We start from the raw sequence: 54,545 nt of genomic DNA, 5'->3' as shown, positions 1-54,545 counted from the left end.
CAAAGAAGACGGCGGCCAAGAAGGCGACGCGGAAACCGCGGACCGCCTAGCGCCAGCGGACCGAAAACATCCAGCCTTGATCTAGCCGTATGGCTGGTTCCAGGTGCATGGTGTGCGTGCGGGGCCCCACCGTCCTCTCCCGGTGGGGGACCGCACTGGGTTCCCGTCTGAGCTGCGCGGATGGTTGAGCCCGCCGCACCTCCCGGCCCCCTCGGGAGGCTAAGCGGCTGTCCTCAGTCGAGGATGCCGAGCTCTGTGTCTGGCCGGCAGTGGGGGCAGGCGTCGACCCGCTCGGCGAGCGCCCGGCGCGCCTGGTCTTCCGTGACGCCGCGGCTGCGCTTGCCGGCCATGTGGCAGTCGCCGCGGTGCACGTAGACGGGTGGCGTGTGTCCGTCCAGGCCGCGCTCGATCATCCAGTCGGGGGCGGGTGGCCTGGCTTGGATGCCGCGTTCCCGTTCCCGCTCGCGTGTCTCCTCGTCCTCGATCCATCGGCGGGTGCGGTCGAGGTCTTGCTCCTGGACGCGTTCGAGGAAGCGGAGCAGGTCCAGTCTCGGCATGACGGGGTCGTTCACGTGTTCGATAATAGGGCTGTACTCTGCCGAGGTCACATCGGGCTCGAGCGAAAGGGACAGCCGTGGACTCTCCTGACCTGCTGGAACTACTCGGCATCGACCCAGCCGACCTCGAGCCCGCCCCACCCAACGCCTCCTACCGCTCGAGCAGCCACCTCACCGAGCAGCACGCCTGCCTACGCTGCGGTCGACCTGCCACCCTCGCCGGCGTCATCGACGTCCCGACCCTCGGCAGCCGCTGGATCGACCGGTGCGGCCCGTGCTTCGTTGCCACATCCTCGAGACCCAGCGGCACCGCTGCTCCCCTCGAGGACACCCTGGCCGTTCTCCGTGACGCGGCGCTCGAGGCCGGCGTGCGGTTGCACGTGATGATCGAGGACGACCGGCGTGAATGACCCCGGCCGCTACCACCTGCTCCTCGCCGTCGAGGGGCGACCCGCGATGCACGGCTGGTGGAACGAGCAGGCCACCGCTGAGCGGAAGTTCAGGTCCTGGATCGGCGAGTGCGGCAGCATGCCCGGCGCCCACATCACCCTCGTCGACGAGGTCGAGGAGCGGGTTATCCACAGATGGCCGGACGAGGACTGACTTCTGCCATCCTGGCCGTATGGATGACTACTCGCCTATCGGCGGCACGACGCTCACGGGGCCCGTCGAAGAGTGGCAGCACCCCGACGGCTACTGGACGGCGGCGTTCGGCGCCGAGCTGGCCCAGGCCCAGGCCGCGAGGCGCCCTGTCACCTGCCCGATCTGCGCCGAGCCGAACAGCGCCGTGCGCGCTGAGGCCATCGCGGCCACGACGCCTGACAGTAACGGCTTGTTCCGGGAGTTCGCAGGCAACGTCGGCACGCTCATCGTCCTCGAAGGGTGCGGGCACACTGTCAAGCGCTGACGGCCTCGTTGTCAGCGCCCGCCGTTACGCTGATCGCACAAGCATTCACGACTACCAAGTCGGGGATGCTGCTGAAGCCCCGCCGGAGTGATGCCCGGCGGGGCTCGCTGCTGTCTAGGCCGCCTCAGTCGCCGGGTGCCGCACGGCTGCCTTGACCCGCATCTCTTCGGCGTACCGGTCGCTGCCGCCGGGGAGCGCGGCGTGGAACTTGAGGGCCGCTTCCCGCCAGGCCCGCCACAGCTGCCCGTACTCGGCGTGCTGCTCCTCGCTCCAGCCGTCACCCGCGGAGGGGCTGCCGTACCGTTCCTGCAGTTCGAGGAGCCGGGCGTGCGCGTCCATGGAGGCTTGTTCCAGGGCGATCAGGTCGTTCGAAGGTGCGTCGCTCACGAGTGCGGATCCTACGCCGCTTCGACGATGTCCCCGTGCTCAAGCGCGTCCAGTGCGGCCAACAGTCGGCGGTACTCGGCCCGCTGCGCATCCGTCAGCCCTACTGCGGGATGCCCGCCCGGCCCTATCCACAGGGCGCGGATCTGAGCGTTCAGCTCCGCAGCAGAGGGCGGCGCATCATCTTGCGCCGGGGGAGTGGGGGGCATGGCGATCAGTCTAGGGGCGGGGTCTGACAGCGGTCAGCCCTCCGTTGGGGGCTGTCCCACGTAGGTGCCGCGGCCCTGCACCGTCCACACGGCCTGCTCTTCGGCGAGCGCGGCGATGGCCCGCCGCACGGTGGACCGGGCGAGCCCGTACTCCTGCACCAGCCGCGTCTCGCTGGCGATCGGCCGGCCCTCGGCCCAGTCGCCGCGCGCGATGCGGGCCTTCAGGATGTCCGCCAGCTGCCGGTAGGGGGTGACGGGGCCCTCGTGGTCGATCTGTGCGTCAGGATCAGTCGCCATGATCCGAAGCTAGACACGCCTCGACGGAGCGGCATCGGCAGCTACGTACCGAGACGTAGCGAGACAGGGCGATACAAGTCGGGCTAGCCTGAAATTGCACGACGCCTCCGAGGCCGCGGCCCACGCAACCCCGGAGGCTGGCCGACGAAGGAGCCGTCGACGTGGACGAGCGTAGAGAGCAACCCCCAGGAGCCGTAACCCGCCCGCCGGTCATAGTCTCCGGCGCCCGCCTCAGCCCGTTACAGGAGGCGTGGAGCAAGTACGTCGACCACGCCATCGCCTGCGCGGACTGCCGGCATATCGGTCGTGGCCGCTGCGAGGAGTCCGACGGGCTGTACCGGGCCTATCAGGCGCTCGACGCGGCTCGCTCCTGACTCCAGAGTCAGCTTTTGTGAAGATTAGAGCTCGCGTCAATAGTCGATTTGGGCATCGGTGTTACGGCCTGCCGGAAAAGCCCAGGCCACAGGTTCGCCTGACGGCTACGAAGGCATGGTGAATGTGTGCATGCCGTGGAGATTCATGCGGCATGCAGCCTTCCGCAATGGGGAAACGTGAGGTTGACTCTCGTTCAAGCCAGACGGCTCGAAACGGCCGTTGTGGCTGCTCAGCCGTGGAGGAGGTCAGTCACATGGACCCGCAACTCATGGGCCACCAGGAGCAGGTGGCTGAGCTTCATCTCCTGCCCGGCTTCCATCCGCTGGATCGTGCTGCGGTCCAGTCCGGTGGTGTGGGCAAGGCTCTCCTGGGTCATGTTCTGGTGGAGGCGCCGGACGCGTATGCGGTCGCCGACGGCCTTGCGGGCATCGATGATCCATCGAGGTTGCTCGTCGGGCACCCGACTAACGCTTTAACGATCATGGTCGTAAGTCAGCAGCAGTTTTGCGGCAGTTTTCGATCATGAAATAACCAACCGCCGACCCCGCCGGGTCGGCCGCGCCCTGCGAAGGGAGACGGAGATCGCAGGGCTGCTAGTACTGTTCGGAAATCGAATGTATGTTCACACGATCGAGTGAACAACCCCGCGCCGGCACATCGGGTTAGGCAGGCCGGGAACCCGCTCAGAACCCGAGACCAGCCTGCACCGCCCGTGAGTCGGCTCGACCCCACCCCTAGACAGCCGGCCCGCATACGACAGCAGCCGGTCCAATCGCCGCCCTCTGGATCGCCGTACCCACCTCCCAAGGAGGCGATCCGGAGGGCGGTGCCATGTCCAGGGTGGACTCAACTGGGAGACGGCTGGGAGAAATGGCCTCCGAAACGCTCCGCCCAGCTACGCGAATCTGCGCAATGATGCGAAGCATTGCGCGAAATCGGGCACTCACGAACACGCACACTGGGAGCCGGTCAGCCCGCGGATTCACCCGCGTGCGGACTCAGGACATCCATGCTGACCAGGGAAAACAGGGTCAATCCGAGGGCGATCCGGTACCAGACGAACGGCATGAAGCTCTTGTGGGAGATGAACTTCATGAACCACGCGATGACGGCGTATCCGACCGCGAAGGCGATGATCGTCGCGAAGACGGTCGGTCCCCAGGAGACGTGGCCCTCCGCGGCCGCGTCCTTGAGTTCGAAGGTGCCGGACGCGAGGACGGCCGGCATGGCGAGGAGGAAGGAGTAGCGGGCCGCCGCCGCGCGGCTGTAGCCCATGAACAGGCCGCCACTGATGGTGGCGCCGGACCGGGAGACACCGGGGACCAGGGCCATCGCCTGGCAGACGCCGAACAGCAGGCCGTCCTTGGTGTTCAGGTCCTCGAGCACCTTGCGCTGCTTCGCCGCCCGGTGCCTGCCGCCCGTCTCGTCGCGGGCCGCGAGCCGGTCGGCGATGCCTATGACGATGCCCATCACGATCAGCATGGTCGCGGTGACCCGCAGATCGCGGAACGGCCCCTCGATCTGGTCCTTGAGCGTGATCCCGAGCACGCCGATCGGGATCGAGCCGACGATCACCAGCCAGCCCATCTGGGCGTCGTGGTCGCGCCGCATCGCCTTGTTCGTGAGCGAGCGGAACCACGCCGACAGGATCCGTCCCACGTCCTTGCGGAAGTAGATCAGCACCGCGGCCTCCGTGCCGAGCTGCGTGATCGCGGTGAACGCCGCGCCGGGATCGTCCCAGCCCGCGAAGGCCGCGGTCAGCCGCAGATGCGCGCTGGAGGAGACGGGAAGGAATTCGGTCAGCCCCTGGACGAGTCCGAGGACGAGGGATTGAAACCAAGACATGAAGTTACGTGGTCCAAGTGCTGATCGTGGAACGGGAGATGGGCACGCCCGACCGCGGTGTGCGGCGGTCACGGACGCTCAGGGAAGCCTAACCGTCGTGGCCCACGGCCCGGCCACGGGGGTTTCGGTGACGGTCCGCCCACGCTGCGCAGCGGTCGGCCGGCCGTGTCCCGTCACCGCTCTCCCGCCATCCCTCGCCCGCCGCTCCCCGTGCGGCTACTCCGGCACCGGTCCCGTCACCGTCCAGCCCGGGGCCTGCGGGTGGGCCGTGAGGGAGTCGTGTTCGACCTGCTCGCCGCACTCCCGGCAGACGACCCGGGGGACCAGTTCGTGGCCGCAGGCGTGCTCCAGCACCATGGGTCGGAAGCCGTCCTCCTGGAGGTGCCGGTCGCCCCAGGACATCAGCATCAGCAGGACGGGGCTCAGTTCGAGGCCCGCGCGCGTGGGCCGGTACTCGTAGCGCCTGGGGCGGTCGCTGTACTGCGCCTTCTCCAGCAGCCCGGCGTCGACGAGGCGCTTCAGCCTGGCCGTCAGCACGTCCCGAGGGGCGCCGATGTTGCGCGCGAGCTGGTCGAAGCGCGTCGCGCCGAGCGACACCTCGCGCAGGACCAGCAGGGAGTACTTCTCGCCGACGAGAGCGAGCGTCGCGGCGATCGAGCAGGGGCGGGGGTCCTTCATGCCGCCAGTCTACGAAGGTGGGTTGGATATTCCAACTCACCTTGTTACTCTTGGGTCACTTAGTGGGTTTGGAAAACCTACTCACTCGGTGCGGTGGCCGGCCCCGACCGGTCGCCGCTTCCCCCACCTCAGAGACCGACCGACCTGAGAGGCATCCCATGCGTGACGCCGTGATCGTCGAAGCCGTACGCACCCCCGTCGGCAAGGGCAAGCCGAACGGTTCGCTCGCCCATGTCCACCCCGTGGAACTCCTCGCCCACACCCTCCGCACGCTCGTCGAACGCTCCGGGATCGACCCGGCGCTGATCGACGACGTCATCGGCGGCACCGTCGACCAGGTCGGCGAGCAGGCCATGAACACCACCCGGTACGCCGTGCTCTCCGCGGGATTCCCCGACGCCGTCCCGGCGACCACCGTGGACCGCCAGTGCGGCTCGTCCCAGCAGGCGGTGCACTTCGCCGCCCAGGGCGTCATGTCGGGGGCGTACGACATCGTCGTGGCCTGCGGCGTGGAGTCGATGAGCCGTGTGCCGATGTGGTCCAACGTGCCGGCGGGCGCGGACCCATTCGGACCCGGCGTCGCGGAGCGCTACCCCGAGGGTCTGGTGCCGCAGGGCATCAGCGCCGAACTCATCGCCGCCAAGTGGGGCATCACCCGCGAGCGGATGGACGAGTTCGCGATCGGCTCGCACCGGAAGGCGGCACAGGCGTGGGACGGCGGTCTGTTCGACGCCGAGGTCGCGCCCCTGGAAGGTCTCGCCCGGGACGAGAGCGTCCGCCCCGGCAGCACCCCCGAGGTGCTCGCCGGGCTGAAGCCCGCGTACTACGACCCCGGCTTCGCCGAGCGCTTCCCGCAGATCGACTGGTCCGTCACGGCGGGGAACGCGAGCCCGGTCAACGACGGCGCCTCCGCCGTGCTCATCATGGCGGGCGAGACCGCCGCCCGCCTCGGCCTGCGGCCCGTCGCCCGTCTCCACAGCTTCGCCGTCACCGGCTCCGACCCGCTGCTGATGCTCACCGGTGTCATCCCGGCCACCGAGAAGGTGCTGCGCAAGGCCGGTCTCGACCTCGGTGACATCGACCTCTTCGAGGTGAACGAGGCCTTCGCCGCCGTGGTTCTCGCCTGGCAGCAGGAGACGGGCGCCGACCTGTCCAAGGTCAACGTGCACGGCGGAGCCATCGCGATCGGCCACCCGCTCGGCGCGAGCGGCACCCGCCTCACCACGACCCTCGTCCACGCCATGCGGGCCCGGGGTGCCCGCTACGCCCTGCAGACGATGTGCGAGGCGGGCGGACTGGCGAACGCGATGATCCTGGAAGCGGTGCGTCCGTAGCGGGTGCGCCCCCGCCGGGCGCGGTCGCAGCGTGCGCGGTCGTTCCCTCGTACGGGTGCCGTGCGGGTCTCAGTGGCCGCGCAGGTGGTGGCGCTTGCGCCAGGCCACCACCGTTCCGGCCAGGGCGGGAACCGTGATCAGGGCCATCGCGATCAGGAACGCGGGGGAGGTCGGCGACGACGCGCGGGCCCCGGCGACGGCGTACGCGGCGGTGTTCGGGATCGAGCCGAGCGCCGTCGCGACCAGGAACGGCAGCCAGCCCATGCGGGACACGGCAGCGCAGTAGTTGGCCGCCCAGAACGGGACACCGGGGAACAGCCGGGCCACCATCATCGAGCGGAAGCCGTGCCGGCTGAGCTGGCCGTCCGCGGCCTTCAGCCAGCGGGCCCGCAGCAGCGGCCGCAGCGCGTCCTGCCCGAGGAGCCGGCCGAGTCCGAACGCGGCACCCGCGCCGAGCACCGTGCCCACCAGTGCGGAGCCGAGGCCCAGTTGGGAGCCGAACACGGCACCGGCCGCCAGATTGAGCAGCGGCCGGGGCACGAACGCGACCGTGCACAGCCCGTACGCCGCCGCGAACGCGACGGCCGCCGCGGCGCCGCCGAGCTGAGGCGGCCAGCCGTCGGCGAGCAGCCGCTGCGGGTCGAAGAGGAACACGCTCGACGCGGCCGCCGCGAGCAGCACGACGAGCAGGGAGAGCCGCGCCCAGGGTGAGAGCAGCGCTCTCAGGAGGCGTGCGGCCGGATCGGTGCGCGGGGCGGTCGGGACCGTGGGTGCGGCGACGGCGATCTCCGGGCCCACGACCAGGTCGGTGGCGACGGTGAGCTCCGTTGCGGCGGCCTGGGGAGTGGCCGTGGCGGTGCCCCCAGAGCGGGTGGTGGCATCGAGCATTCCGGTGACACTAGCCGACGCGTGTGTGTGACCGCCGTATGGTTCGTCTCATGGGCGTCACAGCTTCCGGAACGTCGCGTGCGCGGTTCGAGGTGCCGGACAGCGCGCTCGCGGACCTGCTCCTGGAGCGGCTCACCACCGTCTACCCGGCGGCGGCGGACCCCGACCGGGCCGCGTCCATGCGCGCGTACATGAAGGACATCGCTCCCTTCCTCGGCCTGACGACGCCCGAGCGCCGCGCCCTTTCCCGCACCGTGCTCCTGGACACCGCCCGGCCCGACGAGAAGGACTGCGCCGCGCTCGCCCTGCGCTGCTGGCGGCTGCCGGAACGCGAGTACCAGTACTTCGCCGTCGACTATCTGCGCCGCCATGTCACGCGCCTGTCGTCGGGCTTCCTGCCGGTGGCCCGGCATCTCGTGTCCACCGTCTCCTGGTGGGACACCGTCGACGCGCTCGCCGCGCACGTGGTGGGAGGTCTGGTGGCCGCCGACCCGCGCCTGCGCGCCGACATGGACGCCTGGATCGAGGACGACGACCTGTGGGTCGCCCGTACGGCGCTGCTCCATCAGCTCCGGTACAAGGAGGCCACCGACACCGGGCGGCTCTTCGCGTACTGCGTCCGGCAGGCCGGCCATCCCGACTTCTTCATCCGCAAAGCCATCGGATGGTGTCTGCGCGAGTACGCCAGGACCGACCCGCACGCCGTACGGGACTTCGTCGCCGCCGAGCGGGCGGAACTCGCGCCGCTGTCCGTGCGCGAGGCGCTCAAGAACATCGGTCCCTGAGCCGGCGGACGCCCCCAGGACGAACCCCACGGCCCCCGCGGCACCACCCCCGCCCCACCGGTCCGCCGGGCGCCGAAAATCATTCGACGCGGGGAGACCCGTCGGAGATGATCTCCTCATGTTCCGGTACGCCTTCCTCCTCGCAGCATCCGCAGTCGCGGATGCGCCGAAGGCTGCCGTCCGGATCACCACGGCAGCCGTCGACGGCGCCCGAAGCTGACCCTTCCCGGAACGTCCGGCGGACCCCGCAGGGGGAGGGTCGGTCACTCCTGGGGGTCCCCGTCCCGGCCGGTACGCGCCGGGGCCATCACTCAGCTCCGCTGACACCGAAGAGGCTTCGAGGAACCGCCATGCCCAAGACGGCTTACGTGCGCACCAAACCGCACCTGAACATCGGCACCATGGGTCACGTCGACCACGGCAAGACCACCCTGACCGCCGCCATCACCAAGGTCCTCGCCGAGCGCGGCTCCGGCACCTTCGTCCCGTTCGACCGGATCGACCGGGCGCCGGAGGAGGCCGCGCGCGGCATCACCATCAACATCGCGCACGTCGAGTACGAGACCGACACCCGGCACTACGCGCACGTGGACATGCCCGGCCACGCCGACTACGTCAAGAACATGGTCACCGGCGCGGCCCAGCTCGACGGGGCGATCCTCGTCGTGTCCGCGCTGGACGGAATCATGCCGCAGACCGCCGAGCACGTACTGCTCGCCCGGCAGGTGGGCGTCGACCACATCGTCGTCGCCCTCAACAAGGCCGACGCGGGCGACGAGGAGCTCACGGACCTGGTCGAGCTGGAGGTCCGCGAGCTGCTCTCCGCCCAGGGCTACGGGGGCGACTCCGTACCCGTCGTACGGGTGTCCGGCCTCAAGGCCCTTGAAGGGGACCCCCGGTGGACGGCGGCGATCGACGCGCTGCTCGACGCCGTCGACACCTATGTGCCGATGCCCGAGCGCTATCTCGACGCTCCGTTCCTGATGCCGGTCGAGAACGTGCTCACCATCACCGGACGCGGAACGGTCGTCACCGGTGCCGTGGAGCGAGGCACGATCCACGTCGGCGACCGGGTCGAGGTGCTCGGCGCGGGCGTCGACACGGTGGTCACCGGCCTGGAGACCTTCGGCAAGCCGATGGAGGAGGCGCAGGCGGGCGACAACGTGGCGCTGCTGCTGCGCGGGGTGCCCCGCGACGCGGTACGCCGCGGGCACATCGCCGCCGCGCCCGGCAGCGTCGTGCCCAGCAGCCGTTTCACGGCGCGGGTGTACGTCCTGTCGACACGCGAGGGCGGCCGTACGACAGCGGTCTCCACCGGGTACCGGCCGCAGTTCTACATCCGCACCGCGGACGTGGTCGGCGACGTCGACCTCGGCGAGGTGGCCGTCGCCCGGCCCGGAGACACGGTCGTCATGACCGTCGAACTCGGGCGCGAGGTGCCGCTGGAGCCGGGTCTCGGCTTCGCGATCCGTGAGGGCGGCCGCACGGTCGGCGCCGGGACGGTGACGTCGGTCGGCTGACGCCCGGCGCCGGCGCCCGGCCGCGAACGGGGACGCGGGGCCCGCCACACCGTGGCGGGCCCCGTTCCCGTCGCCCGCCAGGGCGTCGATCGGGGTACCGCACAATGGACCCGTGGACGAGCCGATACCCGTGACGCGGGCCGTGGATCACGGGAACGCCAAGCTGATGCCCGACGTGGACCGCGAGCGGGCGTGGCTGCTGACCGTGGACGGCGCGCCCCAGTCGTACGTCGATCTGGACGAACCGACGCACCTGGAGTTCGAGTACACCCGGCGGCTGGGCCACGTGCTGGACACGGTGGCGGAGGCGGGGCGCGCTCTGGACGTGCTGCACCTCGGCGGCGGGGCGCTGACCCTGCCCCGCTACGTCGCGGCCACCCGGCCCGGTTCACGCCAGGACGTGATCGAGGCGGACAAGGGCCTGCTGGACCTGATCGGCGAGTGCCTGCCGCTGCCCGGCGGCTCGGGCGTCGAGCTGCACCACGCCGACGCCCGCGCCTGGATCGAAGCCGCCACCCCCGCCTCCGCCGACATCCTGATCGCGGACGTCTTCGGCGGCTCGCGTGTACCGGCGCACCTGACGTCCATCGCGTACGCGAGCGCCGCCGAACGTGTGCTGCGCCCCGGCGGTTTCTACCTCGCCAACCTCGCGGACGCGGCGCCCTTCGCCTTCCTGCGCTCCCAGCTCGCCACGTTCTCCACCGTCTTCGAGGAGATCGCCCTCATCGCCGAACCCGGCGTGCTGCGCGGCCGGCGCTTCGGCAACGCCGTGCTCGTGGCCTCCCACGAGCCGTTCGACACGGCGGCACTGGCCCGTCGTACGGCCGCCGACGCCTTCCCGGCCCGTGTCGAACACGGTCCCGCGCTGCGGGACTTCATCGCGGACGCCGCTCCGGTACGCGACGAGGACGCGGTTCCCTCACCCGAGCCGCCCGGCGGGTCCTTCGGCATCGGCTGACGCCCGCTTCGTGCCGGGCACCGCGGCGGGTGCGCCCTGCGCCACCGCCCGCGTTCGCCGCGTCAGATTGCGGACGTCCGGGACGCACAGCACCGCCGCCGTGGCCAGCACGACGAGCGCCGCGCAGCCCCACAGCGCGGGCGTCCGGCCGAAGGCCTGCTCCGCGGGACCCGCCAGCGCCGTGGCCAGCGGGACCATAGCGATCGAGCCGAACCAGTCGTACGCCGACACCCGCGAGAGCTTGTCCTCGGGGATCTCCTGGTGGAGCGCCGTCATCCACGACACACCGAACACCTCTATCGCCGTACCGCTGACGAACATCACCGCGTACAGCGGTCCCACCGGCAGGGGGACCGCGAGCGCGGCGGCGGGTGCCGCGAGCGGGAAGACGCACAGGGTGCCCGTGAGCAGCAGGCGACGGGGCTTCCAGCGGGTCATGAGCAGAGCGCCGCCCACGGTCCCGGCGCCGAACGCGCCGAGCGCCAGGCCCCAGGGTCCCGGCCCGCCCAGACTGTCCCGGGCGACGAGCGGACCGTAGACCGCGTCCGCCGCTCCGACGACCGCGACCACCACGGAGAACTGCGCGACGATCGTCCACAGCCACGGACGCCCGACGAATTCGTGCCAGCCGTCGCGCAGATCGGCGAGGAGGCCGCCGCCCGGCTCACGCGGCGGTATGTGGCTGACGTCGAGGAAGCCACGCAGGGCGCCGGCGGCCGCGAAGGCCACCGCGTCCACGGCCAGCACCCAGCCCGGTCCGATGACGGCCACCAGGGCGCCGCCCAGGGCCGCGCCGCCGACACCCGCGCCCTGCATCGCCATCCGGAACAGCGCGAACGCGCGGCTCGCCTGCTCCCCGCGGACGGAGGACATGAGCATGCCCTCGGCGGCCGGGTTGAAGAAGGCCTGCCCGGTGCCACCGAGCGCGGACAGCAGCATCATCTGCCACAGCCGTGCCTCGCCGGAGAGGACGAGTACGGCGAACGCCGCCTGCGACACACAGTTGAGGGCGTTGGCGGCGACCATCACCCGGTGCCGCGGCAGCCGGTCCGCGACGGCTCCGCCGATCAGCAGGAAGAGCACCAGCGGCAGGGTTCGTGCCGCGGCCACCAGACCGACGTCGCCTCCGTCGCCGCCGGCGGCGAGCACCGCGAACGCGGCGGCGATCAGCGCGCCCTGGCTGCCCAGGTTGGTGACGACGGCGGCGGCCGTCAGAAGGCTGTAGTTCCGGCCCGCCCAGGAGGGGCGGCGGGAGGGTCGGGCGCGGTCGGCGGCTGAGGTCACCGGGAGACTATCGCCGCCCGGTGCCCGACTTGCCAAACCCATGACCTGCACTCTTGCGGGCATTCACCCCGTGCGGCGGTGTCCGCGGAACACGCTCGGGGCTCAGGACCCGGTCGGGTCGCCGTGCAGCCGTACGGTGCTGAGGATCTTCTTCACGGTCGCGTCCGGGATCTCCTCCGAGACGCCCTTGGCGCCGTAGAGCGTCCAGGACACGAAGTCGCCCGCCGAGTTCTTGAAGGCGAAGGTGGTCGCCTTGCCGTCGGAGTCGCACTTGCCCTTCTTGGCGACACCCTTGGAGTACGTCGTCGCGACGCTGCCCTGGACGCCCGAGGCCGTGGTGTACGCCTCCGGCTTGCCGATCTTCAGCAGCTTCTTCGAAGCGGTCTTCTGATCGGTGTAGCCGCCGAAGACCCACCACGCGGAGTCGTTGCGTGCCACGTCGTCGGTGTTCTTGGCGCCGCTCTGGCCCTTGGTGCCCGCGGCGGCGAGCGAGGTGTCGTCGGTGCGGCCGTCCTTGTCCGCGTCGGACGTGCACCACTTCTCCTTGAGGAACGCGGGCGCGGACATGCCGATGAGCACGGAGCCGTCGCCCTTCTTGTCGTCCTCGAAGCCGATGAAGGTGCCGGAAGTGCTGACGTTCCAGTCCGACGGCACGTCGAAGGCGGTGCCCCACTTGGGGTTCACCACGACCTTCCAGCCGGCGATCGTCGCCTTCTCGTCGCCGCCGCCGCGCGGGTCGGCCTCGCTCGCGCTCGCCGACGTGGACGCCGACGGCTTCGGGGACTTGGACGTGTCCCCGCCGGCCTTGTCGTCCGAGTCGCCGTTCCCGCCCAGGACGAGGTAACCGGTGACCCCGGCGGCGATCACGACGGCAAGGGCCGCGACGATCGCGGTGATCTTCGTCTTGTTGCCGCCACCGCCGTTGCCGCCGGGCACCTGGGGCGAGCCGAGGGGATCCGACGGCGCTCCCCACTGAGGCTGCCCCGGCTGCTGTCCGTACGGGCCGGGCTGCGCGTACCCCGGCTGTTGGTATCCCGGCTGCTGATACGGATTCGGCTGCTGGTAACCCGGCTGCTGATACGGGTTCTGGTCCTGCGGATTCTGCTCGCCCCCGGGCGGCTGCTGTCCTGGCCACATGGCTGGTAACGATAGAGGGGGCCCCGACCCGGGTGCCACGGCGGTCCCCGAAAACGACCGCACCGTCAGGCCACTTGTCCCATTGATCCCGGCTCGCACCGCGTCGGATCGAGGCCCGCACCGCATCCGGTGCCGGCTCAGGCCGCGGTTGTGTCGCTGTCCTCGACGCCGACCGGTCCCAAGTCGGGCCCCCGCCGGGTCGTCGTGGGGACGACGGGTGCCGAGGATCTTCAGGGCTGCCGCGTCGGGCATCTCGTCCCGGAGTGCGGCTCCGCCTGCGAGGTGACTGATCGACTTCGGCGCCAGGTCACGGGGCTGGCCAAGGATTGCTACCCATGGGTAACATCGTCGTATGAGCGCAGACCAGATGACGATCGGCGAGATGCTCGCCGCGACCGTGCCGATGGCCCGGACCCTGAACCTCGAGTTCGTGGAGACCACTCCGGAGAAGGCCGTCGTGGCGCTCCCGGACCAGGGCGACTTCCACAACCATGTCGGCGGACCGCACGCCGGCGCCATGTTCACGCTGGGGGAGTCGGCGAGCGGGGCCATCGTGCTCGCCGCCTTCGGGGACCAGCTCTCCCGCGCCGTGCCGCTCGCGGTCAGCGCCGAGATCGCGTACAAGAAGCTCGCGATGGGCCCCGTCACGGCCACCGCCACGCTCGGACGGCCCGCCGCCGACGTCGTCGCGGAGCTCGACGCCGGTCAGCGCCCCGAGTTCCCGGTCGCCATCGCCATCCAGCGCGGTGACGGCGCGGTGACCGGCGAGATGACGGTCATCTGGACCCTCCGCCCGAACGGCTGAGACGGACTTCACCCCCAGGGCCCTGACCGGGAGTACGAGCCGGTCGGGGCCCTGGGGCATGTCCGCGACGTCGCGTCGGGCGGGCGAGACTCCGCGGACGCGCCCCAGGCCGTCGCCGGGCCGCTTCAGCCGCGCGGCACTCGGATGCTCACCGTCTGGGTGACCCGGGTGCAGAGCCGGTGCCCGTCGTCCTCGATGTCGCATTCCACGACCGCCGTGTCGCGCCCCACCCGCAGCACGCGGGCCTTCGCGTACGCGGCTCCCGCACGCACCGGCCGCAGGAAGTGCGTGGTCGAGGTGGTGGTGGCGGGGACCGCGCCCTCGGGGCCGTTCAGCGCGGCGCACACCGCCGAGGCGACGTCGGCCAGGCCCATCAGCGCGCCCCCGTGCAACCCGCCTCCCGCGGTGGACAGTTCGGGCACGAAGTCGAGTTCGGCGTCCACTCCCTCGGCGGACAGGGCCGTGAAGCGCACGCCCAGGGTCCTGGCGTAGGGGGCCATCGCGTAGATGTCGTCGGCGGTGACGGTCACATCGGGCTCCTTGTGGGAGTGGCGGGACGCACATCGATGATCCTTTCTATCAACTCCCTTATCTTCAGGGGGCGTTCCGTCGGTGCGGAATGTGTGCGCGATCCGGTCGTCCGCCGCGCCGGCGTGCCGGACGCCAATCGTGCGGCGAACACAACGCGTCGTTCAGCTCACTGCCACTGCCCGGTCATGGCAGGTCACCACCGTGCCCCCTGACACCGATCCCGCTCACCTGGAGGGCACATGGGCACGGCAGGACAGCAGAACGGGCCGGACAGACGGGCGTTGCTGCGCGCGGCGGTCGCCGTCCCGGCGGCCGGCGCGGCGACGGCGGCCTTCGAGGCGACCCCGGCACAGGCCGCGACCACGGGCGGGGGAGGCCGGTTCGACACCGAGAGCCCGCGCTTCGCGCTGGCCGTGCTTCCCGACACGCAGTACCTCTTCGACGCCGACAGCGCGGACCCGGAGCCGCTGCGGGAGACCTTCCGGTACCTCGTCGCGGAGCGGGCCGAGGCCAACATCGCCTTCATGACGCACCTCGGCGACGTCACCGAACACGGCACCGAGGACGAGATCGGACGCGCCGCCGACACCTTCCGCACCCTGCACGGCAAGGTTCCCTACAGCGTCCTGGCCGGCAACCACGACATCCCCTCGTCCACCGACGACCAGCGCGGGGAGACGGCCTACCTGGCCGCGTTCGGCCCCGAGCGCTACGCCTCCATGCCCACCTTCCGCGGTGCCTCTCCCGACGGCTACAACAGCTACCACGTGCTGCGCGCCGCCGGCCGGGAGTGGCTGGTGCTCGCCCTGGACTGGCGGGTGTCGGACAAGGGACTGCGCTGGGCCCAAGGTGTCCTGGACGCCCATCCGACGCTGCCCGCCGTCCTCACCACCCACGACATCGCGTGGTCGGACGACGACGGCAAGGCCCGGCTCTCGGACAACGGCGAGCGGCTGTGGGACGGGCTCGTCCGCGGCAACGACCAGATCTTCCTCGCCCTCGGCGGCCACTACTGGCCACCCGGGCGCACGATCCTGACCAACGACGACGACAACGATGTCCACGTCCACATCACCAACTACCAGGACCGCTACTACGGCGGCGCCGGGATGATCCGGACCTACTCCTTCGACGTGGCCAGAGGCGTCGTCGACGTGGAGACGTTCGCGCCGTGGTTCCTCGCCCGCGACCCGGAGAAGCGGACCCCGCTGGAGGCCGAGACGATCGAACTGACCGGCCCTGTCGACCGGTTCAGTCTGCGCGTCGACTTCGACGAGCGTTTCGAGGGCTTCGCGCCCGCCGTCCCGCCGAAGCCGCGCCCCGCCTCCGCCGTGATGCCGCACGGCACGGTGGCCTACTGGCGCTTCGACGGCTCCGGGAGGGCGCCGGGCGCCCCCGTCGAGGAGGGCACGGTCGTACGGGACCTCACGGGCCACGGGAACGACCTGACCGTGAGCCGGCTGCACGCGAGCGGCCCGGCCGTCCTGACCTGGTCGGCGGACCACCACCCGGGCCAGCCCGCCCACGCCAGCCTCCGCTTCGACGGCGGGAAGGGCCCCGACCGCGGCGCCGTCCTCACGACGCGGGCCGGGGCCGCCCTGAACAGCGCGAAGTTCATCCGGGGCTACACCATCGAGACGTTCCTCAAACTGCCGGACCCCTTCGAGGGCGACCACGCCTGGATGGGCATCCTGAGCTGGGAGGGCCGCAACGGCGACGCGGGCAGGACGACGGGCTGGTCCCCGCTGGAGCCCACCTGCAGCCTCAATCTGTCGCCGGAGCGGTTCCTGCAGTTCGTCGTGTATCCGGAGCGGCAGGACGCCGACCCGACCTCGTGGAGCCACGCGCTCCCGGTCGGCCGCTGGACCCATGTCGCCGTCGTGAACGACGGCCGCCGCACCGTGCTGTACGTCGACGGCTCGAAGATCGCCCGCAACCCCACGCAGCCGTCCACCGGGATCGCGACACTCGGCAAGCCCTTCGTGATCGGCGCCACCCAGTTCGACGAGACCTTCGGCCAGGGCTTCTACGGCTGGATCGGCGACACCCGGATCGTCGACCGCGCCCTGCCCGCGCGGGACTTCCTCAAGCCTCCGTCCTAGAGCACCTGTTCCCTTCCGGCCGTCCATGCCCGACCCTGGCCTTCGGGCGGTGCGCGCGCACCGCCCGAAGGCCGGAACGGGTGCCGGGACGAGGAGTGCGAGCGTGGGGGCAAGCGGGCGGGACGCCGTTCTGGTGACCGGTGGCAGCGGGTTCGTGGGAAGCCATCTGGTGCGGCGACTGCTGGAGCGGGACTACCGCGTCCACACCACCGTACGGACGACCGCGAACGCGGCGAAGGTGCGGCCGCTCCGGGAGATGCAGGAGGACTTTCCCGGCAGGCTCACGCTGTTCGAGGCCGATCTGCTGGCCGACGGATCCTTCGACGGGGCGATGGAGGGCTGCCGCGTGGTCTTTCACGTGGCGTCGCCGTTCCTGATGCCGGAGAAGATCAAGGACGGCCGCCGGGACATGGTCGCCCCCGCCCTGCTCGGCACCAGCAACGTGCTGGGCGGGGTGGAACGGACACCGACGGTCGAGAAGCTCGTCCTCACCTCCACCGTCGGCGCCGTCTTCGGCGACTACATCGACGTCCGGAGCATGGACGGCGGTGTCCTGTCGGAGAAGTACTTCAACACCACCAGCACGGTCGAGAACAACCCCTACCACTACGCGAAGACGCTCGCCGAGCGCGAGGCGTGGGCGGCGGAGGCGGCCCAGGACCGCTGGCGCCTGGTGTCCGTCAACCCCGGTCTGGTCCTCGGCCCGTCCCTCACCCCCGCCTCGGAATCCGGCAGCCTGTTCCTGCTCGACGAACTGTTCAAGGGCTACTTCTTCTACGGCGCGCCCGATTTCAGCTTCACCACGGCGGACGTCCGCGAGGTCGCGGACGCGCACATCGCGGCCGCGGAGCACGACGGCGCCAAGGGCCGCTACATCGTCGCGGCCGAGACGATGACGTCCTTCCACGACATGGCGCGCGTCATCCGCGCCCGCTACCCCCGGTCCCCGCGGCTGCCCCGCACCGCCCTCCCGCACTGGCCGGTTCGCGTCCTCGGCCCGGCGTTCGGACTGACCCAGGACTACATCCGCAAACACCTCGGCATCCGCTTCCGCGTGGACAACAGCCGCAGCGTGCGGGAACTGGGGATCACCTACCGCCCGGTCGAGGAGACCCTGCTCGACCACTACGAGAGCTGGAGGCACCGCAGGACGTGACGAGACCCACACGTCCGGGCCGCTGTTCAGGACGAGCAGGTAGGCTTCCCGGCGGGCGCCCCGGGGAAACGCACCTCGCTGATCATGCTAAACACGGTCGCCCGGGTCACGTACACCGAAACGGGAGGAACCGGCGTTGCACGTCCAGGACTGGCTCGAGACGGTGCCGGCGGTCAGTATCTACGCGCTCGTGGCGCTGGTCATCGGCCTGGAGAGCCTGGGCATCCCGTTGCCCGGTGAGATCGTCCTGGTCTCGGCGGCGCTGCTCTCCTCGCAGCACGCCGGCATCAACCCGATCATCCTCGGCGTCTGCGCGAGCCTCGGGGCGATCATCGGCGACTCCATCGGCTACGCCATCGGCCGCAAGGGCGGACGCCCGCTGCTCGCCTGGCTCGGCGCGAAGTTCCCCAGACACTTCGGCGAGGCCCATGTCGCCACGGCCGAACGTTCCTTCCAGAAGTGGGGCATGTGGGCCGTCTTCTTCGGCCGCTTCATCGCCCTGCTGCGCATCTTCGCGGGCCCGCTCGCCGGTGTGCTGCGGATGCCGTACTGGAAGTTCCTGATCGCCAACGTCCTCGGCGGCATCATCTGGGCCGGCGGCACCACCGCCGTCATCTACTACGTGGGTGTCGTCGCCGAGTCCTGGCTGAAGCGCTTCTCGTACCTCGGCCTGGTCGCCGCGGCGCTCGTCGGTGTCGCCTCCATGCTGATCGTCCGCCGCAAGGCCAAGAAGGCGGCGGCGGAGCACGGCACGGCGGAGTCGGAGCCCGTCCCCGCCGCCGAGTAGCGCGGCTGCCCGTACCCTCCCGCGGTGCGAACGCCCGGAAGCGCGGCGCCGGCCGCTCCGGGCGGCACGGACCTAATCGTGGATCTCGCGGTGCGCCTTCGCCAGTTCCACGTAGAAGACACCGTTCAGGGAGAGACCCTCGCGCTCCTCGTCGGTCAGCGGGCGCTTGACCTTCGCGGGGACACCCGCGACGAGTGAGCCCGGCGGGACCCGCATCCCCTGCGGCACCAGCGCCTGCGCGGCCACCAGCGAGCCGGCCCCGATCACGGCGCCGTTGAGCACCGTCGCTCCCATGCCGATCAGACAGTCGTCCTCCACGGTGGCGCCGTGCAGCACGGCGTTGTGGCCGACGGAGACCCGTTCCCCGACGGTGATGGGGAAACCGGGGTCGACATGCAGACTGCAGTTGTCCTGCACATTGCTGCCGGCGCCGATGACGATGGGGCCGCAGTCGGCGCGCAGCACCGCGCCGTACCAGACACTCGCGCCCGCCCCCAGCGTGACGTCCCCGATGACCACGGAGGTCGGGGAGACGAACGCCTCCGGGTCCACCCGCGGATCCTTGCCGCCGATCCCTTTGATCAGCGCCTGATGCGTCGTCACCGTGTCACCGTCTCGTCGTGTCGTGGCCGGGCCTTCTGAGTACACCGGCACCGTATGTCATGGCCCCCGCGTACCTCCGGTGGGGCGAAGATCACAGGCGTCCGGCCGCGTTCGCATGCCCCGCGCTGAGTACCGTGAGCGGGTGTCCAGGAGCAAGAACACGTTCTCATCATGGCGGCGACGCCTCGCGCAGCGCGCCGTCCACGCGGGCTGGGCCTGGATGCGGCGCGCCGGCACGGTCTCGGCCGAGCGGCCGGGCCGCTTCCGTTTCGGCGCCATCGGGGAGAACACGCGTCTGGCCTTCCCGCTGGGCACGGTCTTCGGCGAACCCTGGATCCACCTCGGCTCGTACTGCATCGTCGCCGAGCAGGTCACGCTGACCGCGGGCCTGATGCCCGACCTGGACCTCGGCCCCGACCCGATCCTGCGCATCGGGAACGGCGTGGTGCTCGGCCGCGGCAGCCATGTCATCGCCGACACGACGGTCACGATCGGCGACGACTGCTACTTCGGGCCCTATGTGTACGTCACGTCCACGAACCACTCGTACGACGATCCGCACGAACCCATCGGCAAGCAGTGGCCGCGGATGGAGCCCGTGGAGATCGGACCCGGCTGCTGGATCGGGACCAACGCCGTGATCCTTCCCGGCGCGCGGATCGGCCGGAACGTCGTGGTCGCCGCGGGTGCGGTGGTACGCGGCGCGGTGCCGGACCACTCCGTCGTCGCCGGAGCGCCCGCGAAGGTCGTCCGGCGGTGGGACCCCGTCGCCGGATGGCAGCCGCCGCTGCGCACACCACCGCCGGTGCCGATTCCCGACGGGGTGACCCCGGAGCAGTTGCAGGCGCTCTCGGAACTGGACGAGGAGACGATCGCACGGCTCGCGGAGCTGGATCTCGACCCGCGGGACGCGGCCGAGGACGTGCACACGCAGTCGGGGGACGTCCGCGCCGAGTCCTGACCCGGGAGTGACGGACGGGCCACCGACAGGCCGCGACGGCCGAGGTCCGCTCCAGGTGCCGTGCACGGGCCGCCCCCTCCGAGGAGCGTCGTACCCGATGGCGGAACCGGCTCGGCCGGTCCGGAAGCGGCTCAGCCGGTCGCCAGCAGCACGGTGCCGACAAGGGCCAGCGCGGCTCCGGTGGCCTGCACCCCGCGCAGCCGTTCCCTGAGGACACCGCGCGCGGCCAGGGCCGTGACCACCGGGTACAGCGAGGCGAGGACGGCGGCGACGGTGACCGGGCCGTGCTGGGCGGCGACCGAGTACGTGCCGTTGGCCGCGACGTCGGACAGGCCCACGAAGGCGAGCGCGGGCAGGGAGGCCCAGGGGAAGCCGCCCTCGGGCAGGGCCGCGCCGCCGCGCCGGACGGAGACGGCCAGCGCCGCGCCGCCGGTGACGACATTGGTCAGGCGCTGCACGAACAGGGCCAGGAAGAGCCCCGTGACCGACGACGACGCCTCCGCGATCAGCACGAACACCGTGCCGAAGCCGGCGGCCGCGATCAGGGTCAGGAGGATCGCCTGCCGCTGCACCGGCGCTCCCCGGAGCTGGGGCCCGCCCGCGAGGACGACACCCGCGACGGCGACCGCGATGCCCGCGACCTGGGTCAGTCCCGGGCGCTCCCCGAGGAACAGGCCGACGCCGATGGGGACGGCCACGGCCAGTGAGCCGAGCGGCGAGACCACGCCCATCGGCCCGAGCGCGAGCGCCTTGTAGAAGGAGAGCAGCGCGACCGGGCCCACCAGGCCCGCGGCGACCGCGAACCACAGTTCCGGTCCCGCCGCGCTCCAGCCGCCGGTGGCCAGCACGATCGCGCCGAGGACCACCGCCGCGATCGACTGGGAGGCGACGACCACCGTGAGCGCGGGTGTGCGCCGGGTCAGCAGACCTCCGCCGAAGTCGGCCAGGCCCCACAGGAGGCTGGTGGCCAGGGCGAAGAGTGCTGTCACGGGGGGCCTCGCAGTACAGTTCGGTGAACGATCAGGTGCATCACACGATAGTTCACCTGATTGAACTCTGTCATTCAAAATATTGGACGGAATGTGTCGGATCTCGACCTGCTGACTCAATCCCTGGCGCGCAATGTGAAGCGCTGGCGCACCGAGCGCGGCTTCACCCTGGAGGCGCTCGCCGCTCGCGCCGGAGTCAGCCGTGGCATGCTCATCCAGATCGAGCAGGCCAGGACCAATCCCAGTCTGGGTACCGTCGTCAAGATCGGTGACGCGCTCGGCGTCAGCATCACCACCCTCCTCGACTACGAGCAGGGGCCCAGGGTCCGGATCGTCCCGGCCGACCAGGCCGTACGTCTGTGGCACACCGACGCGGGCAGCTACAACCGGCTGCTGGCCGGCACGGAGGCGCCCGGCCCGCTGGAGATGTGGGACTGGCGGCTGATGCCGGGCGACGGCAGCCCTTCCGATCCGCATCCCGCCGGCACCGTCGAACTCGTGCACGTCATCTCGGGCGACCTGACCCTCACCGTCGACGGCGTCGATCACCACGTGCCCGAGGGGGCGAGCGCGTCGTTCGAGGCCGACACCCCCCACACGTACGCCAACCAGGGCGATATCCCGGTCGAGATGGTCATGGCCGTGTCGGTGCCGCTCGTGCACTGAGGTCCGGCGGCTGCGCTCCGGGCGGGTCCACGAGGCTGTTAGCGTTCCGTCATGCGCGCACCCATCGGACACTTCGACCACGCCTTTCCGGCCCCCGATCGCCTGGACGACCTCGTCCGCCCCGTCGCCGACGCGGTGCGCGGGTGGCGTGGCGGCACGCCCGCCGAGCAGATCGTCTACGTCGAGACGAACCCCGAGTGGGCCGACACCGCCGTCTTCGTCGAGCACTACGGCAAGGAGCTGCTCGACACGTCCGCCAACTGCGTGGTCGTCGCGGGCAAGCGGGGCGGTGAGACCACGCTCGCCGCGTGTCTCGTCCTGTCCACCACCCGCGTCGACGTCAACGGCGTCGTACGCCGTCAACTGGGCGCCCGGAAGGCCTCGTTCGCCCCGATGGACCTCGCGACCGGCGAGACCGGCATGGAGTACGGCGGCATCAGCCCCGTCGGACTCCCGGACGACTGGCCGGTGTTGATCGACTCGGCCGTCGTGGAGCTGCCGTACGTGCTCGTGGGCAGCGGCCGTCGAAGCGGCAAACTCCTGGTGCCGGGCAAGGCGTTCGCCGAACTGCCGAACGCGGTGGTCCTGGAGGACCTGGGCATCCCTGCCTGAGATTCAGCCCCTCCGGCGTTTGAGGAGCGGGGTCTGGGGCGGAGCCCCAGGTGCGGGTCGGGCAGGGGCGGAGGGGGCGAAAGTCGCTGTGCCGGCTCACCCCGTTCCGCCGGCGGCGGGAGTCCGTTCACGCGGCCGAGTGATGAGCCAGCGCCCGGTGCGGGTCTGAGGCGCCGGGTGCCGGAGCCGGATCGGCGTGGACCAGGGCGGCGGTCAGCCGCGGTACGGCGTGCAGCAGGGCGTGTTCGGCGTCCACGGAGATGTCGTGGGCGTGACGCACGGTCGCCTCGCCGTCCACCACGACCGACACCTCGGCACGCAGCCTGTGCCCGATCCAGCGCAGCCGCAGTTCCCCCACGTCGCGCACGCCCTCGACCTGCCGCAGCGCCTGCTCGGCCCGGTCCACCAACTCGGGCTCCACGGCGTCCATCACGCGCCGGAAGACCTCCTTGGCGGCGTCGCGCAGCACGAGCAGGATCGCGGCGGTGATCGCCAACCCGACCAGCGGGTCGGCGAGTTGCCACCCGAGAGCCGCGCCGCCGGCGCCCACCAGCACGGCGAGTGAGGTGAATCCGTCCGTACGGGCGTGGAGTCCGTCCGCCACGAGGGCGGCCGAGCCGATCTCGCGCCCGACGCGGATGCGGTACCGGGCGACCCACTCGTTGCCCGCGAAGCCGATGAGGGCCGCGACTGCGACCGCCGGTAGGTGGCGTACGGGCTGCGGGTCGAGCAGGCGGCCGAACGCCACCCAGGCCGCGAAGGCGCCGGACGCCGCGATCGTCAGCACGATGACGATGCCCGCCAGGTCCTCCGCCCTTCCGTAGCCGTAGGTGAAGCGCCGGGTCGCCGCTCGGCGGCCCAGGGTGAAGGCGACTCCGAGCGGCAGGGCGGTCAGCGCGTCGGCCGCGTTGTGCACGGCGTCGCCGAGCAGCGCGACCGACGCCGACAGGACGACAACGGCCGCCTGCGCCAGCGCCGTTGTGCCGAGGACGGCCAGCGAGACCCACAGCGCCCGCATGCCCCGGGCCGAAGCTTCCAGCGCGGAGTCGAGCTTGTCGGCCGTTTCGTGGGAGTGCGGGGAGAGGAGATGGCGCAGCCGGCCTCCGAGGCCGTGGCCATGGCCGGGGGCGTGGCCACGGTCGTGGTTGTGGCCACGGTCGTGGTCGTGGTGACTGTGGCGGCGTGGCCGTCCGCCGCCGTCCTCGCTCCCACGGCTCCCGACGCCGTGGCCGGTGCCGTGGCCGTCCCCGTGACGGTGGTCGTGGCCGTCGTCCCCGTGGTGATGGTCGTGCCGGTCGTTCACGTGCGTCCCCTTCCGTGCGCGGGAGTGGACGCGCCGACGTCCACGAGGCCATTATGTGCGTATGAGCGCACGCATGCACCTATCACCTGCGCACGATGCGCACCCGCGCACCCCCGGCGAGGAACAGTTCGCGCTCGCCGCCGAACTCCTCGCCCTCCTCGCCGACCGCACCCGCCTCACCCTGCTGCACGCCCTGACCGGCGGGGAAGCCGATGTCACGACGCTGACGGAGCGGTGCGGAGCGGCCCGTCCGGCCGTCAGCCAGCACCTGGCCCGGCTCCGTCTCGCCGGGCTCGTGAACACACGGAAGGAAGGACGCCGGGTGGTCTACTCGCTCGGAGACGGTCATCTGCGCCGGGTGGTCGACGAGGCGCTGAGCCTGGCCGACCATCGGCTCTCCGACCGCCCGACGCACGACTGAGGCCATGCGCGGGCGGCGCCGTCAGCGAGTGAGGGTGCCGTCGTTCGTGACCGCGTGGTCGTGCGGGAAGGGGGTGTCGTCCTCGCCCTCCTCCAGCAGGTTCGCCGCCGCGCCCACGATGCTCGGGTCGGGGCTGCCGACGACCTCCCCGTCCTTGTCGGCGTAGGCGAAGCGGGCCAGGACACTGCGCATGGCCTCGACACGGGCCCGCTTCTTGTCGTTGCTCTTCACCACGGTCCAGGGCGCCTGCGTGGTGTCCGTCTCGCGGAACATCGCGACCTTGGCCGCCGTGTAGTCGTCCCAGCGGTCCAGCGAGGCCAGGTCCATGGGGCTCAGTTTCCACTGCCGTACGGGGTCGACCTGACGGATCGTGAAGCGGGTGCGCTGCTCACTCTGCGAGACCGAGAACCAGAACTTGATCAGGTCCACGCCGTCGTCGACGAGCATCCGCTCGAAGGCGGGCGCCTGCCGCATGAAGCGCCGGTACTCGTCGTCGGTGCAGAAGCCCATCACCCGCTCCACGCCCGCCCGGTTGTACCAGGACCGGTCGAACATCACGATCTCGCCCGCGGTCGGCAGGTGTTCCACGTACCGCTGGAAGTACCACTGCCCGCGTTCCCGCTCGGTCGGCTTCTCCAGCGCCACCACACGGGCTCCGCGCGGGTTGAGATGCTCGGTGAACCGTTTGATCGTGCCGCCCTTGCCCGCCGCGTCGCGCCCCTCGAAGACGACGACGAGCCGTCGGCCGGTCTCCTTGATCCAGCTCTGCAGCTTCAGCAGCTCGATCTGCTGGAGCCGCTTGTGCCACTCGTACTCCTTGCGCTCCATGCGCTGCGGGTACGGGTAGTTCTCCCGCCACGTGTCCACCGGACTGCCGTCCGGCCGGATCAGTACGGGGTCGTCATGGTCGGTGTAGTCCACCCGCATCCCTGCCAGCAGTTCCGTCATCCGGCCCTCCTCTGCCCGTGGTCCGATTGTCCGCCGATCACGTTGTTCCTGCCGTGTCGGCGGAATCGCGGCGCGATGTGGTCCATCCCTCGATGGAAGCAATCGGAGGCGTACGGCGGGAGAACCGGAGACGAAGGAAGCACGAGTCGGAGCCGAGAGACACGCACGACCGAGGCGCGTCGGTCAACGGCGCCCATGTGCAAGGCGGTTGGCCGGGCCGACCGCCGGGCTCGTTTCGGCGGTCAGTGTGCCGGCTGTCGGTCCCGTCTCAGGTCGACCCATTCCGCGGTCTCGCCGAGCAGGACATAGCGGTCGATCTCCGTGAAACCGTGCCGCCGGGCGAAGCGCAGGCCGTCCTCGTTGGACGCGAGGACCACGGTCTCGATCACCCTGGCCCCCAACGAGTGCGCCTGTTCCAGACCGCGTGCGTACAGCTCCCCGCCGAAACCCCGCCCGCGGTGCTCGGCCAGGACGCGCGCGATGACGGTCGCCGTCGCGCTGCCGCCGGTGGGCGGACGCACGGTCGTACAGCCCACGAGGACCTCGCCGAGGTAGGCGACCTCCAGGCGGTAGCGGCGGGCGCGCTCGCGCACCTCGTCGAGCGACATCGCGGCGGGCGGGACGATCACGTTGTGGACGTGCTGCCAGTCCGTGAGGCGGGTCTCGTCGGCCGGCGCTTCGATGCGAAGGGTGGTGGGCACGTGAGCAGGAAACCGGTGCGGGCCGCACGGCGTCAACAGCATTGACTCGGGCCGCCGTCGGACCGCCGTCGGCCTGTCGTCAGACCACCGCGGGCCGCCGTCGGCCTGTCGTCAGGCCACCGCCGGACCGCGCCGGTCCGTGCGGCAACCCGTCGGCGTCAGCCCAGGCGCGGGATCTCGATGGCCGGGCAGCGGTCCATGACCATGTCGAGTCCCGCGGCGCGCGTCCGCTCGTACGCGGCCTCGTCGATCACGTCGAGCTGGAACCAGACGGCCTTGGCGCCGACGGCGACGGCCTCGTCCGCTATCGGCCCGGCGAGGTCGCTGTTCACGAAGACGTCGACGACATCGACCTCGAAGGGAATGTCCGCGAGCGAGGCGTACCCCTGCTCGCCGTGGACGGTCTCGGCCTTCGGGTGCACGGGCACGATCCGCTTGCCGTAGCGCTGGAGGACGTCGGCGACGCCGTGGGCCGCGCGCCGCTGGTTCGACGACAGCCCGACGATCGCCCAGGTGTCGCCCGTCTCGGTCAGGATCCTGCGGATCGTCTCTGCGTCGCCGTACACGCTCGGCCTCCAGGGGGAATCGGACGGTGCCTGCAATCAGTGTCTGCCAGTCTCGTCAACAGTGAGCGGAGCGCGCTGATTCCGCCCACCGTGCGCTCGCAGATGGTCGAGCAGCAGACGGTTCAGCGTCTCGGGTGCCTCCTCCGGGATCCAGTGGCCGAGGTCCGGCAGGATCTCGAACCGGTACGGCCCGTCGACCCAGCGCGCTGTCTCCCGCGCGGGGCCCGGCCCGAACGCGGTGTCGCCCGTGCTCCATACGTACAGCGTGGGCACCTCGACGGCGCCGATCTCGCCGTCGGGGCGGCCGGACCGGTACCAGTTCAGCGCCCCGGTCAGGGCGCCCGGCCGGGTCAGATGCCGCACATAAGCGTCGATGCTCGCCCGCGGGATCCTGTCCCCGTAGAGCGAGCGGAGCAGCCGGGCGTCGTCGGCCAGCATGCGATGCTCGGTCGCGGGCGCGTCGCGCCAGTCCCTCATGTACTGGGACCGTGCGCGCTGGTCGTCGTCCGAGCGCAGAGCCTCGGCGAGGGCGCCCGGGTGCGGGGTGGAGACGACCGTCAGGGTGCGTACGCGGCCGGGATGGCCGGCGGCGGTCCACCAGGCCACCGCACCGCCCCAGTCGTGGCCGACGAGGTCGAACGTCGGCCAGCCCAGCTCCTCGGTGATCGCGACGACGTCCGCGACCAGGACACCGATGCGATAGTCCTCGGCCCGCTCCGGGCGGACCCCGGGGGAGTAGCCGCGCTGGTCGGGCGCCACGACGCGGTAGCCCTCGGCCGCCAGCTCCGCGATCTGCCGCCGCCAGGCCAGACCCGTCTGCGGGAAACCGTGCAGCAGCAGTACCGGGCGGCCGTCGGGCGGACCCGCCGCGACGGCGTCGAACACACCGGCGGCGGTGGAGATGCTCATCCCGTTCACGGTTCACTCCTTCATACCGACTGGTCGGTCAGCTTTCCGGTGCCGGAAGCGGATTGTCAAGGCCGCGTCCGCGTCCCGCGCGACGAACGCCCGGTCCTGCTCCCCGAACCCGAACGGACCGTACGACAAGCGCTGTTCAGGGCCGTGGCCGCCCCGTCCGTCGTCACCGCGGGCCCGGTTCCGGTGGAGGGCCGGGGCCGGCGCGCGGGCGCGTGTCCGGAACGGCACCCCACCTCCCCGCACCCGCCCGCGCGTCCGCCTAGGCTCACCCCGTGCTCCGTATCCTCGACGCCCGAACGGGCGAACCCGTCGACGCCGCCCTCGCCCGCCGCGGTCTCGTCCGTGTCCACGCCAGCCCGCCCGGGTCCGGGTTCACGAGCCTGCGCGTGCTCCTGGTCGCCGACGTCCTGATGCGGGCCCTGGAGATCGGCGGCAACCCGGCCTGGGCGACGCTGACTTCGGCGCCGGATCCTGCGGAGACCCCGGATCCTGCCGAGACCGAGGACCGGACGGCCCCGGGGAGCCGGGACGCCTCCTGGGGTGAGGCGGGGCTCCGGGCGCGGGCCGCCGAACTCGGGATCCGGCCGTTCGAGGATCACCGTGACACGGAACCGGGACCGGAGGCGACGCGGACCATCGACGTGGTCGCCCAGGGCGCCGAAGCGACGGCCGGGCCACGCGTCGAGGTGGCGCGGGTCGACACCGGGCATGGTTCCGCCGACGTACCCGGGGATTCCACCGCGCTGCGGCTGGCGCTGCTCGCGCGGCGACGGGATCTGCCGCTGAGCCTCGACACCGAGGTACTCGCCGAGGCGGAGGACACGCTCAGGCGCTGGCGCGCCGCCGTCGCCGGATGGGCGACGCGGCCCTCCAAGCCGATCCCCGAGGACGTGCGCCTGCGGTTGCGCGCCGCCTGGGAGGACGACCTGGACGTGCCCGCCGTGCTGGACGTGCTGCGGTCGGTGGAGACGTCCGGCATCCCGGAAGGAGCCAGATTCGAGACGTACGCCCACGCCGACCGGCTGCTCGGCCTCGAACTCACCCGCGAGATCGGAGCGTCGCTGTGACCGTGCGCGCGGCCGGTGGGCCCAGGCGAAGACTGATCGTCCTGCGGCACGCCAAATCCGCCTGGCCCGACGGGGTGCCCGACCACGAGCGGCCGCTCGCCACGCGCGGCCGTCGTGACGCCCCGGCCGCCGGACGCGCCCTGGCGGAGGCCGACCTGCTGCCGGACCTCGCGCTGTGCTCGACCGCCGTACGTGCCCGGGAGACCTGGGAGTTGGCGGCACGGGAGTGGGGCACCCCGCCGACCGTACTGCTCGACGGGCGGCTGTACGGGGCAGACGTACCGGAGTTGCTGGAAGCCGTCCGCGAAGTCCCGGAACACGTACGGACCTTGTTGGTGATCGGGCACAACCCGGGGCTGGAGGAACTGGTCCTCGAACTGGCCGGGGACGGCCTCGACGACACGGTGGACCGGGTCCGCGGGAAGTTCCCGACCTCGGCCGTCGCGGTCCTGGTCTGGCACGGCAGCTCCTGGCACGAACTCGGCACCGGGGAAGCGCTGTTGACGGACGTGGTCGTGCCGAGGGGCAAGAAGGAGTGAGCCCGGCGCCGGGCGCGGCCCGGCGACCCGCCGCGGTCCCGGACGGAGCCGGGGGCGCGCTGGTGACCCGTCCGCCGGGCGGGCGGGCGCGTCCGCTCCTCGACCGTCGAGGTCTCGTACGCGGTCCCGGCCCCGCACACGGTTCCGGTCCTGGTTCCTGCCTGTCGGCGGTGCGCGCGGCCGGTGTGACCGCGGACTCCCGCGCGGCCCGCGTATGCCGTCGCGGGTCCTCGGCCCACCGCCGCGCGCGGCTGCGATCGGTGACCGTCGGGCTCGGGCGCCGTCCCGGCCCGTCGGTCAGGCCCGCGCGCAGCGCATACGCTGGCCCGATGCAGGACGAGTACCGCACAGTGGCCCACGCGGGCGTGCACGAGACCGAGGTCAACCGCTCCCGATTCCTGTGCGCCCTGGCCCCGGCCGCCACCGAGCGGGAGGCCCAGGACTTCATCGCCGCGGTGAGGAAGGAACACGCGGACGCCACGCACAACTGCTTCGCGTACGTCATCGGAGCCGACGGCGCCGTGCAGAAGGCGAGCGACGACGGCGAACCGGGCGGCACCGCGGGTGTCCCCATGCTCCAGATGCTGCTGCGCCGCGACATGCGGTACGTCGTCGCCGTCGTCACCCGCTACTACGGCGGGGTCAAGCTGGGCGCCGGCGGACTGATCAGGGCGTACGGCGGCTCGGTCGGCGAGGCGCTGGACGCGCTCGGCACGATCACCCGCCGCCGCTTCCGGCTGGCCACGGTGACCGTCGATCATCAGCGGGCCGGAAAGGTGCAGAACGATCTACGGTCGACCGGCCGTGAGGTACGTGATGTGCGTTACGGCGAGGCCGTCGCCATCGAGATCGGGCTGCCGGACGCCGATGTGGAGTCCTTCCGGGCCTGGTTGGCCGACGTGACCGCGGGGACGGCCGGCTTCGAGCTGGGCGGGGAGGCCTACGGAGACGCCTGACAATTCGGGCAATCCCGGATGAACAGGCGCATGGTCGTGACGGTCAGGGTGGGCCGATACGGGAGTAACCGCCCGTGATGTCAGACCCGGCCGTTACCCTTCGGGGATCATGAGGCTCCTGCACACTTCCGACTGGCATCTGGGCCGGGCGTTCCACCGGGTGAACATGCTCGACGCCCAGTCCCGCTTCATCGGCCATCTCGTCACGACCGCGCGCGAGCGCGACGTCGATGCGGTGGTCGTCTCGGGAGACGTGTACGACCGCGCCGTGCCGCCCCTGGCCGCGGTCCAGCTCTTCGACGACGCCCTGAACCGCCTGGCCGACCTCGGTGTGCCCACGGTGATGATCTCGGGGAACCACGATTCGGCGCGCAGGCTCGGCGTCGGCGCCGGACTCATCGGGCGCGCGGGCGTCCATCTGCGCACCGACCCCGCGGGCTGCGGCACCCCGGTGGTGCTGGCCGACGCCCACGGCGACGTCGCCTTCTACGGCCTGCCCTACCTCGAACCCGCCCTGGTGAAGGACGAGTTCGCGGTGGAGAAGGCGGGCCACGAGAGCGTGCTGGCGGCCGCCATGGACCGCGTCCGCGCCGACCTCGCCGGCCGCGCGCCGGGCACCCGCTCCGTCGTCCTCGCCCATGCCTTCGTCACCGGCGGCGAGGTGAGCGACAGCGAGCGGGACATCACCGTCGGCGGCGTCGCCTCCGTGCCCGCCGGGGTCTTCGACGGAGTCGACTACACGGCGCTCGGCCATCTCCACGGCAGCCAGACCATCACCGAGCGCGTCCGCTACTCGGGGTCCCCGCTGCCGTACTCCTTCTCGGAGGCCGACCACCGCAAGACCATGTGGCTCGTGGACCTCGGCCCCGACGGCTCCCTGGCCGCGGAGCGGATCGACTGTCCCGTGCCGCGCCCGCTCGCCCGTCTTCGCGGGCACCTGGAGGACCTGCTCGCCGATCCGGCGCTGGAGCGGCACGCGGACGCCTGGGTCGAGGCGACCCTCACCGACCCGGTGCGGCCCGCCGACCCCATGGCGCGGCTGGCCGAGCGGTTCCCGCACACGCTCAGCCTCGTCTTCGACCCCGAACGCTCCCCGCAGACCCCGGGCGTCTCCTACGCCCGCCGGATCGCGGGCCGCAGCGAGGAGCAGATCGCCGAGGACTTCGTGGCCCATGTGCGCGGCGTGGGTCCCGACGCCCGGGAGCAGGTCGTGCTCCGGGACGCGTTCGACGCCGTCCGGGCCGACGAGACCGCCCGGTGACCGCACGTCCGCCGCACACCCAGGGGGCGACCCGCCCCGAGACCGAGGGAAACCGATGAGGCTGCACCGCCTGGACATCACCGCCTTCGGCCCGTTCGGCGGTGCCCAGAGCGTCGACTTCGACGAACTGTCCGCCGCCGGACTCTTCCTGCTGCACGGACCCACGGGCGCGGGCAAGACCTCCGTCCTCGACGCCGTCTGCTTCGCGCTGTACGGAGCGGTTCCCGGCGCCCGGCAGAGCGGTCAGGGCCTCGGCCTGCGCAGCGACCACGCGGCGTCCGACACCCGCACCGAGATCCGCCTCGAACTCAGCGTCGCCGGACGCCGGCTGGAAGTCACCCGGCAGCCGCCCTGGGAGCGACCCAAATTGCGCGGCAAGGGCATGACGACCGAGAAGGCCCAGAGCTGGCTGCGCGAGTACGACTCCACGGCCGGCTCCTGGAAGGACCTCAGCCGCTCCCACCAGGAGATCGGCGAGGAGATCACCCAGCTCCTCGGCATGAGCCGCGAGCAGTTCTGCCAGGTCGTCCTGCTGCCCCAGGGCGACTTCGCGCGCTTCCTGCGGGCCGACGCCGAGGCCCGCGGCAAACTCCTCGGCAGGCTCTTCGACACCCACCGCTTCGCCGAGGTCGAGAAGCGTCTCGCCGAGCGGCGCCGCGCCGCCGAGGCCGAAGTGCGCGCCGCGGACACCGCGTTGCTGGCCGACGCGCACCGCATGCAGCAGGCGGCCGGGCGCGTCGTCGAGGAACCGCTGCCCGACCTCACGCCCGGCGACCCGGGCCTCGCCGAGTCGGTCCTCGCCTGGGCCGCGGTCGCCCGCAGCACCGCGCGCGAGGCCCTGACCGTCGCCCATTGCGCCCGGGGATCCGCGGAATCGGCGCAGGCCGCGGCGGACCACGTGCTCGACGACGTACGCGAAGTGGACCGGTTGCAGCGCCGGTTCACCGAGGCGCAGGAGCGAGCCGCCCGGCTGGAGCAGCGCGCCGACGCCCACAACGCCGCCCGGACGCGCATGGAACGAGCGCGCAAGGCCGAGGCCGTGGCCCCCGCGCTCGACCTGCGCGACGCCGCCGAGGCGGAGCACCGGCGCGCGTCCGCCGAGGAGACCCGCGCGCGGGCCGCCCTGCCCGAGACGTTCGCGGGTGCCGGAGCGCCCGGTCTCGCGGTCGCCGCGCGCAAGGCCGCCGAGGAACTGGGCGGCCTGGAGTCGGCACGCCGCGCCGAGCGACGCCTCGGTGAACTCGGCTCGGAACGCGCCTCCTTGGACCGCCAGGAACGCGCCGACGAGGACGTCCTCCAGGACGCCGAGAGCTGGCTCGCCGACTGGGAGGAGACCCGCGCGGGCGTCGAGGCGCGGGTCGAGTCCGCGCAGGAGGCCGCGGCGCGCGCCGAACAGCTCGCCGTCCGGCGCGAACCGGCCGTCAAACGGCTCGCCGCGGCCCGGCTGCGCGACGAGCTGGCCCGGGACACCGAGGCCGCACACGCCCGGAGCCTGGCCGCCCGCGAGCGGGCCACGCAGGCACACGCCCACTGGCTCGACCTGAAGGAACAGCGTCTCCAGGGCATCGCCGCCGAACTCGCCGCCGGTCTGGTGGACGGCGAGTCCTGCGCCGTGTGCGGTGCCACCGAACACCCGGCGCCCGCCCGGAAGATCGCCGGCCATGTCGACCGCGAGACGGAGGAGCGGGCTCTCGCCGCTCACCGAAGCGCCGACGAGCAGCGTGCCGAGGCCGAGCGCCGTCTCGGCGTCGTCCGCGAGGCGCTGGCCGCCGCGACCGCCGAGGCGGGCGACGCACCGACCCGGCAACTCGAGGAACAGGCCGAGGAACTGGAGTGCCTGCACACCGAGGCCCGGACCGTGGCCTCCGGGCTGCACGCCGCGCGCGAGGCCCGCGAGCAGGCCGAGCGGGAACACGAACGGCGGCTGACCGCCCAGCAGGAGGCCGCCCGCCGCGTCGCCGCGAGGACCTCGCACCGCGAGGTCCTCGACCGCGAGAAGGCTTCACTCGAAGGGGAGTTGGAGCAGGCGCGGGGCGCGGCCGGGAGCGTGTCCGAGCGGGCCACGCAGTTGGAGCGGCAGGTCGCGCTGCTCACCGATGCCGCGGAAGGCGTCCGGGCGGCGGAGGACATCGCGCGGCGCCTGAAGGACGCCGACGCGCGTCTCGCCGACGCGGCCTTCCGCGCCGGTTTCGAGACCCCGCAGGCGGCGGCCGCCGCGATGCTCGACGACGTGGCCCACCGTGATCTGCAACGGCAGCTCGACGCCTGGCAGTTGGAGGAGTCCTCGGTACGTGCCGTGCTCGCCGAGGCGGACACCACGGCCGCCGCGCGGCGCCCTCCCGTCGACCTGCCGGCCGCCGAGCGGTCGGCCGAATCCGCCGCCCGGCGGCTGCGGGACACCGCGTCGGCGCGGGACGCGGCGGCCCGGCGCTGCACCGAACTCGACACGCTCTCCACCCGTGCGACTGGAGGAGCCCGCAGGCTCGCCCCGCTGCGCGAGGAGTACGAGCGCGTGTCCCGCCTCGCCGGTCTCGCGGCCGGCACCTCGGCGGACAACGAACGCAGGATGAGGCTGGAGGCGTACGTCCTCGCCGCCCGGCTGGAGCAGGTCGCCGCCGCCGCGACGGTCCGCCTCCAGCGGATGTCCTCGGGGCGCTACACCCTGGTGCACTCCGACGACCGGGCGGGCCGCGGACGCAGCGGGCTCGGACTGCATGTCGTGGACGCCTGGACCGGACGCGAGCGCGACACGGCGACGCTTTCCGGCGGCGAGACCTTCTTCGCCTCCCTCGCCCTCGCCCTCGGTCTCGCGGACGTGGTCACCGACGAGGCCGGCGGGGTGCGGCTGGACACGCTCTTCATCGACGAGGGCTTCGGAAGCCTCGACGACCAGACCCTCGACGAGGTGCTCGACGTCCTCGACTCGCTGCGGGAACGCGACCGCAGCGTCGGCATCGTCAGCCACGTCGGAGACCTGCGTCGCCGCATCCACGCCCAGCTCGAGGTGGTGAAGGGGAGAACGGGGTCGGTCGTACGGCAGCGGGGCGCGTGATCGTCGCCGGGGCCGGGCCGTCCCGGGCCGTCGCCGTTCCGGCCGTTGCTGTCCCGACCGTCGGCGCTCCGGCGGTGGCCGTTCCCGCCATGGCTGGGCGGTCTAGTGGCCCAGCGGACGGCGCGGCAGCGGTGAGGAGTAGACGACGCTCGTCGTCACCGACCCGAGCGTGCCGATCTTGCCCGACACCGTCTCCAGATGCCCCATCGACCGGGCGGCGACCTTGATGACGAAGCAGTCGTCGCCCGTGACGTGGTGCGCCTCCAGGATCTCGGGTGTCACCTCGACGAGATCGTGGAACGGCTTGTAGTTGCCGTTCGGGTATCTGAGCCGGACGAACGCCAGGATCGGCAGCCCCAGACTCTCGGGGTCCACGACGGCCGCGTACCCCTGGATGACACCCGCCTCCTCCAGGCGGCGCACCCGCTCGGTGACCGCGCTGGCGGACATGGAGACGGCCCGTGCCAGCTCGGCGAAGCTGGACCGGCCCTCGCGCTGGAGGACGTCGAGGATGCGCCAGTCGGTGGCGTCCGGGGAATACGCGGTCATCCCCGATGAATACCAGGAGAATCCCCGGCCGATCAACAGCACCACCGTGGATCACCACTTCAGGCCGCAGGCCGGCGCCCGTAGATTTCTGGTCGGGAAGTCCCGCGGGGTGAGGTGCGGAGGAAGCACCGGGGTGGCAAGGGCGGCATCCGTCCGGCGGGACCACGGTTCACGGAAAGGCCAGGCCATGACGGCGACTGCCGAGGGCATCACGAAGAACACGGCGACCGGTTCCACGCCGACGACTAACCCCGTCCTGCGGGTGCCGCCGGCGTCGCCGGCCGCGGCCGCCGCCCACTTCGGCGCGAGCCTCGCGTTCCACGCGGACGTGTCCGACGTGGCGGCGGCCCTCGCGGCCGGCGGCGACCCCGGGTTCGTCGTCCTCGACTCCCGTTCCACCGCGTCGTGGGACCAGGGGCACATCCCGGGCGCGGTCCACCTGCCCACCGCGCTCATCACCGAACAGGCCGAACGGCTTCTGGACAAGTCGGTGCCGGTCGTCACCTATTGCTGGGGACCCGGATGCAACGGCGCGACCCGCGCGGCCCTCGCCCTCGCCGAACTCGGCTTCCAGGTCAAGGAGATGCTCGGCGGCTTCGAGTACTGGGCGCGCGAGGGCTTCGAGTTCGAGACCTGGCAGGGCCGTGAGCGCCGCGCCGAGGACCCGTTGACGGCACCCGTGGACGCGGAGGACTGCGGCTGCTGACCCAGGGCGACGGGGGCGGACCGACGTGTCGGCCCCCGTGTTCCCGCGGTGTCCGGATTCCGTTTCCCGGAGGCCGCCTGTCCTGGGGAGGCGGACGTGTGCCGTGTAACTTCTGCGCATGCCAAGATACGCGGACCCCGGTGCGGTCCAGTGGGTGGAGTCGGGCGGCGGACCCCTCATAGCGATACCGGAGACGGTTCTCCCGTTCTGGTCGGGGGCCGACGGTGACGACATGTCCTGCGACTACGACCGGGCCTGTGACGTCGACGGGTTCATCGGGCTCCTGCCCGTGGGCGACACCAGGGCCCTGGTCCTCGGCGACGAACCCGCCTCGACCGCCTACCTCCCCGAGCACGGCGCCTTCGTCCGCTGGTGCGCCGCCGATTCCGAGGACGAACTGCTCGCCCTCGTCCCGGCGGCCCTGTCACAGGCCAGGTGGGAGCCGGAAGTGGAGTGGACGGTGCCCGGCCCCGTCGTCCTGTTCGACGCCGCCTGGCCCGGCACCGCCTCCGGAAGCACGGATCACCTGCGGGTGACGCTCGAACCGGGCCGGTACGGGGTTCGCGCGGCCCACGTCGAACCGGGACCCGAGACGTGGGTCGGACTCGTCCAACTACGCCGCCTGACGCCCTGACGCCCTGACGCCGAGCCACCCCGGTGACGTGCGCGGCGGCCGCGAGCCGGCCGCCGCGCGGGCCCGTCAGAGCCGGGAGAGCTCGTCCACCAGGTCGTCCAGGCCCAGGGAACCCTGGGACAGGGCGGCCATGTGCCAGGCCTTGGCGTCGAACGCGTCACCAAGGCGCTTCTTCGCGTTCGCACGGCCCAGCAGCCAGGCGCGTTCGCCGAGCTTGTAGCCGATGGCCTGGCCGGGCATCGTGAGGTAGCGGGTCAGCTCGCTCTCCACGAAGTCGGCCGGCCGGCTGCTGTGCGCGCCGAAGAACTCCTGCGCCAGGTCCGGAGTCCACCGCTCGCCCGGGTGGAAGGGGGAGTCGGCGGGGATCTCCAGCTCCAGGTGCATGCCGATGTCGACGATGACCCGGGCGGCCCGCATCATCTGCGCGTCGAGATAGCCGAGCCGCTGCTCCGCGTCCGTGAGGAAGCCGAGCTCGTCCATCAGCCGCTCCGCGTACAGGGCCCAGCCCTCGCAGTTGGCGCTGACCTGGCCGACGGTGGCCTGGTAGCGGGACAGGTCGTCGACGACGTACGCCCATTGCGCGAGCTGGAGGTGATGGCCGGGCACCCCCTCGTGGTACCAGGTCGAGACGAGATCGTAGACGGGGAAGCGGGTCTGCCCCATCGTGGGCAGCCAGGTGCGGCCCGGTCGCGAGAAGTCCTGCGAAGGGGCGGTGTAGTACGGGGCCGCCGCACCGCCGGGCGGCGCGATGCGGGACTCCACCTTCCGCACCGGCTCGGCGAGTTCGAAGTGCGTGCCGTCCAGGGCGGCGATCGCCTCGTCCATCAGCGCCTGGAGCCACTGCTGGACCTCGTCGACGCCCTCGATGTGCCGGCCGTGCTCGTCGAGGTGCGCGAGGGCGACCCAGGGCGTGGCCGCGCCGGGCAGGATCTTCTCGGCCTCGGTCCGCATCTCGGCCAGGAGACGGTGGTACTCGGCCCAGCCGTACGCGTACGCCTCGTCGAGGTCGAGATCCGTACCGTTGAAGTAGCGCGCCAGCCGTGCGTACCGCTCGTGGCCCACGGTGTCCGGCGCGCCCTCGATCGTGGGCGCGTACACGTCGCGCATCCAGTCCCGCAGGGCGATCACGGCCTCCGTCGCGGTGTGCGCCGCCGCGTCCAGCTCCTCGCGTGCGGAGTCGGGGCCCGCCGACACGAAGTCCTCGAACCAGCCGAGGCCCGCTCCGTCCGTGTCCGACCACTCCGTGAGTTGTTCGACGAACGTCGCGGTCGGCCGCGGTCCCGCGTACAGCTTGCGGTCGAGCCCCAGCGCGAGGGACTCCCGGTAACCGGCGAGCGCGTCCGGTACCGCGCGCAGCCGCTGCGCGACCGTGGCCCAGTCCTCGCCGGTCTCCGTGGGTGTCAGGGTGAAGACCTGGCGGACCGAGTGCACCGGTGTGTGCAGATTGCCGACCGCCCGCAGGCCCTCGCCGGCCTCGTGGACCGCGAGCGCGGCGGTGAGCCGCTCACGCAGCAGCCGGGCACAACGGCGCTCGATGTCACGTTCCGCGCCCGGCCGCCGCTCCGCCTCCTCCAGCCGGGCGAGGGTCACCCGTGCCAGCTCGGCGACGGCCTCCTGGCCGGCGGGCGAGTTGTCGGGAAGCCTGCTGTGGCTCTCCTTCACACCGAGATAGGTGCCGAGGACCGGGTCGAGGGCGATGAGCTCGTCGACGTACGCGTCGGCGACCTCGCGGGGCAGCGGGTTCTTCGTCTCTGACATGCGCACATCCTCATACGGGCACGGGCGCCGCGTCAGCCCGCTCAACCGGGCTTGTGACCGCGTCACCCGGATTTGGCCGGGGACGACGGGCCCGTCGCGGCCGGCGGCAGCAGCGGACCACAGTCCCACTGCTGGAATATCAGCCGCGTCTCGACCCGTGCCACCTCGCGCTGAGAGGTGAACTCGTCGAGCACCAGCCGCTGCAGATCCGCCATGTCCGCGACCGCGACATGCACGAGGTAGTCGTCGGGGCCGGTCAGATGGAAGACGGTCCGCGACTCCGGCAGCACCCGGATGCGGTCGACGAAGGGCCCCACCAGCTCCCTGCGGTGCGGCCGGACCTGCACGGACAGCAGCGCCTCCAGACCCCGTCCGAGCTTCGCCGGGTCCAGCCGCAGCTGATGGCCGAGAATGACTCCCGCCCGGCGCAGCCGGGTCACCCGGTCGAGGCAGGTCGACGGCGCGACGCCGACCTGAGCCGCGAGATCGCGGTAGGTCGTCCGTGCGTCGTTCTGCAGCAGCCGCAACAGATGAAGATCCACCGGATCGAGTACGACAGAATCGGCCATGGCGCGAACGTAACACGGGATCCGCCGCCGAAAGCCCGCCCGGTGTTCAGGCTTCGGCGCATGGACTCCGTTGTGTACGACACGCAGGGCGCGCAGGACGCGCACGACGACCTGAGCGGAAGCGGCCGCCAGGTCATCACGGCTCCGGCCAGGGCACTCGCCACGGAAGCCGTGCACGCCGGCCGGGAGGATCTGGCGGCCCTGGGGCTGCACGCGGCCCCGATCGATCTGTCCACCACGTACCCCTCGTACGACAGCCGCGGCGAGGCCGCGCGGATCGACGCCTTCGCGGCCGACGGCGCCGAACCCGAGGGCCCGCCCGTCTACGCCCGCCTCGGCAATCCGACCGTCGCCCGCTTCGAGACGGCCCTCGCGCGCCTCGAAGGCACGGAGAGCGCGGTCGCCTTCGCGAGCGGCATGGCCGCGCTGAGCGCCGTCCTCCTCGTACGCAACGCGATGGGCCTGCGCCATGTCGTCGCCGTCCGTCCGCTGTACGGGTGCAGCGACCACCTCCTGACGGCCGGGCTGCTCGGCACCGAGGTGACCTGGGTCGACCCGGCCGGGATCGCCGACGCGCTGCGGCCCGACACCGGCCTCGTGATGGTCGAGTCCCCGGCGAACCCGACGCTCGCGGAACTCGACCTCCGCGCCGTGGCGCACTCCTGCGGGACGGTCCCGCTCCTCGCCGACAACACCTTCGCCACCCCCGTGCTGCAACGCCCCGCCGAGCACGGCGCGCGACTGGTCCTGCACAGCGCCACCAAGTACCTGGGCGGCCACGGGGACGTGATGGCCGGTGTGGTCGCGTGCGACGAGGAGCTGGCGCGGAAGCTGCGCCAGGTGCGGTTCGCGACGGGCGGCGTCCTGCATCCGCTGGCCGGCTATCTGCTGCTGCGCGGCCTGTCGACCCTGCCCGTCCGGGTCAGGGCCGCGTCCTCGAACGCCGCGGAGCTCGCCCGCAGGCTCGCCGACGATCCGCGCGTCGCCCGCGTCCACTACCCGCGCATCGGGGGCGCCATGATCGCCTTCGAGGTGCACGGCGACCCGCACGACGTCATCGCCGGAGTCCGGCTGATCACTCCCGCCGTGAGCCTCGGCAGTGTCGACAGCCTCATCCAGCACCCTGCCTCGATAAGCCACCGCATCGTCCCCACGGCGGACCGCCGCGACGCGGGCGTCAGCGACCGTCTGCTGCGCATGTCGGTGGGCCTGGAGGACGTGGACGACCTGTGGTCCGACCTGGACTCGGCCCTGGGGTTCCACGGCGGGGAGTGAGGACCGGGGGAACGGACCGGGGGAACGGGGGGAGGGAGCGCCCCGGCACCTGATGGTGCCGGGGCGCTCCCTGGTTGGGGGATGTGCCGGTCGCGCCGGGGCGCTTGACGCGGTATCGGCGGTTCCGGTGGCAGGTGGCCGGTGGCGCCGGGATGTGGGGGTGGCATCGGTGGTATCGGCGCGGGGCGCCGGTGGCCGGTGCTGTGCTGTGCTGTCGGTGGCTCCAGGCGTGTTCGGCGGTTGGGTGGTGGCCGATGGAACCGAAGGTGTTCGGGCTAGCCGCGGCGGTTTCCTGTTCCGGGACCGCCCGTCTCCGTCGCCGCTCCGCGCCGGCCGTGACCGTGGCGCTCGGCGTACGGCGACGTCACCGGTGGCGTGTCCAGGCGGGCGGTGATGACCAGGGTGCCCTCCTCGATCTGGTAGTCGAGCGGGAGGCCGAGGCCGCGCATGGCGGCCACCATGCCGGTGTTCGACGCCTGCGTCACGGCGTACACGCTCGCGCAGCCGGCCTCGACGGCCATCGCCACCAGGCGGCCGAGCAGTTCGATGCCGATTCCGCGCCGCTGCCATTCGTCCTCGACGAGCAGCGCGACCTCCGTCTCGTCGCCGTCCCAGAGCAGATGACCGAGCCCGACGATCCTGCCGGACGCCGTACGCACCGCGAGAGTGCGCCCGAAACTGGGGCTGAGCAGGTGGTTGAGGTACCGGTCCGCGTCCCCGACGGGGCCGTGGTACCGCATGCTCAGCGTCCGCGGCGAGCAGCGCTCGTGCATCGCCTTGGCGGCCTCGACGTCCGAGACGTCCGCGCGCCGCACGGTGATCGCGTTGCCCTCGGGCAGCGTCAGCATGTCCTGTCCGCGCGGAACGCGCGGGCCGAGCCGGGCGTCCAGTTCGACCAGCGCCCGCGCCCGGGCGAACTCGGTCGGCGTGAACGGCAGATACGGCCGCTCCACCGTGATCACACCGCCCTCCGGCGCGCGCAGCCGCATCACCGTGTCCTCGAGTGCCCCCTCCACGGGAGCTCCCTGCGTCGCCCGGCCGGAGACGGGGGAGGTCGCGGGCAGCGAGCGGATCGTGCACCGGCCGAGCAACTGCCGCAACGCGAGGGGAAGTTCGGAGGCGTCGAGGGCCGTACGGGTGGCCAGGCCGAGCACCCGGGTCGGCGCGTCCACCAGGTCGTGGGCGTCGGCCCGCTCGATCCAGGTCGATGTGCCGCCGGCCTGCGCCACGCTGCGGGTGATCTCGGCGGTGGCCAGCTCGGCGGGCGCGCGCAGCAGGAACTCGTCGACCGTTCCGTCGGCCAGCGGGTGTGTCTGGAGGCTCAGGATGTCGACCTGGCGCTCCGCGAGCGCCGTGCAGAGCGCGGCGAGCGAACCCGGCGCGTCCTTCACCGTCGTCCGCATCCGTAGCAGCACGGTCGCCTCCACGACCGGCAGGGGCGTGGAGGCCGTCGCGTCCGCCCCGGAGGGCTCGCCCGTTCGCCCGTCCGAGGGCGGCCGGGCGCCGGTATCGCTCGTCGGCGGAGCGTGACCGTGGTGGCGTGCCCACCATGTGTGGAATCCGGCCGTGGCGACCAGGAACACCGCCGAGATCGCCAGCAGCGCGGGACCGTCGGGCCCGTGCCCGATCAGGTTGGCCACTCCGTCCGCGACCGCCACGGCCGTGAACAGCGCGGCGAGTTCGACGACGTCCCGTCGCCAGTGGTGAACGGGCCGTCCGTGCTTCGCACGCGTCACATCAGACATGTCTGGAGTCATACAGTCACTGTGAAGGAATGGTGTTGCGTGATCACGAACGGCTTGTGACTGATCGGTTAAGTGTCATTCTGTCCGATTTGCAGTTCTTTTTACGGGTCTTTTGCCTCGAACGCGAGACCTGGCTGCCCACCTGGTCAGGGCCGCCGGACCACCGCCGGCCCTGAGACGGGACCTTCCGGCGCGGGGCGGCGACTCCCCGTATCGGGCGGCGGCTCCCCACGTCAGGCAACGGCTCCTTGCGTCAGGCAACCGCCTCCCGGGTCAGCGCGGTCCGCAGCCGTCGGGCCTGGGTCACCACCCTGGACGAGCCCTGCCGTTCGGCGGTGCCGGCGAGATGCGCGAGATCACCGTGTGCCCCGGCCCGCTCGGCGCAGTCGGCGGCGATGGCCAGCAGCTCACCGAGCCCTCGGACCGCGCCGCTGCCCGCGCCGCCGCCCACACCGTCGGCGGCGAGATCGGCGAGCAGGGCCGGCAGCAGAGCCCGCAGCACCGACCAGACCGTGGCGTGCGCACCCGTGGCCGCCGCCGTGCGTATCGACTCGGCCAGCCGGGACTTCTTCAGCGCGCCCCTGAGCACCAGTTCCCCGAGGTCCGCGCCGAGCCGCCCGGCGTCGAGCTGTCCCCGGGCGGCGAGGACCAGCAGGGCGTCCACCGCGGCGAGCCGGTCCTCTGGATGCCGGGCTCCGAGCCCGTAGGCCACGCACAGATGCAGTGCTTCACCCGCCGTGCCGTCGGCCTCGGCGAGCAGCGGCAGCACCGCGGTGTGCATACGGCCGTCGTCCACCGCGGCTGTGCCGAAGTCGCTCAGGAGACGCGCCGCCACCAGTTCCCGGCGTCCCGGGAGGACGGCGGGCCAGTACTGCCGGTGCGTGCCGTCCCAGTGCCAGCAGTACGAGCGGTCCTTGAACGCCGTGAGGGGGCGGCCCAGCGGCCGGAACTCCCTGGGGAACAGGCCCTGTATCTCTTCGAGCTCGCCCAGTTCCAACAGGACGCGGGGGCCCGAGGTCCGTCGGCGGATCGTCGGGAGCGGCGGCGCTTCGGAGGTGAGCCACTGGGCCAGGCGGTATCCCTCCGGGCTGCCGAGGGCACGGGCCCGCGTCGCGGCGGCCGCCGCCGTCACGGCGTCGTCGCGCCGCACGCGCAGAAGCGCCTGCGCGAAGTCGGCCGTTCCCGGCCGGGCGTCGAGCCGTCGGTACTCGGTGAGGCGTTCCACGAGTTCGTCCGGCTCCAGCAGCCCGCTGTCCCAGGTGGGAGTGGCCAGCAGGAACGGCATCGGTTCGGTGCGGAGACGGTAGGCCGCCTCCCACAGGCGAGCGTCGAGGGCACGGGACAGCGCGCCGTGATGGCAGTTCCCGCTCGCCGGTCCCTGCTGCACCGCCGCATGGAGCGTGGCCATGCCGACCCCCTCGAACAGGGCCGCCAGGACGACTTCTAGACCTTGCGCCGATTCACGGAAGCTTCGGTCCACGACCGGGTAGCTCGGATCGCGGTCCTTCCACCAGCAGCGCGCGACCACGGGGCCGAGGGCCTCCACCAGCGCGTCCCGGTCACGGTGAGCATGGCGGACCAGGCCGTCCAGGGCGCGCTCGAACGCGGCGACCCCACCACCGGAGGCCATGATCGCGCCGACCTCCTCGGCCAGTTCGGCCGCCGACTCCGGTGCCGCCGCCAGCCGCTCCCGCTCCGGAACCGGCGGCAGTACCTCCTCCTGGACCGTCGAAGCGGAGCCCGGAGCCTCGATGCCGAGGGCGCGCCGCGCCCGCAGCCGCAGCCCCGGGCTCAAGTCGGCGCTGAGGTCTTCGAGTCGAGCCCGCGCCTCGTCCGGGTCGGGGAGGGCGCCGGCATGGCGCTCCACCAGCTTCAGCGCACGCTCCTGCACCTCCGTGTCCTCGTGACCGAAGGCCTCCGCCGCCGCGGGCAGCAGCACGCCGGCGGCGGACGGATCACGCTTGAGGACCTTCCCCAGCAGGACGAGCTGGGCGCGCACCAGCTTCTTCTCCGTACGGAACAGCACACCCGAGGACATCTCGGCGAGCTGCCGGGGCGTCAACTCGCCGTCCAGCGCGAGAGAGGCGAGCACCGACTGCGCGTGCCAGGCGACGGCCGGCACTCCCTGGCAGGCGAGCGCCGTCCAGTCGGCGGTGCGCTCGCGTTCCTCGTCACGCGTCGGCGCCAGGGACGACAGCAGCCGCAGGAACATCCGCTGGTCGGCCGGTGCGCCCCCGCGCAGCAGGCGCCCGACACAGGCGTCCACCAGGACCTCGCGGTCGAGGATGCCCTCCTCGGCCAGCTCCGCGAGGGCGTCGGACCAGCTCCCCGGTCCGTCGCCCCACAGCCAGGCGATCCGGCTCGTGACCTCCAGCGACTCGAAGAGCGCGGTGATCAGCACGGACAGATGTGGCTCCTTGCGCAGCCGCTGTGCCACGGTGTCTCCGCTGTGCCAGGAGGCGCCGATGTGCTCCAACCAGCCCTGGACATAGGCGTCGGTCGTCGGAACCGCGCAGCCGGACAGGCTCACCAGCCCCGACAGCAGGGCGAACGGAACCCGGGACGTCGTCGGCCGGGCGGCGAGCCGGTGCGTCAGATCGGCGAGCCAGCCGGACTCGCGGTCGCCCAGGACGTGGAGCAGGACACCGGGGGAGGCCTGGGACCAGCGCATGTCGACGCCGGCGATCCAGGTCGCCGCGCCGGCGGCGCCCGTGTGACACGCCGCGCCCGCCGCGTGCAGCGCGGGACAGGCCACGCGGGACGCCGCGTTCCACGGCGCGGACCGCAACTCCTTGCGCAGCTCCTTCAACGCGGGCAGGCAGGACCGGCGTTCTGCATCGGTCATCCCGTCCAGGAGCCCGGCGGCCTCGACCGTCCGCCCCGCCCGTACCGCCTTCAGCAGTGCTTCGTCACTCATCGTCCATCGCCCCCGTCGAACGCAACTTCCTGGAATTTCCCGCATTGCCCGGCGGCCGGGGCCGCCTCGTGCCCGTCTCCGTGTTCGACGCGGGCGCCCCGCCGCACCATCCGTACCGCCAGAGCGTGCTTGCACGGCCCGCGGCCGCCCCGGTACTTCGCCCACCACAGGCAGGAACAGCTCAGCGTTCCCGCGTCGTCGCGGACCCGGTGCACATGCCCGTCGTCCGCCGTCACCGTGCCGATGGCCCCGTCCAGGGCGACCGCGCCCGCGGAGACGAGGGCGTGGGCCGACCGCAGGCGCGGGTTGTGCCGCTCGACCCGCCCCGCGTCGTAGGGCAGTTCCCGATGGAAGTACGCGGCTTCCGCGGTGTCGTAGCCCACGCGCCCCGATGTGCCCAGCCGGACCAGGGCGGCTCTCACGCGTTCGGCCGGCAGGCCGGAGGCGGCGGCCAGGTCACCCACGTCGACGCGGGGTTCCCACGCCAGCAGCACCGCGATCAGCTCGGCGTCCTCGGCCGCCTCGTCGGTGGAGAGGGCGTCCAGCACCCCACCCTCTCCGGAGAAGCCCCGGGACGCGTCCGGCGAGAGCGTGAGCGTCAGCCGCATTCCGGGGAGGACGGCTTCCCATGCACCGGCCACGGCGGCGGCGTCGCCGGTGACCGGCGGACCGTACACGCGCAGGGCCGTCGCATGGCGCAACACCCGCTGGAGAGCGATCAGCCGGTCGGGTCCGGGCAGGCAGACGGCTCCCGGAACCGGCCGGGTGGTCGGACGGAGTCCCCGGCCCGCGGGCACCACCCACTGAGGGCCGCCCGGCCTGCCGCGCGCCGCGCCGCGCGGGAGCGAGCGCAGGAACCGCACGGCCTCGGCCGCGGGCAGTTCGGCCCGCAGGTCGAATCCGGCCGCCGTCACCTGGGCCTCGGCGAATCCCCGCAGCCAGCGGTCGGGCAACGGCACCTTCTTCTCCACCACCGGTCCGTCCAGCGTGGTCACGGCCATCTCGTCCGGGCCCACCCGAAGGTGCAGCGGATCGTCCGTGCCGATGCGGGAGAGGGCCTCGCGCAGCGGGTTGTTGACGTCGACGTTCGTCGTCCCGTGCCCGATCTCGGCGCCGTCGAGGCCCGGTGTCAGCACGTCAAGACGCGCGTACACCCCGCCGCAGCCGGAGAAGGACTCGAACCGCAGACGGTCACCGTTGCCCGTGACCACCGGGTCGAGGGACGCCCGCAGTTGCGGCTGGTAGTAACGCGTCGCGGCGACATCGGCCACCGCCAGCAGACCCGCTGCTGCCACCTGAGGTGACGTCAGGAAGCCCGCGAAGAACCGCGGATGGTCCTCGATCCCCGTGGGCGTCGAGCCCCGCGAGGTCTCGAGACCCAGCCGCCGCCCACCGGGCACGGACTCCAGGGCGGAGGGTCGGGTGTAGGCCACGGCCTGCAAAGATCGCGTCATGCAAAAACCGTAGAGGCGACCACTGACAATCGCCTCTGACCTGCAACGACTTGCCCGCCGGGCCGACGGGACGGGACGTCACGGGGTGGGTCCGCCGTGCCGGGCGGCCGGGGTGGGACCGGCGCGCGGGCACGGCGTACGGGGCACGGCGGACCGGGTTTTCCTACTGGCCCACGCGTCCCGGCTGGAGCACCTGCGTGAACAGCACGGTCCCGTCCTGTTCGCGCAGGCGTACCCTCAGCTCGCCGCTGTCGCCGTCGATGTCGACCTCGCCGAAGAACTGGTAGCCGCCCGCGGGCGAGACGTTCGAGGCGACGGGAGCCTTCACGAACACCCGCTCCGGACCGAACGTGTTGTCCAGCGCGCTCGCCGGGAAGGCCCCGGCGTTCAGGGGGCCGGAGACGAACTCCCAGAACGGTTCGAAGTCGGTGAACGCGGCCCGCGACGGCTGGTAGTGCTGTGCCGAGGTGTGGTGCACGTCGGCGGTGAGCCACACGGTGCCCGTGATCCGCCGGTGCTTGATGAACCGCAGCAGTTCGGCCAGTTGGAGTTCGCGTCCGAGCGGCGCGCCCGGGTCGCCCTGCGCCACGGCCTCGATGTTCGGCTGTCCCTCGGTCGTGTCCGGCACGACGAGGCCGAGCGGCATGTCCGCGGCGATCACCTTCCACACGGCCCGCGAACGCGACAGCTCGCGCTTCAGCCACTCCAGCTGTGCGGCACCGAGGATGCCCTGCGGATCCGTGGTCTGGTTGTCGGGGGAGTTGGCGTCGCGGTAGGTGCGCATGTCGAGGACGAACACGTCCAGGAGCGGGCCGTGACGCATGACCCGGTGCACGCGTCCGTCCCTGTCGTCCGGCCGCAGGGTCGACACGGGGAAGTACTCGCCGAACGCGCGCCGGGCCCGCGCCGCCAGGACGTCGACGCTCTTCTCCGTGTACCGCGTGTCCGTGGTGGCCACCACCTCACCGGGGTACCAGTTGTTCCGCACCTCGTGGTCGTCCCACTGGATGACGGAAGGCACCTGGGCGTTGAACCGCTTGAGGTTCTCGTCGAGCAGGTTGTAGCGGAAATTGCCGCGGAACTCCGCCAGCGACTCGGCGACCTTGGACTTCTCCTCGGTCGTGATGTTCCGCCAGGTGCCGCCGTCGGGGAGCGCGGCCGTCGCGGCGACCGGGCCGTCGGCGTAGATGTTGTCGCCGCTGCACAGGAAGAAGTCGGGATCGAGCCGGGCCATCGCGTCGAAGATGCGGTAGCCGCCGATGTCCGGGTTGATGCCCCAGCCCTGCCCCGCAAGATCGCCCGACCAGAGGAAGCGCACACCGCCGCGCCGCCCGCGCGGAGCCGTACGGAACGTTCCGCTCACCGGCTCGCCGGTGCGCCGCGGGTCGTCCGGGTCGGCGAGCAGGACGCGGTAGTGGATCTGTTCGCCGGACGGCAGCCCGTGCAGCCGGGTGGTCCCCGTGAAGTCCGTGTCCGCGCCGAGCAGCGGACCGTGCCATCTGCGGGAGTTTCGGAACGACGCGGTCGCCGAGGTCTCGACGATCATCCGCGCGGGCCGGTCGGAGCGCACCCACACCAGGCCGGAGTCGGTGGTCACGTCGCCGGCCTGGACGCCCCAGCCCGCCCTCGGCCGGCCGGACAGGGCGAACGCCGGCGCCGAGCCGAGTGTGGTGGGCAGGGCCAGTGCCGCCGACGCGGCCAGCGAGCCGCGCAGCACGCTGCGGCGGCCGGGGAACGAACGGAACGGGCGGTGCGACATGGATACGCCTCCGGGGACGGATTCGGCCAGTGTGCAGAGCCACACCTACTGGTACGCCGCAGCGCCCACGCAAACCACGGGTGAACAACCGGCCATGAGACACGGGGAATCGTGATGGCGCGTGCGGTGCCGTCCACGGAGCCGTCCGCGGAAGTGTCTGCGGAGCCGAACCGGCCGGGCCGTTCGCGTCACCGCGTTGGCCAGGAGCCACCCGTACCCGCCCCCCCGGCCGGGGACGCCTCAGGGCGTCGTCGACCCGTCAGGTGCGCCCCGGCCGCGTACGGCCTCCGCCATCAGCCGCACGCCGTCCCGTATCCGCGCGGGCGGCAGATGGGCGTACCCCAGCACGAGCCGTACGCCGTCCACGGCCGTCGCTCCGTAGTGGGCCGTCGGCCGGACAACGACCCCGGCCGCGGCGGTCCGTTCCAGGAACAGGTCCGGTGGCCCGAAGCGGCCGGGCAGTGCGGCCACGACGTGCAGACCGGCCGCGATTCCGGAGACCTCCGTACCGGGGAAATGGTCCTCCAGGGCCGCGACCAGGACGTCACGCCGCTCCCGGTACGCGCGCTGGCAGCGGCGCAGATGCCGGTCGTAGTCGCCGCGCTCGACGAAACGGGCCAGCAGCGCCTGGTCGAGGACCGGATTGCCGAGGTCCATGGTGCGCTTGCGCTCGACGACCTCCTCGAAGTGGGACGCCGGGACGAGGAGCCAGCCGAGCCGAAGCCCCGGAGCGAGCGATTTGCTGACCGAGCCCGTGTACGCGACATGCTCGGGGTCCAGCCCCTGGAGGGCACCCACCGGGGCACGGTCGTAGCGGAAATCACCGTCGTAGTCGTCCTCGATCACCAGCCCGTCCACGGACCGCGCCCAGTCGAGGAGTTCGGCGCGACGCCGTGCCGAGTACGCGATCCCCGTCGGGAACTGGTGAGCGGGCGTGGTCACCAGGGCCCGTAGACCGGAGGCTTCGAGCGGAGCGACCGCGAGACCGTCGTCGTCGAGCGGCAGCGGTACGGTGCCGACGCCGGCCGAGGCGAACAGCGAGCCGAGTTCCGGACTGCCGGGACGCTCGACGCCCACGCGGGGTGTCCCGCGCGCGTGGAGGGCGAATCCGAGCAGTGTCATCGCCTGGGCGACGCCGGAGACCACGATGACGCGTTCCGGGTCCGCGACCACACCCCGGCGACGTACGAGGAGTCCGGCCAGGGCCGTCCGGAGTCGCGGCAGACCACGCGGGTCCGGGTAACCGAGTGCCTGGTGGGGCAGTTCGGCCAGGACTCCCCGGTGCGCGGCGGCCCAGGCGGAGCGCGGGAACAGAGACAGGTCGGGGCTTCCCGCGACGAAGTCGGCCCGTACTCCGGCCGCCCGCGGGGCGCGGTCACGCGCGCGGGGGCCGACGGCCCGCACCGCGCCGCCGACCCAGGTGCCGGACCCGCGGTCACTGCGCAGATACCCTTCCGCGGTCAACTGCTCGTACGCCTCCGTGACGAGCCCCCGCGACACGCCGAGATCCCCGGCCAGCTCGCGGGCGGACGGCAGCCGGGTGCCGGGAGCGAGCCGCCCGGAGCGGACCGCCTCGCGCAGCGCGGCCTGAAGGGTGCGTCCACGCGCGCGTGCCGGAGCCGACGCGGCCGGCAGGAGCAGTTCCCAGGCGGCGGTCCACGAGGGCGCCGATCCGGTCGGACCTGCCGGATGCGCCGGAGCCGCGGGCGGTGCTGTCGGAGCGGGACGCGACGCTTCTCCGCGATTGGTCCCCGATGACGTCATGGAAGTGGACCTTAATCCGGGCCACGCCCGTTCATAGCGTCACCGTCATGAACGCCACCACCACCCGGGGCGCGCTGCTCGCCGCCCTCGCCTGTGTCCTCGTCGGAGGTTCCTTCACCGCCAACAGCGTGCTGGGCCACTATCCGTACGCGGGCGGCCAGTTCCTGCGCTACGGCCTCGCCTGTGTCCTTCTGCTGCCCCTCGTCGGCCGGGGCGGCGCCGCCCCGCTGCGGCGGCTCACGGCCCGCCAGTGGGGGAGACTCGCGCTGATCGCGGCCGTCGGCATGGTCGGTTTCAACCTCGCGGTGCTCGCCGCCGAGCGCACGGCCGAACCGGCGGTCCCCGGCGTCTTCGTGGGCTGCGCCCCCGTCGTCGTCGCGGTGCTCGTACCGCTTCAGGAGGGCCGCCGTCCACGACGCCGCGTCCTGTACGGGGCGTCGCTCGTCGCTCTCGGCGCCTTCGCCGTTCAGGGATGGGGCCGCACGGACGCGGCCGGCATCGCCTGCTCCCTGGGCGCACTGGCCGGGGAAGCCGGCTTCGCCGTACTCGCCGTACCGGTACTGCGTCCGCTCGGCCCGCGGCTCCTGTCGGCCACGGTGTGCGCCGTCGCCGCCGCCGAGTCCGCGCTGGTCGGCGTGATCACCGGCCGTGGAGCGTGGCTGCGGATGCCCGACGTCACCGAGGCGACCGCGCTGCTGTGGCAGGCGGCGGTCGTCACGGTCGTCGGTTTCGTCTGCTGGTACATGGGCGTACAGCGCATCGGCGCGGAGCGCGCCACGCTCTTCTCGGGCCTCATCCCGGTCTCCGCCGCCTGTACGGCGCCGCTCGTGGGCACCGGCGCCTACGGGATCGCGCAGGCCGTGGGCAGCGCCCTCGTGGGGGCCGGAGTCGCCCTCGGGTCAGGCGCGTTGAGCGTCGTCCTCGGGCGCGGTCACCGGGCCGCCGAAAGGGGCCGCAAGAAGACCGTGCCCCGGGACGGCGTGAACTCCGCTGCCCTGGAGGACAGTTCGACCGCTGCCGCCCAAGTCCCCTCGGGCGCCGTCATCCGGGACGGCTCAGCGGCTTCCGTCGAGGATGACGCGGGCGACGAGCGCCGGGTCGTCGTTCATCGGGACGTGGCCGCAGCCGGGCAGCCGCACCAGCCGCGCCCGCGGAATGATCTGCTTGGCCCGGACGCCCTGGCGGCGGATCAGCAGTCGGTCGCGGGTTCCCCAGGCCACGGTGACGGGGAGCGTCGGGATGTCGTCCGTGAACTGGACGTTCGTACCCGCCCGGAGCGTGTCGGCGAATCCCTCCGCGTGGGCCAGCGCGAGGGTCTCGGCGACGACCGCGTCGGGTGAACGGCGGGCGGGCCGGGCGTAGATGGTGCTGGTCAGCACGGTCCGCCCGGCCGCGGAGCGGGAGAGCCGCTCGATGACCGGGAGGGGCATGCGGCGGGCCGTCTGGCGCATGGCGATCAGCAGGCCGAAGGCGTACCGCCGCTCCACCGGCGACCAGAAGCCGGCGGGTGAGAGCGCGGTGACGGACCGTACGAGCTTCTCGCGGCCAAGTTCCAGGGCCAGCAGCCCGCCGAGCGAGTTGCCGGCGACATGCGGCCGCCCGATCTCCAGCGCCTCGCACAGCGCGCCGAGCAGGGGCACCACCGTCGACAGGTCGTGGGTGAGTCCGTCGGGCAGCGCCGGGGACGCGCCGAAGCCCGGGAGGTCGACGGCGATGACGTCGCGTTCGGCGGCGAGGATGGGGATGACCGGGTCCCAGGCCTGGCGGTGGTGGCCGATGCCGTGGAGCAGGAGCAGCGGTTCGCCGGTGCCCTCGCGCGCGTAGGACACGGTGACCGCCTTCGGGCCGCGCGGTGAGGGGAGGGTGACGGTGACCGTGTCGGACATGGGGCTGCTCCTCGTCTGAAGCCGTGACGAACCATCTCGTAGACAGCTTGTCAGCAACTGCTACCGACGGGTAGCCCCGAGCCGTCACGAAACCCGCGCCGGCATCCGAGCCCCGTCACCTGATGCCGGGCACCCCCCAGACGGGGACCGTGGAGCCGGGCCGGGCGCGGGCACCCGGCGCCGACCGGATGCCCGCGCCCCATGTCCGCCGCGTCCGGGGTTCCCCTGTTCCGCGGCCCCGTGGCCGGGCGCTAGCGCGCCCCGCGCACCTCGATGTTGAAGTCCGCGTGCCCGATGCCCTGCATGAGCTTGACCCACAGCGGCACGTACATCTCCACGGTCCGCGCGGTCCGGATGCCCCCGAGGTCGAACACGCGCTCCGCGGGCCAGCCGAACTCTCCGAGCAGCGCCGTCACTTGCTCCTTGGCGTCCTCGTCGTCACCGGAGACGAAGATCTGGTGCTCGCCCGGCACCCTGGAAGGGTCCACCATCACCTGGCAGTTGACGGTGTTGAGGCTCTTCACCACACGGGTCCCCGGGAACTCCCGCTGGATCTGCTCGCCCACGCTGTCCGACTCCACCGGAGACAGCCGCAGCTCGCCGTCCTCGAACGCCAGGGGATTGGAGACGTCCAACACCACCTTGCCGTCCAGGTGTTCCGCCCCGGCCGACCGCAGCACGGTGAGCGCGACCCGCCCGCCGACCGCGTTCAGGACCACCTCGCCGAACGCCGCCGCGTCCGCGAAGGTGCCGTGATGGGCCGTGGGACCCGCGCTCTCGGCCCACTCGACGGCCGCCGTGTTGTCCTTCGTACGCGAACCCAGGCAGACCTCGTGGCCCAGTTCGACCAGCTTGCCGGCGAGGGCGCGCCCCACGTCGCCCGTGCCCAGTACCCCGTATCGCATCGTCGTTCCTCCCGTTGTCGGGACCGTCGGCCACCGGCGGTCCGCGGCCATTGTGCTCCGGGGCGGCTGTTTCGCCCGGCTGTTTCGCCTGGACACCCGGGAATGTGTCGGGTGGGATGGTGCGGTGGCAATCGACACGGCGACCGATGTCTTCGAGGAACACCGCCCCGTACTGATGGGCGTGGCGTACCGCATGCTCGCGCGAGTGGCCGACGCGGAGGACGTCGTGCAGGACGCGTGGCTGCGCTGGTCCGCCGAGGACCGGTCGGACGTGCGTGAGCCGCGCGGTTACCTGGTCCGTGTCACGACCCGGCTCGCCATCGACCGGCTGCGCCAGGTCCAGTCGCGTCGAGAGGCCTACGTCGGACCGTGGCTCCCGGAGCCGTACATCACCGACTTCGGCGACACCGCGCCCGACAGCGCCGAGCGAGCCGTCCTCGCGGACTCCGTCTCGCTCGCCGTCCTCGTGGTCCTGGAGTCCCTGTCACCGCTGGAACGCGCGGTGTTCGTCCTGCGCGAGGCGTTCGGCTATCCGTACGCCGACATCGCCGCCGTTCTCGACCGGGGCGAGCCGGCGGTGCGTCAACTCGCCGGGCGGGCCCGCAAGCACGTGGAGGAACGGCGGCCGCGCTACGAGGTGGACCCGGCCGAACGCCGGGACCTCACCGAGCGGTTCCTCGCCGCGGCGGCCGAGGGCGACCTGGAGGGGCTCATGTCCCTGCTGGCACCGGAGGCGCGGCTCATCGGCGACAGCGGCGGCCTCGCCCAGGCACCGCTGCGCGTCCTCGACAGCGCCGAGAAGGTCGGCCGGTTCGTCGTCGGCGTCACCAAGAAGGGCGCGTCCGGCCTGTCGTTGCGCTTCCTCGAGGTCAACGGCGGTCTCGCGGTGCTCGCGCTGTCGGGGGGCAAGCCCGACAGCATCATCCAACTGGACGTCGCGGACGGGCGTGTCCAGTGCGTCTACATCGTGCGCAACCCGGAGAAGCTGGTGTCGATCCCCGCCGCGTGAACCGAACGACAGCTCCTGGCCACCGGCGAACGCCCCTCCGAGGCATCACAGGACATCACAGGACAGCGGAAGCCCCCGTCTTTGTACGGGGGCTTTCGGCGTTGTGTCACGAACGTCGCCCGGCGAGAACACCCCGTGAACGCTCCGCGGCGGGGCGCCTGTGCGGTCCGTAAGGGTTCGAGGATTGGTCTTGACCAAGGGTGGGGGCGGCCCTATCGTCGCGGATAGTGCAGGAACCTTTAATAAACAAGGGCGCTAAAACGCCGCCGGGCCACGGCGATTGCGGAGGACAGGGTGGGGACCACGCAGTTGGAATCGGTGCCGGAGCCGAAGTACTGGCACCTCAGGACCGTGCTCAGCGAAGCACTGGACTCCGAGTTCACGGTGGGCGAGATCCTGCCCAACGAACGTGATCTGGCGGCCCGGTTCGGTGTCGCCCGGGCGACCCTTCGCCAGGCACTCGAACAGCTCGAACTCGAAGGCCGGCTGCAACGCCGTCGCGGGGTGGGCACCACCGTCGCGCCCCCGCGTGTGGGTGTGGCCGTCGGAACCGAGCAGCATGTGTGGCCGGGGGCGACCGGTGACGCCTGGCACGCCGCGGACTGCGCGATGGCGGCGCCCCCCGCGCCGGTGGCCGGCTTCCTGGAGATCGCCGACGGCGAGCCGGTGCACATCGTGCGCCGCTCCCTGGCGACGCACGGCCAGCCCGTCGCCGCCGAGCTCCTGTACATTCCGGCGTCCTCCGTGCCGGACCTGTCGGCGATCGACACGCCCTCGGGCGCCGCACGCGCGCGTGCCGTGCTGCGCGAGCTCCAGCGCCTGGAGCTCGAAGGCCAGGACCGTGCCGTCGAGCTGGGCTCGGCCCGCGCGGACGACGCCAAGGAGCTCGACCGCCTTCCCGGGGCGCCCGTTCTCGTCGTCACGACCCGCTTCTTCGCCGAGGGGCGCACCGCGGCGGTCTCCGTGGCCACGTACCGCGCCGACACCTGCCGGCTCACGTTCGGTGATTCGGGCGGCGTGGAGATCCATCACGACCCGGAGCGCCGCGCCTCCTGAGCCGTCGTCCGGCCCGAACCGCGCGTCGCTCGTGCCTCAGCGGCGCGCGGTCACGGTTCCCTCGACCGCGAACAACTGCTCCTCCACGTGGTCGAGGGCCAGCCGCAGCGCACCCGTCGCGACCGCCGCTTCCCCCAGCATCGAGAGGGCCACCTTGGGCGGACGCAGACAGTAGCGCGCCAACTCCCTGCGCAGCGGCTCCAGTACGCCGTCCAGGCCGGCCGCCCAGCCACCGATGACGACCAGCTCGGGGTCCAGGGCGAGGACGAGGGCCGCCACGTCGTGCACCAGCCGCTGGATGAAGCGCTCGACCGCCGCACGCGCCCGCTGGTCGCCGTCCTTGGCCAGCGTGAACACCTTGGCGACGGCCTGCTCGTCGAGCGGGTGCAACGGCTCGTCCGTCGTCGACAGCAGGGTCTCGGGGGTGACGTCACGGCCCAGCAGATGCAGCGCGCCG

Annotated in this window: 55 protein-coding genes and 1 pseudogene (2 of these 56 cut by a window edge); 28 read left to right on the top strand and 28 right to left on the bottom strand. The window is 72.1% G+C overall.

Annotation, left to right across the window (positions count from 1 at the left end; all coding sequences use genetic code 11):
• Nucleotides 1-50: the 3' end of a Ku protein gene (locus ACIQ7M_RS06760; RefSeq protein ID WP_403640503.1), read on the top strand. It extends 871 nt beyond the left edge of the window; 50 of the gene's 921 nt are visible here — the last part of the coding sequence; its start codon lies beyond the left edge, outside the window; its stop codon occupies nt 48-50.
• Between the two features lie 183 nt (nt 51-233).
• Here the strand turns inward: ACIQ7M_RS06760 and ACIQ7M_RS06755 are convergent, their stop codons facing one another.
• The gene (locus tag ACIQ7M_RS06755) at nt 234-572 is read right to left on the bottom strand and encodes a DUF6233 domain-containing protein (RefSeq protein WP_403640500.1); all 339 of its coding nucleotides are present in this window, start codon (nt 570-572) and stop codon (nt 234-236) included.
• 62 nt (nt 573-634) lie between these two features.
• Between ACIQ7M_RS06755 and ACIQ7M_RS06750 the strand changes: the two genes are divergently transcribed.
• From ACIQ7M_RS06750 to ACIQ7M_RS06740, 3 genes are read left to right on the top strand one after another with little or no spacing between them, the layout of a single operon-like run.
• Nucleotides 635-967, top strand: a complete 333-nt coding sequence (locus tag ACIQ7M_RS06750; protein WP_403640498.1) for a hypothetical protein — start codon at nt 635-637, stop codon at nt 965-967.
• Complete coding sequence (locus ACIQ7M_RS06745) at nt 960-1,160, top strand: hypothetical protein (protein WP_403640495.1); 201 nt, start codon at nt 960-962, stop codon at nt 1,158-1,160. Before ACIQ7M_RS06750 ends, ACIQ7M_RS06745 begins: the two co-directional genes overlap by 8 nt.
• Before the next feature lie 19 nt (nt 1,161-1,179).
• Nucleotides 1,180-1,464, top strand: a complete 285-nt coding sequence (locus tag ACIQ7M_RS06740) for a hypothetical protein (RefSeq protein ID WP_403640492.1) — start codon at nt 1,180-1,182, stop codon at nt 1,462-1,464.
• A gap of 114 nt (nt 1,465-1,578) precedes the next feature.
• Here the strand turns inward: ACIQ7M_RS06740 and ACIQ7M_RS06735 are convergent, their stop codons facing one another.
• Together ACIQ7M_RS06735 and ACIQ7M_RS06730 are read right to left on the bottom strand one after the other, a co-directional pair.
• Nucleotides 1,579-1,851 (bottom strand): hypothetical protein, encoded by a 273-nt coding sequence (locus ACIQ7M_RS06735; RefSeq protein ID WP_403640489.1) that lies wholly within the window; start codon nt 1,849-1,851, stop codon nt 1,579-1,581.
• Nucleotides 1,852-2,090: 239 nt separating this feature from the next.
• Nucleotides 2,091-2,354: a GntR family transcriptional regulator gene (locus ACIQ7M_RS06730; RefSeq protein WP_403640486.1), complete on the bottom strand. Its 264-nt coding sequence runs from the start codon at nt 2,352-2,354 to the stop codon at nt 2,091-2,093.
• Nucleotides 2,355-2,515: 161 nt separating this feature from the next.
• Here ACIQ7M_RS06730 and ACIQ7M_RS06725 point away from each other — a divergent pair, with 161 nt between their 5' ends.
• Nucleotides 2,516-2,728, top strand: a complete 213-nt coding sequence (locus ACIQ7M_RS06725) for a hypothetical protein (RefSeq protein WP_403640483.1) — start codon at nt 2,516-2,518, stop codon at nt 2,726-2,728.
• A 230-nt stretch (nt 2,729-2,958) separates the two neighbouring features.
• Here ACIQ7M_RS06725 and ACIQ7M_RS06720 read toward each other — a convergent pair whose 3' ends face one another.
• From ACIQ7M_RS06720 to ACIQ7M_RS06710, 3 genes are all read right to left on the bottom strand, one after another.
• The gene (locus ACIQ7M_RS06720; protein WP_403640480.1) at nt 2,959-3,189 is read right to left on the bottom strand and encodes a helix-turn-helix domain-containing protein; all 231 of its coding nucleotides are present in this window, start codon (nt 3,187-3,189) and stop codon (nt 2,959-2,961) included.
• Between the two features lie 509 nt (nt 3,190-3,698).
• Nucleotides 3,699-4,574: an undecaprenyl-diphosphate phosphatase gene (locus tag ACIQ7M_RS06715; protein ID WP_403640477.1), complete on the bottom strand. Its 876-nt coding sequence runs from the start codon at nt 4,572-4,574 to the stop codon at nt 3,699-3,701.
• A 216-nt stretch (nt 4,575-4,790) separates the two neighbouring features.
• Nucleotides 4,791-5,252, bottom strand: a complete 462-nt coding sequence (locus tag ACIQ7M_RS06710; protein WP_403640474.1) for a winged helix-turn-helix transcriptional regulator — start codon at nt 5,250-5,252, stop codon at nt 4,791-4,793.
• Between the two features lie 158 nt (nt 5,253-5,410).
• Between ACIQ7M_RS06710 and ACIQ7M_RS06705 the strand changes: the two genes are divergently transcribed.
• Nucleotides 5,411-6,586 carry a thiolase family protein gene (locus ACIQ7M_RS06705; RefSeq protein WP_403640471.1) on the top strand — a complete coding sequence of 392 codons (1,176 nt, stop codon included), beginning with the start codon at nt 5,411-5,413 and terminating at the stop codon, nt 6,584-6,586.
• Nucleotides 6,587-6,655: 69 nt separating this feature from the next.
• Here ACIQ7M_RS06705 and ACIQ7M_RS06700 read toward each other — a convergent pair whose 3' ends face one another.
• On the bottom strand, nt 6,656-7,474 hold the full coding sequence (locus ACIQ7M_RS06700) for a VTT domain-containing protein (protein ID WP_355768609.1): 819 nt from the start codon (nt 7,472-7,474) through the stop codon (nt 6,656-6,658).
• A gap of 50 nt (nt 7,475-7,524) precedes the next feature.
• On the opposite strand from ACIQ7M_RS06700, the gene ACIQ7M_RS06695 reads away from it, so the two are divergent.
• From ACIQ7M_RS06695 to ACIQ7M_RS06685, 3 genes are all read left to right on the top strand, one after another.
• Nucleotides 7,525-8,259, top strand: a complete 735-nt coding sequence (locus ACIQ7M_RS06695) for a DNA alkylation repair protein (RefSeq protein WP_403640468.1) — start codon at nt 7,525-7,527, stop codon at nt 8,257-8,259.
• Between the two features lie 350 nt (nt 8,260-8,609).
• Nucleotides 8,610-9,779, top strand: coding sequence for an elongation factor Tu (gene tuf / locus ACIQ7M_RS06690; protein WP_355768614.1), 1,170 nt, complete (start codon nt 8,610-8,612; stop codon nt 9,777-9,779).
• A 112-nt stretch (nt 9,780-9,891) separates the two neighbouring features.
• Complete coding sequence (locus tag ACIQ7M_RS06685; RefSeq protein ID WP_403640464.1) at nt 9,892-10,737, top strand: spermidine synthase; 846 nt, start codon at nt 9,892-9,894, stop codon at nt 10,735-10,737.
• Here ACIQ7M_RS06685 and ACIQ7M_RS06680 read toward each other — a convergent pair.
• Together ACIQ7M_RS06680 and ACIQ7M_RS06675 are read right to left on the bottom strand one after the other, a co-directional pair.
• Nucleotides 10,699-12,063 carry an MFS transporter gene (locus tag ACIQ7M_RS06680; protein WP_403640461.1) on the bottom strand — a complete coding sequence of 455 codons (1,365 nt, stop codon included), beginning with the start codon at nt 12,061-12,063 and terminating at the stop codon, nt 10,699-10,701. The two genes, ACIQ7M_RS06685 and ACIQ7M_RS06680, sit on opposite strands and share 39 nt — an antisense overlap.
• A gap of 60 nt (nt 12,064-12,123) precedes the next feature.
• On the bottom strand, nt 12,124-13,158 hold the full coding sequence (locus ACIQ7M_RS06675; protein WP_355768622.1) for a hypothetical protein: 1,035 nt from the start codon (nt 13,156-13,158) through the stop codon (nt 12,124-12,126).
• A gap of 367 nt (nt 13,159-13,525) precedes the next feature.
• On the opposite strand from ACIQ7M_RS06675, the gene ACIQ7M_RS06670 reads away from it, so the two are divergent.
• Nucleotides 13,526-13,963, top strand: coding sequence for a DUF4442 domain-containing protein (locus ACIQ7M_RS06670; protein ID WP_103552027.1), 438 nt, complete (start codon nt 13,526-13,528; stop codon nt 13,961-13,963).
• Nucleotides 13,964-14,088: 125 nt separating this feature from the next.
• On the opposite strand, the gene ACIQ7M_RS06665 is transcribed toward ACIQ7M_RS06670, so the two are convergent.
• The gene (locus ACIQ7M_RS06665; RefSeq protein WP_403640457.1) at nt 14,089-14,493 is read right to left on the bottom strand and encodes a PaaI family thioesterase; all 405 of its coding nucleotides are present in this window, start codon (nt 14,491-14,493) and stop codon (nt 14,089-14,091) included.
• Between the two features lie 240 nt (nt 14,494-14,733).
• Between ACIQ7M_RS06665 and ACIQ7M_RS06660 the strand changes: the two genes are divergently transcribed.
• The 3 genes from ACIQ7M_RS06660 (at nt 14,734) to ACIQ7M_RS06650 (ending at nt 18,539) form a co-directional block, all read left to right on the top strand.
• Complete coding sequence (locus tag ACIQ7M_RS06660) at nt 14,734-16,596, top strand: LamG-like jellyroll fold domain-containing protein (RefSeq protein WP_403640454.1); 1,863 nt, start codon at nt 14,734-14,736, stop codon at nt 16,594-16,596.
• Between the two features lie 103 nt (nt 16,597-16,699).
• Nucleotides 16,700-17,752 (top strand): NAD-dependent epimerase/dehydratase family protein, encoded by a 1,053-nt coding sequence (locus ACIQ7M_RS06655; protein ID WP_403640451.1) that lies wholly within the window; start codon nt 16,700-16,702, stop codon nt 17,750-17,752.
• Between the two features lie 136 nt (nt 17,753-17,888).
• Nucleotides 17,889-18,539: a DedA family protein gene (locus ACIQ7M_RS06650; RefSeq protein ID WP_403640448.1), complete on the top strand. Its 651-nt coding sequence runs from the start codon at nt 17,889-17,891 to the stop codon at nt 18,537-18,539.
• Nucleotides 18,540-18,611: 72 nt separating this feature from the next.
• On the opposite strand, the gene ACIQ7M_RS06645 is transcribed toward ACIQ7M_RS06650, so the two are convergent.
• Nucleotides 18,612-19,142 (bottom strand): gamma carbonic anhydrase family protein, encoded by a 531-nt coding sequence (locus ACIQ7M_RS06645; protein ID WP_355770765.1) that lies wholly within the window; start codon nt 19,140-19,142, stop codon nt 18,612-18,614.
• A gap of 115 nt (nt 19,143-19,257) precedes the next feature.
• Between ACIQ7M_RS06645 and ACIQ7M_RS06640 the strand changes: the two genes are divergently transcribed.
• A complete protein-coding gene (locus ACIQ7M_RS06640; RefSeq protein WP_403640445.1) occupies nt 19,258-20,103 on the top strand; it encodes an acyltransferase in 846 nt (281 codons plus the stop codon).
• A gap of 131 nt (nt 20,104-20,234) precedes the next feature.
• On the opposite strand, the gene ACIQ7M_RS06635 is transcribed toward ACIQ7M_RS06640, so the two are convergent.
• A complete protein-coding gene (locus tag ACIQ7M_RS06635; RefSeq protein WP_403640442.1) occupies nt 20,235-21,092 on the bottom strand; it encodes an EamA family transporter in 858 nt (285 codons plus the stop codon).
• Nucleotides 21,093-21,185: 93 nt separating this feature from the next.
• Between ACIQ7M_RS06635 and ACIQ7M_RS06630 the strand changes: the two genes are divergently transcribed.
• Together ACIQ7M_RS06630 and ACIQ7M_RS06625 are read left to right on the top strand one after the other, a co-directional pair.
• Complete coding sequence (locus ACIQ7M_RS06630) at nt 21,186-21,758, top strand: XRE family transcriptional regulator (protein WP_355770773.1); 573 nt, start codon at nt 21,186-21,188, stop codon at nt 21,756-21,758.
• Nucleotides 21,759-21,809: 51 nt separating this feature from the next.
• On the top strand, nt 21,810-22,370 hold the full coding sequence (locus tag ACIQ7M_RS06625; protein ID WP_403640439.1) for a YbaK/EbsC family protein: 561 nt from the start codon (nt 21,810-21,812) through the stop codon (nt 22,368-22,370).
• A gap of 127 nt (nt 22,371-22,497) precedes the next feature.
• On the opposite strand, the gene ACIQ7M_RS06620 is transcribed toward ACIQ7M_RS06625, so the two are convergent.
• Nucleotides 22,498-23,673, bottom strand: a complete 1,176-nt coding sequence (locus ACIQ7M_RS06620; protein ID WP_403640436.1) for a cation diffusion facilitator family transporter — start codon at nt 23,671-23,673, stop codon at nt 22,498-22,500.
• A gap of 61 nt (nt 23,674-23,734) precedes the next feature.
• Between ACIQ7M_RS06620 and ACIQ7M_RS06615 the strand changes: the two genes are divergently transcribed.
• Entirely contained in the window at nt 23,735-24,094 is a 360-nt protein-coding gene (locus ACIQ7M_RS06615) for a metalloregulator ArsR/SmtB family transcription factor (RefSeq protein WP_355770782.1), read from the top strand.
• 21 nt (nt 24,095-24,115) lie between these two features.
• Here ACIQ7M_RS06615 and ppk2 read toward each other — a convergent pair whose 3' ends face one another.
• From ppk2 to ACIQ7M_RS06595, 4 genes are all read right to left on the bottom strand, one after another.
• A complete protein-coding gene (gene ppk2 / locus ACIQ7M_RS06610; protein WP_403640432.1) occupies nt 24,116-25,042 on the bottom strand; it encodes a polyphosphate kinase 2 in 927 nt (308 codons plus the stop codon).
• 242 nt (nt 25,043-25,284) lie between these two features.
• Nucleotides 25,285-25,785, bottom strand: a complete 501-nt coding sequence (locus ACIQ7M_RS06605; RefSeq protein ID WP_403640429.1) for a GNAT family N-acetyltransferase — start codon at nt 25,783-25,785, stop codon at nt 25,285-25,287.
• 116 nt (nt 25,786-25,901) lie between these two features.
• Nucleotides 25,902-26,309 carry a CoA-binding protein gene (locus ACIQ7M_RS06600; RefSeq protein WP_389837404.1) on the bottom strand — a complete coding sequence of 136 codons (408 nt, stop codon included), beginning with the start codon at nt 26,307-26,309 and terminating at the stop codon, nt 25,902-25,904.
• 36 nt (nt 26,310-26,345) lie between these two features.
• The gene (locus ACIQ7M_RS06595; RefSeq protein WP_403640933.1) at nt 26,346-27,218 is read right to left on the bottom strand and encodes an alpha/beta fold hydrolase; all 873 of its coding nucleotides are present in this window, start codon (nt 27,216-27,218) and stop codon (nt 26,346-26,348) included.
• A 281-nt stretch (nt 27,219-27,499) separates the two neighbouring features.
• Here ACIQ7M_RS06595 and ACIQ7M_RS06590 point away from each other — a divergent pair, with 281 nt between their 5' ends.
• The 5 genes from ACIQ7M_RS06590 to ACIQ7M_RS06570 all read left to right on the top strand — a co-directional run bounded on the left by ACIQ7M_RS06590 (nt 27,500) and on the right by ACIQ7M_RS06570 (nt 34,102).
• Complete coding sequence (locus tag ACIQ7M_RS06590) at nt 27,500-28,294, top strand: hypothetical protein (RefSeq protein ID WP_403640425.1); 795 nt, start codon at nt 27,500-27,502, stop codon at nt 28,292-28,294.
• Nucleotides 28,291-28,833, top strand: a complete 543-nt coding sequence (locus tag ACIQ7M_RS06585; protein WP_403640422.1) for a SixA phosphatase family protein — start codon at nt 28,291-28,293, stop codon at nt 28,831-28,833. Before ACIQ7M_RS06590 ends, ACIQ7M_RS06585 begins: the two co-directional genes overlap by 4 nt.
• Before the next feature lie 329 nt (nt 28,834-29,162).
• Complete coding sequence (locus ACIQ7M_RS06580) at nt 29,163-29,789, top strand: YigZ family protein (RefSeq protein ID WP_355770799.1); 627 nt, start codon at nt 29,163-29,165, stop codon at nt 29,787-29,789.
• 109 nt (nt 29,790-29,898) lie between these two features.
• Nucleotides 29,899-31,050, top strand: a complete 1,152-nt coding sequence (locus tag ACIQ7M_RS06575; protein ID WP_403640419.1) for an exonuclease SbcCD subunit D — start codon at nt 29,899-29,901, stop codon at nt 31,048-31,050.
• Nucleotides 31,051-31,105: 55 nt separating this feature from the next.
• Nucleotides 31,106-34,102: an AAA family ATPase gene (locus ACIQ7M_RS06570; RefSeq protein ID WP_403640416.1), complete on the top strand. Its 2,997-nt coding sequence runs from the start codon at nt 31,106-31,108 to the stop codon at nt 34,100-34,102.
• Between the two features lie 102 nt (nt 34,103-34,204).
• On the opposite strand, the gene ACIQ7M_RS06565 is transcribed toward ACIQ7M_RS06570, so the two are convergent.
• Nucleotides 34,205-34,651, bottom strand: a complete 447-nt coding sequence (locus ACIQ7M_RS06565) for an Lrp/AsnC family transcriptional regulator (RefSeq protein ID WP_261704188.1) — start codon at nt 34,649-34,651, stop codon at nt 34,205-34,207.
• Between the two features lie 187 nt (nt 34,652-34,838).
• On the opposite strand from ACIQ7M_RS06565, the gene ACIQ7M_RS06560 reads away from it, so the two are divergent.
• Together ACIQ7M_RS06560 and ACIQ7M_RS06555 are read left to right on the top strand one after the other, a co-directional pair.
• Complete coding sequence (locus ACIQ7M_RS06560; protein WP_403640412.1) at nt 34,839-35,357, top strand: rhodanese-like domain-containing protein; 519 nt, start codon at nt 34,839-34,841, stop codon at nt 35,355-35,357.
• A gap of 118 nt (nt 35,358-35,475) precedes the next feature.
• A complete protein-coding gene (locus ACIQ7M_RS06555; protein ID WP_403640409.1) occupies nt 35,476-35,991 on the top strand; it encodes an immunity 21 family protein in 516 nt (171 codons plus the stop codon).
• A 66-nt stretch (nt 35,992-36,057) separates the two neighbouring features.
• Here the strand turns inward: ACIQ7M_RS06555 and ACIQ7M_RS06550 are convergent, their stop codons facing one another.
• Nucleotides 36,058-37,749, bottom strand: coding sequence for a DUF885 domain-containing protein (locus ACIQ7M_RS06550; RefSeq protein ID WP_403640406.1), 1,692 nt, complete (start codon nt 37,747-37,749; stop codon nt 36,058-36,060).
• A 62-nt stretch (nt 37,750-37,811) separates the two neighbouring features.
• Nucleotides 37,812-38,318: an Lrp/AsnC family transcriptional regulator gene (locus tag ACIQ7M_RS06545; RefSeq protein WP_355775773.1), complete on the bottom strand. Its 507-nt coding sequence runs from the start codon at nt 38,316-38,318 to the stop codon at nt 37,812-37,814.
• 60 nt (nt 38,319-38,378) lie between these two features.
• Here ACIQ7M_RS06545 and ACIQ7M_RS06540 point away from each other — a divergent pair, with 60 nt between their 5' ends.
• Nucleotides 38,379-39,593 (top strand): trans-sulfuration enzyme family protein, encoded by a 1,215-nt coding sequence (locus ACIQ7M_RS06540; RefSeq protein ID WP_403640402.1) that lies wholly within the window; start codon nt 38,379-38,381, stop codon nt 39,591-39,593.
• A 275-nt stretch (nt 39,594-39,868) separates the two neighbouring features.
• On the opposite strand, the gene ACIQ7M_RS06535 is transcribed toward ACIQ7M_RS06540, so the two are convergent.
• The 5 genes from ACIQ7M_RS06535 to ACIQ7M_RS06515 all read right to left on the bottom strand — a co-directional run bounded on the left by ACIQ7M_RS06535 (nt 39,869) and on the right by ACIQ7M_RS06515 (nt 49,232).
• Nucleotides 39,869-41,338: a GNAT family N-acetyltransferase gene (locus tag ACIQ7M_RS06535; protein WP_403640399.1), complete on the bottom strand. Its 1,470-nt coding sequence runs from the start codon at nt 41,336-41,338 to the stop codon at nt 39,869-39,871.
• Nucleotides 41,339-41,591: 253 nt separating this feature from the next.
• Complete coding sequence (locus ACIQ7M_RS06530) at nt 41,592-44,255, bottom strand: DUF6493 family protein (protein ID WP_403640397.1); 2,664 nt, start codon at nt 44,253-44,255, stop codon at nt 41,592-41,594.
• A complete protein-coding gene (locus ACIQ7M_RS06525) occupies nt 44,252-45,709 on the bottom strand; it encodes an SWIM zinc finger family protein (protein ID WP_403640394.1) in 1,458 nt (485 codons plus the stop codon). The genes ACIQ7M_RS06530 and ACIQ7M_RS06525 overlap by 4 nt, the downstream gene beginning before the upstream one ends.
• Nucleotides 45,710-45,872: 163 nt before the next feature.
• Entirely contained in the window at nt 45,873-47,468 is a 1,596-nt protein-coding gene (locus tag ACIQ7M_RS06520) for an alkaline phosphatase D family protein (protein ID WP_403640391.1), read from the bottom strand.
• Nucleotides 47,469-47,708: 240 nt separating this feature from the next.
• On the bottom strand, nt 47,709-49,232 hold the full coding sequence (locus ACIQ7M_RS06515) for a PLP-dependent aminotransferase family protein (RefSeq protein WP_403640388.1): 1,524 nt from the start codon (nt 49,230-49,232) through the stop codon (nt 47,709-47,711).
• Between ACIQ7M_RS06515 and ACIQ7M_RS06510 the strand changes: the two are divergent.
• Nucleotides 49,223-50,116, top strand: a pseudogene (locus ACIQ7M_RS06510) (DMT family transporter); the annotation flags it as partial. The gene ACIQ7M_RS06515 and the pseudogene ACIQ7M_RS06510 sit on opposite strands and share 10 nt — an antisense overlap.
• A gap of 171 nt (nt 50,117-50,287) precedes the next feature.
• Here the strand turns inward: ACIQ7M_RS06510 and ACIQ7M_RS06505 are convergent.
• Complete coding sequence (locus tag ACIQ7M_RS06505; RefSeq protein ID WP_403640385.1) at nt 50,288-51,118, bottom strand: alpha/beta fold hydrolase; 831 nt, start codon at nt 51,116-51,118, stop codon at nt 50,288-50,290.
• Between the two features lie 251 nt (nt 51,119-51,369).
• Nucleotides 51,370-52,023 carry an NAD(P)-binding domain-containing protein gene (locus ACIQ7M_RS06500; RefSeq protein ID WP_355769207.1) on the bottom strand — a complete coding sequence of 218 codons (654 nt, stop codon included), beginning with the start codon at nt 52,021-52,023 and terminating at the stop codon, nt 51,370-51,372.
• A 124-nt stretch (nt 52,024-52,147) separates the two neighbouring features.
• Here ACIQ7M_RS06500 and sigJ point away from each other — a divergent pair, with 124 nt between their 5' ends.
• Nucleotides 52,148-53,032: an RNA polymerase sigma factor SigJ gene (gene sigJ, locus ACIQ7M_RS06495; protein WP_403640381.1), complete on the top strand. Its 885-nt coding sequence runs from the start codon at nt 52,148-52,150 to the stop codon at nt 53,030-53,032.
• 294 nt (nt 53,033-53,326) lie between these two features.
• Nucleotides 53,327-54,088, top strand: a complete 762-nt coding sequence (locus ACIQ7M_RS06490) for a GntR family transcriptional regulator (RefSeq protein WP_403640378.1) — start codon at nt 53,327-53,329, stop codon at nt 54,086-54,088.
• A gap of 36 nt (nt 54,089-54,124) precedes the next feature.
• Here ACIQ7M_RS06490 and ACIQ7M_RS06485 read toward each other — a convergent pair whose 3' ends face one another.
• Nucleotides 54,125-54,545 carry the final stretch of an ROK family transcriptional regulator gene (locus ACIQ7M_RS06485; RefSeq protein ID WP_403640375.1) on the bottom strand. Its footprint extends 737 nt past the window's final position, so the window shows 421 of its 1,158 coding nt (coding positions 738-1,158); its start codon lies beyond the right edge, outside the window; it ends in the stop codon at nt 54,125-54,127.

This window comes from Streptomyces sp. NPDC096324 (assembly GCF_044763015.1).
In the GTDB taxonomy this organism is placed as follows: Bacteria; Actinomycetota; Actinomycetes; order Streptomycetales; family Streptomycetaceae; genus Streptomyces.
Note: the sequence above shows the minus strand (reverse complement) of the source record. Positions and strands in the feature narration are given on the sequence as shown.

Coding starts and splice junctions, on each gene's coding strand:
- ACIQ7M_RS06740 (WP_403640492.1), top strand. CDS start 1,180: ATGGATGACTACTCGCCTATCGGCGGCACGACGCTCACGGGGCCCGTC.
- ACIQ7M_RS06730 (WP_403640486.1), bottom strand. CDS start 2,354: ATGGCGACTGATCCTGACGCACAGATCGACCACGAGGGCCCCGTCACC.
- ACIQ7M_RS06715 (WP_403640477.1), bottom strand. CDS start 4,574: ATGTCTTGGTTTCAATCCCTCGTCCTCGGACTCGTCCAGGGGCTGACC.
- ACIQ7M_RS06710 (WP_403640474.1), bottom strand. CDS start 5,252: ATGAAGGACCCCCGCCCCTGCTCGATCGCCGCGACGCTCGCTCTCGTC.
- ACIQ7M_RS06705 (WP_403640471.1), top strand. CDS start 5,411: ATGCGTGACGCCGTGATCGTCGAAGCCGTACGCACCCCCGTCGGCAAG.
- ACIQ7M_RS06700 (WP_355768609.1), bottom strand. CDS start 7,474: ATGCTCGATGCCACCACCCGCTCTGGGGGCACCGCCACGGCCACTCCC.
- ACIQ7M_RS06695 (WP_403640468.1), top strand. CDS start 7,525: ATGGGCGTCACAGCTTCCGGAACGTCGCGTGCGCGGTTCGAGGTGCCG.
- tuf (WP_355768614.1), top strand. CDS start 8,610: ATGCCCAAGACGGCTTACGTGCGCACCAAACCGCACCTGAACATCGGC.
- ACIQ7M_RS06680 (WP_403640461.1), bottom strand. CDS start 12,063: ATGGGTTTGGCAAGTCGGGCACCGGGCGGCGATAGTCTCCCGGTGACC.
- ACIQ7M_RS06675 (WP_355768622.1), bottom strand. CDS start 13,158: ATGTGGCCAGGACAGCAGCCGCCCGGGGGCGAGCAGAATCCGCAGGAC.
- ACIQ7M_RS06670 (WP_103552027.1), top strand. CDS start 13,526: ATGACGATCGGCGAGATGCTCGCCGCGACCGTGCCGATGGCCCGGACC.
- ACIQ7M_RS06660 (WP_403640454.1), top strand. CDS start 14,734: ATGGGCACGGCAGGACAGCAGAACGGGCCGGACAGACGGGCGTTGCTG.
- ACIQ7M_RS06640 (WP_403640445.1), top strand. CDS start 19,258: ATGCCCCGCGCTGAGTACCGTGAGCGGGTGTCCAGGAGCAAGAACACG.
- ACIQ7M_RS06625 (WP_403640439.1), top strand. CDS start 21,810: ATGCGCGCACCCATCGGACACTTCGACCACGCCTTTCCGGCCCCCGAT.
- ACIQ7M_RS06615 (WP_355770782.1), top strand. CDS start 23,735: ATGAGCGCACGCATGCACCTATCACCTGCGCACGATGCGCACCCGCGC.
- ppk2 (WP_403640432.1), bottom strand. CDS start 25,042: ATGACGGAACTGCTGGCAGGGATGCGGGTGGACTACACCGACCATGAC.
- ACIQ7M_RS06605 (WP_403640429.1), bottom strand. CDS start 25,785: ATGCTGTTGACGCCGTGCGGCCCGCACCGGTTTCCTGCTCACGTGCCC.
- ACIQ7M_RS06595 (WP_403640933.1), bottom strand. CDS start 27,218: ATGAGCATCTCCACCGCCGCCGGTGTGTTCGACGCCGTCGCGGCGGGT.
- ACIQ7M_RS06580 (WP_355770799.1), top strand. CDS start 29,163: ATGCAGGACGAGTACCGCACAGTGGCCCACGCGGGCGTGCACGAGACC.
- ACIQ7M_RS06575 (WP_403640419.1), top strand. CDS start 29,899: ATGAGGCTCCTGCACACTTCCGACTGGCATCTGGGCCGGGCGTTCCAC.
- ACIQ7M_RS06570 (WP_403640416.1), top strand. CDS start 31,106: ATGAGGCTGCACCGCCTGGACATCACCGCCTTCGGCCCGTTCGGCGGT.
- ACIQ7M_RS06565 (WP_261704188.1), bottom strand. CDS start 34,651: ATGACCGCGTATTCCCCGGACGCCACCGACTGGCGCATCCTCGACGTC.
- ACIQ7M_RS06560 (WP_403640412.1), top strand. CDS start 34,839: ATGACGGCGACTGCCGAGGGCATCACGAAGAACACGGCGACCGGTTCC.
- ACIQ7M_RS06555 (WP_403640409.1), top strand. CDS start 35,476: ATGCCAAGATACGCGGACCCCGGTGCGGTCCAGTGGGTGGAGTCGGGC.
- ACIQ7M_RS06550 (WP_403640406.1), bottom strand. CDS start 37,749: ATGTCAGAGACGAAGAACCCGCTGCCCCGCGAGGTCGCCGACGCGTAC.
- ACIQ7M_RS06545 (WP_355775773.1), bottom strand. CDS start 38,318: ATGGCCGATTCTGTCGTACTCGATCCGGTGGATCTTCATCTGTTGCGG.
- ACIQ7M_RS06540 (WP_403640402.1), top strand. CDS start 38,379: ATGGACTCCGTTGTGTACGACACGCAGGGCGCGCAGGACGCGCACGAC.
- ACIQ7M_RS06535 (WP_403640399.1), bottom strand. CDS start 41,338: ATGTCTGATGTGACGCGTGCGAAGCACGGACGGCCCGTTCACCACTGG.
- ACIQ7M_RS06530 (WP_403640397.1), bottom strand. CDS start 44,255: ATGAGTGACGAAGCACTGCTGAAGGCGGTACGGGCGGGGCGGACGGTC.
- ACIQ7M_RS06525 (WP_403640394.1), bottom strand. CDS start 45,709: ATGACGCGATCTTTGCAGGCCGTGGCCTACACCCGACCCTCCGCCCTG.
- ACIQ7M_RS06520 (WP_403640391.1), bottom strand. CDS start 47,468: ATGTCGCACCGCCCGTTCCGTTCGTTCCCCGGCCGCCGCAGCGTGCTG.
- ACIQ7M_RS06515 (WP_403640388.1), bottom strand. CDS start 49,232: ATGACGTCATCGGGGACCAATCGCGGAGAAGCGTCGCGTCCCGCTCCG.
- ACIQ7M_RS06505 (WP_403640385.1), bottom strand. CDS start 51,118: ATGTCCGACACGGTCACCGTCACCCTCCCCTCACCGCGCGGCCCGAAG.
- ACIQ7M_RS06500 (WP_355769207.1), bottom strand. CDS start 52,023: ATGCGATACGGGGTACTGGGCACGGGCGACGTGGGGCGCGCCCTCGCC.